A 55,103-nucleotide genomic window follows, 5' to 3' on the forward strand; every position below is an offset into this window, starting at 1 on the left:
GGCTTACTGTCAGCAATTGAAGCCGGTGCGACAGCGGTCATCCAGCCGGGCGGCTCAATGCGTGATCAGGACGTGATTGATGCGGCAGATGCTGCCGGGATCGCCATGGTGTTTACCGGGATGCGGCACTTCCGGCACTGATCGGCCAACGCTTTATGCTTTGACCGGCTCAGTCGCGGGTTGATCGGCCGGATATGGTGTCGTCCAGAGAATCACAAACCCGGCCGCGAAAAAGATGACGATGGTCGCCATTCCCAGCCGCGGCGAACCCGACAGGGCGGTGACCGTGGCGACCAGGAACGGGGCTGTGAAGCTGGTGGCGCGGCCCGACAGGGCATAGATGCCGAAATAGCGGCCAGACTCCTCCTCGGTCACGCTGCGCGCCATATAGGCGCGCGACGAGGCCTGCACCGGTCCAAAGGCAATGCCGATCAGAAGTCCAAAGGTGATGTAGGCCTTTTCGGCAGAGGTTCCGAACATGCCGCCGGAATCCCCGCCTCCCAGTTGCAATGCGCCAAACAGGGTGAAGCCCGGACCGGTCGACACGATGCCGACTGTGGCGATCAACAGCAACAGGATCGAGATCAGCACAACCTGCTTGGAACCGAGCCTGGTGTCGAGGCGGCTGGCATACAGACAGGAAAAGATCGCGACCACATTGAGCATAATGCCATAGATCCCGATTTCCGTGATGCTCCAGCTGAACATGGCGGCAGCAAATCCGCCACCCAGTGCCAGCAGTGCGTTGACGCCATCCTGATAGATCATGCGAGCGATCAGAAACCGGAAGATACCAGCGCGTTGTCGTACTTCACCGATGGTCGAGCGCAATTCGGCAAGACCATCGCGCATCGCTCCACCAAGGGCTCTGCGGCCGCCTGAATCCGGGGTAAACAGGAACATAGGCAGGATGAAAACAGCGTACCAGAGCGCCGAAATAGGCCCCGAGGCGCGAGCGTCTTCACCTTGAGCCGGATCAAGACCGAACAGGGGATCAAGGCCTAGCAGCGTTTTCCCGGTTTCAGGTGAGGCGGCCAAAAAGGCAATGATGAAAATCAGCACGATCATGCCGCCGAGATAGCCAAGGCCCCAGGCGAGATTTGACACGCGCCCGATGTCTGCCTTGGGAACCAGGCGCAGCAACATCGAATCGTTGAAGACAATTGAGAATTCCGCCGCCACCGAAGCCAGGGTGAAGATGGCGACAACAGCAACAATATTGGAGCCCGGCGCTGCGAACCACAATCCGCACAGCGCCAGGATCTTGATGATCGCAAAGACGGCGATCCATGGCTTGCGCGGTCCGGTTTGATCGGCAATTGAGCCAAGCAGAGGTGAAAAAATGGCAATCAGCAAACCGCCGGCGGCGATGCCATAGCCCCAGGCCGCCTGTCCGGTGGCCGGGTCGCTGGCCATGCGACTGATAAAATAAGGACCGAAAATGAAGGTGGTGACGACCGTAAAGAACGGTTGCGCCGCCCAGTCGAACATCATCCAGCCAAAGACACCGCGGCGTTGAACCACAGCCTTCGGCGGCAAACCGGTTACCTCAGACATCATTGCCCCCCCAAAAGGACCAAATTCCGGCTATGCCCGCAAGGACCGGGCGAGATCGCTCAACATGCCGGCGGCGACAGTCAGTTTGGCAACCGACAACTCGCCGCTGTCGGTGAGTGACAGGATCTGGCTGCGAACATGGGCGATGCGATCGCTGTTGGCGCCCAGCCATTCGCCCGACGGGTCCTTGGCCTTGGGATAGCTGTCGAGCGCCGTTGCGGCAATGATTCGCCGGGCTTCGGAGATTTCATCCAGGCTTCGCGCCAGTGCCAGACCTTCGAAATGGTCGGAAACCGGTATCCGGTCCACCGCCGCAACGATCTTGCCAACGCGGAAGGCATCGGTGACGGCGAAATATGTTTCGGTCGCCCGCTTCAGATCGGTGTTGGACGAAGCGGCAACATGACAGATGTCAGGGGCAAGCGTCAGGCTGGCCAATCCGGCAATCTGGCTGGCAAGGTCTTCAGGCACCCCTTGCAAAACCAGCTCTGCCCTTGTGGATTCGGCTTGGCTGCGCATGAAATCAGGCAGCGCAGCGGCGAGTTCACCTTCCAGCTTGCCGACACTGTCACGCATCGTCTTGATGGCAGCGCCGAGCGCGCCGTGCGCCGCGCCGGTCTTCAGCGCCCAGCCGGTCACCGTTTTGAGTGTGTCGCCGATATCGGCGTAGAGACGGTTCTGGACCGCACCGGGAACCTTGGTGTCGAGGCCATCCACCTGCGCATAGAGATGATTGAGCGACAGGCCGTCGCGGGCAAGCACGAAGGCTTTGACGATATCTGAGGCGGTGGCGCCGGACTTGTCCCCCAGGGCGATGACAAAGCCCGGGCCGCCGCGATTGATCGCGTCATTTCCAAGCAGTGTCGAGATGATCTCGCGCCGCAGCCGATGGCTGGCGATGTCGCTGGAATGGGCTTTCTGCATGCCTTTGGGAAAGTAGGATTTCAGCGTGTCGTCGAAGTAAGGGTCGTCTGGCAGGGAACTGGCGACGATTTCGTCAAACAGCACCAGTTTTGAATAGGACAGCAAAACACCGATTTCGGGCCGGGTCAGCGCACGGCCACTGGCGACTCGTTCGGCGATGGCCGTTTCATCGGGCAGATCCTCTACCTTGCGATTGAGCAATCCGCGGCTTTCGAGATTGCTCATCACCCTGCTGAGTTCGCCAACGCCGGAGATTCCGTTGGCCTGGGAAATCGAGATCGCCAGTGTCTGCAGATAGTTGTTGCGCAAGACCAGCCCGGCAACCTCATCAGTCATGGATGCCAGCAGGGTATTGCGCTTGGGCCGGGTGAGACGATTTTCGCGCATCGCATTGGCGAGAGCGATCTTGATGTTGACCTCGACGTCGGAGGAGTTGACCCCGGCAGAATTGTCGATGGCGTCGGAATTGCAGCGCCCGCCTCTCATTGCGTAGGCGATGCGGCCCTTCTGGGTGACGCCGAGATTGGCGCCTTCACCGATCACCTTGGCGCGCACCTGACGGGCGGGTATGCGGATGGCGTCATTGGCGCGGTCGCCGACATCAGCGTCATTTTCGCCTGCATCCTTGATATAGGTGCCGATGCCGCCGAACCACAGAAGATCGGTCTCCATCGACAGGATGGCGGTCATGATGTCTTGCGGGGTCGCCTTGAGGCTCGCTAATCCGATTGCCGCAGCTGCCTGGGGGGTCAGGTCGACGGATTTCAGTGACCGCGGAATGATCATGCCGCTCTTTGACAGCTTGGATGTGTCGTAGTCCTGCCAACTCGAGCGGCCCAGATCAAACAGCCGGCTTCGCTCGGCAAATCCTGTGGCGCAATCGGGATCGGGATCAATGAAGATGTCACGGTGATCGAACGCCGCCAGCAGCCGGATCTTTTCAGACAGCAGCATGCCGTTGCCGAAAACGTCGCCCGACATGTCACCAACACCGGCGGCGGTGAACGGCGTGGTCTGGATATCGATGTCCATTTCGCGGAAATGCCGTTTGACCGCCTCCCAGGCGCCGCGTGCGGTGATGCCCATCTTCTTGTGGTCATAACCGGCAGAGCCGCCAGACGCGAAGGCGTCGTCAAGCCAGAAGTCCCGTTCCTGGCTTAGCGCATTGGCGGTGTCCGAAAACGTCGCTGTGCCCTTGTCAGCGGCGACGACAAAATAGGGATCGTCGGTGTCATGGCGGATCGTATTGGCCGGCGGCACAATCGCATCGCCGACAATGTTGTCGGTGACCGACAACAGCGTGCGGATGAACAGCTTGTAGGCATCGCGCCCGGCCTCAAAAATGGCATCGCGACCGCCTTCGGTCGGCAAGCGCTTGGGATAGAAGCCGCCTTTTGCGCCCACCGGAACGATCACCGCGTTCTTGACCTGCTGCGCCTTGACCAGACCCAACACCTCGGTGCGATAGTCCTGCGCCCGGTCGGACCAACGCAAACCGCCGCGGGCCACCGGACCAAAGCGCATATGCAGTCCCTCGACCTCGGCGCCATAGACGAATATCTCCCGGAACGGCCGTGGCTCCGGCAAGCCTTCGAGCGCCTTGGGATCAAGTTTGAAGGCCAGCGCCGGGCGGGGTGCGCCGTCGGGTCCGGTCTGGAAATAATTGGTTCTGAGCGAGGCCTCGATGGCATTGACGTAACGTCGGAGGATCCGGTCGTCGTCAATACTGGGGACTTGCATCAGCGCTGCTTCAATTTCCGCCATCAGTTTGGCGTTCAATTCATTGCGCTTGTCGCCGTTCAAACCCAGATCAAACCGGATCCGGAACAATTCGAACAGCTTGGCGGAAATGGCCCAGTGCCGGTTGAGACTGCGGGCAATGTATTCCTGCGAATAGGGAATGCCTGCCTGGCGCAAATAGCGGGCATAGGCACGCAACACCATGGCTTCGCGAACCGACAGGCCGGCATTGGTGACCAGTCGGTTGTAGCTGTCATTGTCGGTGTCGCCGCGCCAGACCGACAGGAATGTGTCCTCAAGCCGTTGCCCATCTGCGGCCAGATCGATGATACGGCCGTCTTCATGGATGATTTCCATATCGTGAACCACGACGGTGCTGGAAGCGCCGTTTTCATCAAGGAAAATCTCGTGGGTCTGTTCGCTGATCACCTTGAAGCCGAGATTTTCCAAGAGCGGAACGCGCCGGGACAAGGCCACCGGCTCGCCGGCGTGAAAAATCTTCAGTGCCAGATGGTCATCGGCGGTTTCCTCGCCGCGATAAAACGCAATCCGGATGGCGCCCGATTCGGTGCAGGCCAGAATGTCGTCGAGATCGGCCAGGGCTTCTTCGGGCCCGAAGCGTTCCTTGTAGGACTGGCTGACGCTCACCCGCGCCGTAACGCTGCCACCGAGCATGCGGAACTGGTCTTCCCACCTTGTGACGATGGAGCGGACGTCGCGCTCGAGCTGTTCCTGCGGAATTTGCGGCGTCTTGCCCTCGGAACGACCGATGATGAAATGGACGCGCGCCACGCCGCCTTCGGGAAATGCCGGATAGTAAGCCGACACACGACCATTGTAGACGGTCTTGAAATAGGCGCCGATGCGCTCGCGGGCGATTGAATCATACTGATCGCGCGGCACATAGACGATCAGCGATACAAACCTGTCGAACCGGTCAATTCGCGGCAGAACGCGCACACGCGGCCGGTCAGCCAATTCGTTGATCTGATTGCAGAACCGCGCCAGCAAGGGGGCGTCGATCTGAAACAGGTCGTCGCGCGGATAGGCTTCCAGCGTGTTGAGCAACAATTTGCCGGAGTGGCTTTCGGGATCGTAGCCGAAATCCGTGACAACTGCCTGGACCTTGGACCGCAACAGCGGAATTTTGGTAACCGACCGCGTGTAGGCGGTCGAGGTGAACAGCCCCACCACGCGCAGTTCGCCAATAACCTTGCCCTTGGAATTGAATCGCTTGATGCCGATGTAGTCCATATAGGTGCGCCGGTGGACGACCGAGCGGACATTGGCCTTGGTGACGATCAGGAAGTCCGGGCCCTGCAGGAAATCGAGGATTTCGGGCGTCGTGGTAACCTGATCCTTGCCGAGTCTGAGGACAAGGACATCAGGGTTTGACAAAATTCCGAGGCCTTCGGACGAGGCACGGCTCAGTTGCGCCGCATCGCCGTCGCCCGAATAGACATATTCGCGCATGCCCAGCAGGGTGAAATTGTTGTCGCGCAACCAGGCAATGAAGGCCAAGGCCTCTTGCCGGGCCGGTTCGACCGTCTTGTCGACGTCGAGCGCCACCAGGTCGGCAGCACTGTGATCAAGCATCGCCAGCATTGATTTCCAGTCGGAAACAGCGGCCTTGACCTGATCGAGCACATGCTGGATGCGGGCAATGAGATCGGTGGCGGCGGCATCGTCTAGCCGTGGCATGTGGATCTGGATGTGGCTGACCCGCTGCGAAGGCTCGCTTGCGTCGCCATGAGAGTACAGTACTGCCGGCATCTTTCCCGAAACGACCAGGATGGGGTGCAGCGCCATGAAAATGTCGCGCACGTCGGAGGTGAGTTCACCCATCACCGAATCATAGAGGAACGGCTTGTTCAGCGTGGTGATCGTCAGCACCGAAACATCGTGACCGGAGGTTGTGGCCCGGTCTTCATTGACCAGGCTCAATCTTGACGTCTTGCCATTCCAGGCGCGAATTTCCGATTCGGCCAGCACTGCGAATGCGGCAAGGCTCTCAGCCGGAAAAAGCTGCAAATCATCCATGCTGACGCGGGAGAACAGGACTTCCGGCTTGACGAAGGGCTTCTTGCCCTTGGAAGCGATTGATGCGGCTTCGGCAAGCAGTGAATCCGACTTGCGTTTGGTCTTGGCAGCCATTTCTGTCCTCCAGCACTTGATATCCACACCGAACCTAGCAGAAGTAGCAGGCAATGCGAGACGAAAGGCGAAACGGATGGGAGACAAATCATGAAGTTAGCTGATGAAAACGCTTCGGAAGCCGCAACCGCGCTGGAATTGGAGCAGGAAACGCCGTTGAGCCCGGCAATGGACGCCTATTTTGCCAAATGCGACGAAAAACTCGGCATGGTGCCAAATGTGCTGAAAGCCTATGGGTTCAACAATGAGAAGCTGGAGGCTTTCGTTGCATTCTACAACGATCTGATGCTTGGCGCTTCCAATCTCAGCAAGCTCGACCGGGAGCTCATTGCTGTCGCAGTGTCGTCGATCAACAGCTGCTATTATTGCCTGACCGCGCATGGGGCCGCCGTGCGTCAATTGTCAGGCGATCCTGTGCTCGGCGAGCAGATGGTGATGAATTACCGGGTTGCAAAACTTGAGCCGCGGCAGCGCGCGATGATCGATTTTGCCGTGCTCGTCACCGAGGACCCGGCGCGCATTGTCGAGGCCGACAGGCAGCGGCTCCGGGACGCGGGGTTTTCCGATCGCGACATCTGGGATATTTCCGCAGTGGCGGCGTTTTTCAATATGACCAACCGGATGGCATCGGCGACTGACATGCGGCCAAATCCGGAGTATCACGGGTTTGCACGTTGATCCCGAGATGCGAACAATGAATGCGGGATGCTGCGATACAATGCCAGGGAGCCGGGAGCTCAGGTCATGAAAGACGATGAAACTGTCCGTCAGGCAAAACGCGCCCTCGACCGGCTTGGTCAGGAAGGCGGGCTGTCGGCCACGCCGGTGATGAAATCCGCCGCCAGTGGCGTGCGTGACCATTTTGCCGCCGAAGATGCGGACAAGACCGACAGGCTTGAAGTCTGGGGAACCCGGATTGCTCGCGGACTGGCGCTTCTGGCTCTCGGCGGGCTGGTGTGGTGGTTGGTCGGGCAGGTATTGTGATGACTCCGGACAATCAACGCAATTCCGATATCCGAACTTCGGTGATCGTGATTTCGAGCCATGTCGTGCGTGGCTCCGTAGGTAACCGGGCATCGGTGTTCGCTCTGGAGACGCTCGGTTTCCCGGTCTGGGCGGTTCCCACAGTGATTCTGCCCTGGCATCCGGGTCATTCGCGCGCTACCCGGATCGTTCCGGCGCGTGACGATTTCGCCTCGCTGATCAACGATCTCTGCGGCGCGCCATGGCTCGGCGAGGTTGGTGCGGTGCTCAGCGGCTATCTCGGCGACGCCGGGCAAGCCGATGACGTGGCGCGGCTTGTCGCTGCGGTGAGGACTGTCAATCCGGAGGCGCTTTACCTATGTGATCCGGTCATTGGTGACACCGGCGGGCTTTACGTGCCTGAGGCGGTTGCCACGGCCATAGCTTCGAAGCTGATTCCGATCGCTGACATTGCCACACCCAATGTTCACGAACTTGGCTGGTTGTCGGGCGCACCCATCGGCGATGCCAAATCGCTTATTGCGGCTGCGCAAACGCTGGGGCCTGCGCGCGTGCTGGTGACGTCAGCGATTGCGATGATGGCCGGAAGCACCGGCAATATGCTGTTCAGCGGCAGCCAGACGCTGATGGCTGAACACCGGCTCATTCCCAATGCGCCAAATGGTCTGGGTGATCTGATGTCGGCAACCTTTCTTGCCCGTCTGCTGGAAGGCGTTCCTGATGGCAAAGCATTGCAGATGGCAACCGGTGCGGTGTTCGAAATCCTGGCTCGCACAGCGCGGCGCGGCGCTGATGAATTGACCCTGGAAACCGATGCGCAAAGCCTGCGCACGCCGATGGCGATGGTCAACATGCGGCAGGTCCGATCACCTGCGGACCGCACCAGGTCGTAAAATCAGCCAACCGGCCAGTTACAGTGGCTGTTGAGGGTTCCACGCCGATTGATGCTCCGATGGCCGGACAAGCCGAGACAGGAGGCTTTTGCGTCCGCCGGTTCCGGATCAATCCCTGATCTTTCGCGGTCTTCAGAGACAAAAGCTGATTGATATTCGTCGCACAGCCGTTTATGTGCGAATGCATGTCGACATTCCCGACCCGCCTTATTGAAGGCTACCAGACATTCATGAGCGGCCGGTATCCGGCCGAGAAGAACCGTTACCGGCAGTTGGCCGAGACCGGTCAGGAACCACATACGATGGTGATTGCCTGCTGCGATTCGCGCAGCGCGCCGGAAACCGTGTTCGATTGCGGTCCCGGTGAAATGTTTGTTGTGCGCAACGTGGCCAATCTGGTGCCGCCCTATCAGCCGGACGACAATCTCCACGCCACATCGGCAGCACTTGAATTTGCCGTTCAGTCGCTGAAGATCCGTCAGATCGTCGTTATGGGTCATGGCCGTTGCGGCGGCATCAAGGCGGCGCTCGATCCCGACGCAACGCCTTTATCACCCGGCGATTTCATCGGTCATTGGGTGCGGTTGCTCAAACCGGCTGCCCAGCAGATTCAGGACAGTCAGTTGCTGACCAGCGGTGAACGCCAGATTGCGCTCGAGCGGATCTCGATCCGCAACTCAATCGTCAATTTGCGGTCCTTTCCTTGCGTGAAGATACTCGAGGAACGTGGAAAACTGCAGATCCACGGCGCGTGGTTTGATATTTCCACGGGTGAATTGTGGGTCATGGATCCGCAAACCGGTGATTTTTACCGGCCGGAACTGCCGCTCGCTTGACACAACGCCTTGTTCTCCGGTTCCATGTGCCCCACCGCAGCCACACCCTGTTGATGTCAATCGAGTGACAGCCAGCATGCGTTGTGAGCGCGTGACGTCTTGGGGAGCTATGGTGATGTTGGTTAGGTCTGTTGTTTCAGCACTGGTTTTGGGACTGATGTTGCCTGTTTCCGCGGCGTTAGCGCAAAGCTCCCTGCTGGATCGATGGTACACGGCGCTGTTTGACATCAATCGTGTGGCAATCGCCGATCTGTTGGCAGATGATGCCACAATCACTCTTCAGGATCTCGGCGTAACCCAGACCAAGGCCGAATTCATCGGGGCGCTGGATGAATGGGAAGATGCAGTAAAAGACGCCAATCACGCCTGGCAGATTGAAGAGAACACCGTGATCGACGAAACACAGGCCACGGTTCTGGCCTGCTACCAGTTTCCCGACAATGAACTGCTGATCCGTGAGGTTTTTGTTTTTCGCCAAGCCAAGATCGTCAGCAGTGTGCAGACAAATGTCGCCGACAATTGTGAGGAATTCTGAAGCGGAACCGGTTTTCGGAAGAAACACGCGCCAAAACAAAAACCTGAAGCACATTGCATGAATACGATTGAATGCAACGTGCTTTAGAACGATGCTCTAGGGCTGCCCGGCCCTTGACGATCAGCCGTCGATATCAGCACCGATCTTGGCGATGGCCTTTTGATAGACGCCGGCCGCGTTCCATCCCTGAATGGCGCGGAAATTCGTCTCGCCTTGCTGATAACCGCCACCCCGGCTCCAGCCATGGCCACGCAGGAAATTTGCGGTTGACGCAAGCGCATCGGCTTTTGATCCTAGATTGACGCTTCCGTTGCGGTCGCCATCGGCCGCGAAGCGGGCCACATTGGCGGGCAGGAACTGGGTCTGGCCGATTTCACCATGGGCTGCACCCTTGAAATCCGGGCTGAGCCAGCCTTTCTGGATCAACTGCATCAGGGCGTAGAGCTGTTCAGTGAAAAAAGCGGAGCGTCTGCAATCATAGGCGAGCGTGGCAACTGCTGACACCGTGTGCTGATTGCCGGTGAAAGATCCGAAACCGGACTCCATCCCCCAGATTGCGATCAGCGGACCGGCCGGCACGCCGTATTTTTTCTCAAGTGCTGAAAACAGGCTGGCATTCTGCTTTTTCAGGCGCTTGCCCTTGGAGACGATGGTGGCGGCGCCGCGTTTGCGCATAAACTGGTCAAACGACAGTTTGAAGCTCTTCTGGTTGCGGTCGGCCGAAATTGTCTTGGTGGCGTAACGCGCGTTCTTGAAGGCCCGGTCGAGGGTGTTCTGCGATATTCCCGCCGATTTCGCCTCGTTCTTGAACTGCTCTACCCAGTTGGAGAAACCCTTGGAGGTGTTGCCGCATTGGGCAGCGTGCGCAGGGCCGCTGATTCCCACGGTGATGAGTGCAGCAAATCCCCAGGCTGCCAATCTTCGAGCACTGCACTTCATATCAAACAACCTTTGTATGTGAATCCCAATCCGGCGGGACTTTGCCAGCGATTCGGCAAAATGTCACGAGTCCGCTGATGATCGTTTGCAGACAGCGTCAATGAAATCCAACCGGGGGAATGGTCTCGAACGGCACCGCAGCGACAGGTTGGCGGGTTTGTCGCCAGGTTGCCAAAACAAACGAGGAGCCCCGCCATCGGTTGGATGGCGGGGCTCAAAGCAGGTGCAGTATTCGGGATCAGGCAGCCAGCCGTGGCGTGATCAGGCGGCGGTTGACCAGAAGTTCGGCGATCTGGATGGTGTTGAGCGCAGCACCCTTGCGCAGATTGTCCGAGACCACCCAGATGTTGAGGCCGTTTTCGACGGTCGCATCTTCACGAATGCGGGAGATGAAGGTCGCGTCTTCGCCGGCGCATTCATAAGGCGTGATGTAGCCGCCGTCTTCATGCTTGTCGATCACCTGGCAACCCGGCGCGTCGCGCAGGATTTCGCGGGCCTCTTCGGCACTGATCTCGTTTTCAAACTCGATATTGACCGATTCCGAATGACCGATGAACACTGGTACGCGCACAGCGGTGCAGGTGACCTTGATCTTCGGATCAAGCATCTTCTTGGTTTCGGCCAGCACCTTCCATTCTTCCTTGGTGTAGCCGTCTTCCATGAAGTCATCGATATGCGGGATGACATTGAAGGCGATGCGCTTGGTGAACTTGTGGGTCGCAATCGAGTCGGCGACAAACACGGCCCGGGTCTGGTTGAACAGCTCGTCCATGCCGTCCTTGCCGGCGCCGGAAACCGACTGGTAGGTCGATATCACCAGGCGCTTGATCTTGGCATGGTCGTGCAGCGGCTTGAGCGCGACGACCAGCTGGGCGGTCGAGCAATTCGGATTGGCGATGATGTTGCGGCGGGTGTACATCGAAATCGCGTCCGGGTTGACCTCCGGCACGATCAACGGCACGTCGGCGTCGTAGCGCCAGGCCGAGGAATTGTCGATGACGATGCAGCCCTGCGCGGCGATCTTGGGCGACCATTTCTTGCTGATCGCGCCGCCGGCCGACATCAGGCAGAGATCGGTGCCGGTGAAATCATAGTTTTCGAGATTCTTGACCTTCAGGGTCTTGTCGCCGAAAGACACTTCGGTGTTGACCGAGCGGCTCGAGGCGAGAGCTACGACTTCGCTGACAGGAAAGGCGCGCTCTGACAAAATGTTGAGCATTTCGCGGCCGACATTGCCTGTCGCACCGACAATTGCGATTTTGAAACCCATGGTTCCCGTGCTCCTCTCTCCCCTTGTTAGCGGTCAAGCGCCACTCTTCCCGCCCCGGGGAGAGTGAGGGGGCGGAACGGGTCAGATCGTGGTTTTGGTTTTGATCGTGGTGCGCATGGTGGCGGTGTTTTGATGGAAGTGTGCAGAAATGTCAATTCGCGTTTGTTTCGAAGTCTGGTCCGATGGCAATGATGTGGCAGAGCTCATCAGCGCTGCAGTGCTTTCAAGGCCTGCATGATGTGTTTTGCGGATATGCATCACCTCCTGAAAATACAGGATCGTGTCCCATGTCGCTTGTCTCGATCGGGACCAAAACAATGCCGCATCAGGGGCATTCACCCGCATGCTGCCGTTCTCCACTCCGATTTTCCATGATACGGCTGCAGCACTGTTGAACACCGGGGATGACCAATGACCGATTTCTTGTTGCTCGCATTTGTGTTTCTGGTCGCAGGCGTATTCTCGGTGCCGATTGCCACACGGCTTGGCCTTGGCTCGGTGCTTGGTTATCTCGTGGCCGGCATTCTGATTTCGCCGGTACTGGGCCTGCTGCAGGTCGATGTCTTGTCGATCCAGCATTTCGCCGAGTTTGGCGTTGTCATGATGCTGTTTCTTGTCGGGCTGGAGCTGGAACCAAAGCTGTTGTGGCAAATGCGGGCCAAACTGCTTGGCCTTGGCGGGGCGCAGGTGGCCGGCAGCACGCTGATTGTCATGCTTGTGGCGTTTGCGCTTGGTCAGCCCTGGACAGTGAGCTTGGCGATCGGACTGGTGTTGTCGCTCTCATCGACCGCAATTGTGCTGCAGACGCTCAATGAGAAAGGCCTGATGAAAAGCGACGGCGGCCAGTCAAGTTTCTCGGTGCTTCTGTTTCAAGACATTGCCGTCATCCCGATGCTGGCCCTGATTCCGTTGCTGGCGCTGCCAGAGCTTGTCGAGGTCCAGCATGCGGTGACCGAAAGTCACGGCACGGAGGATGCCGGGCATGGCATGACACTGAGTCTGGTTGCCGGGCTCAATGGCTGGCAGACAACGCTCGTTACCCTTGCCGCGGTGGCGCTGGTCATTGCTGCTGGAAATTATCTGACGCGGCCCTTGTTCCGGTTCATCGCCGGATCGCAATTGCGCGAACTGTTCACCGCGACCGCACTGCTGATGGTGATCGGCATTGCGCTGCTGATGTCGCTTGTCGGTTTGTCACCGGCGCTTGGAACGTTTCTGGCTGGTATGGTGCTGGCCAACAGCGAATACCGGCATGAACTTGAATCCGACATCGATCCTTTCAAGGGATTGCTGCTCGGACTGTTTTTCATGAGCGTCGGTGCGGGTATCAATTTTGCGCTTCTGGCGGACAATCTGGCGGTCATAGTTGCCCTGACGCTGGGCTTGATAGCTGCCAAGGCCGCGGTGCTGTATGTACTGGCGATTGTGTTCAAGCTGCGCGGCGCTGATCGCTGGCTGTTTGCTCTGGGACTGGCACAAGCGGGCGAGTTCGGGTTCGTTCTGTTGTCGTTTACGGTGGCCAATTCGGTCATTCCGGCGGCAGTGGCCGATCAATTGCTGCTGGTGGTGGCTCTGTCGATGTTGCTGACCCCGGCCCTGTTCATCTTTTATGATCGGGTGGTCGCGCCAAAATTCGTCGAGACGGCAGGCCGGGAGGCCGATACGTTTGATGAAGAAAACCGCATCATCATCGCCGGCCACGGTCGCGTCGGCGGTTTGCTTCGGCGCATGTTGTCGTCGGCAGGTTACATGTCGACGGTGATCGATTTCAATTCCAAACGCATTGATATGATGGGGCGCTTCGGTCTGAAAACCTATTATGGCGATGCCACCCGGCCAGACCTCCTGCATGCAGCAGGGGTCGCCAATGCGAAGCTCTTCATCGTCGCGATCGATGACCGGGATCAGATCACGGAATTGACCAAGTATCTGATCAAGACCTATCCCGATCTGCATGTTCAGGCGCGGGCGCTGGATCGTGACCATGTCTATGATCTCTACCTTGCCGGGTGCCGTGATATTGTGCGTGAAACCTATGACAGCACCATCCGCATGGGGCGATCAGCTTTTGAGGCTCTGGGAATCAAAACACCCAATGCCCGGGCCATGGCTGATGCCTTTGACCGGATGGACCGGAAAGCAATGATCGAGGTGGCGAGCAGCTACAACCCGGATATTCCGCTCTCGGAGAACGACGCCTACATCAAGAAGGTCAATGAAGTCATGGGTTCCTGGCGCGATGAACTGGAGCGTGAAATGGAAGAGATCCGCCGAGCTGACTGATCCGGGTTCTTTTCCAGACCTCCTCACTTGCGAGTTTCCCCCGATGACTGATGGCAGACATCTGCACTCGGGAGCTCAAAGCCCGATCAGCCGAGTGGCGCCGGAGACGTGGATCGAGCTGCCGGGTTGATCCGTGAAAGCCGCCTCGATGACAGATTTCGCACCCATGTCCTCGCCCTGAGTGATCCGGATCCGGTTCTGATGTGGCCAGCCGAGATCACGTAAATATCCAGAGAAGGCCGCGGCCGCCGCTCCGGTTGCGGGATCTTCCAGCACACCGCCGGAAGCGAAGGCATTGCGGACGTCAAAATCGCTATGGCTTCGAGCATGAACCAGCATGATGGTGACAAGACCGTATTCGCGCATCAGGGCGCGGCCTGCGTCAAGATCATAGCTCATGGCGGCAAGATCGCCGCGATCCTTCAGTGCCAGCACCAGGTGATCGGCGCCGGCATGGATTTCTGCTGCTGGCAGCGCCGGGTTGAGCTGCTCCGAGCTGTAGCCGAACAGTGCAGGGGCCCAATCAACAAGTTCCGCACGCGCAGTAGCACTGCGTGTGGGCGGGGATTGGAGTGCAGCGATGTATCCCTCGTTGGAGGCGGCTGCCTCGACGGAGATCTCAGCGTCGTTGAGTTGCAGCGCAAACCGGCCGGGGCCTGAATGTCGGGCAAGGGCGGCGCCGAGCGCGATGGTCGCATGGCCGCAAAACGGGACTTCCGATTCAGGCGAGAAATAGCGAACCCGCCACCGGTCCGACCCAGCATCAGGCATTGCAAAAGCGGTTTCGGAATAGCCGACCTCGGCGGCGATCCGGCGCATTTCGGCCTCGTCGGGGAAATGCTCAGCGATCACAATGCCGGCGGGATTTCCTCCCTCACCGGCATCTGAAAAGGCAGCTATGCGTTGAACGTTCATGGGAATTTCCTTTCAATTCGAATGTGGTCTTCAGCATAGGGATTGTCTGGAACGTTAGCCTTGTATTATATTAGGTTTTAATGGCAAATTGCATGGAATTTGAACGTCAAATAGCACAACAGGCTCGAATATGAATATTGATGAGAAAGATCGCCTGATTATCAAACACTTGAGTGAGAACGCCCGGATGCCGGTAAGCGAACTGGCCAAACGGGTGGGTCTGTCAGGGCCGTCGACCAGCGAGCGGATCCGGAGACTGGAGAGCAACGGGATCATATCCTGTTTCACCGTCGAGCTCGATCTGGCGGCGCTGGGCTATCCGTTGCAGGCCATTGTCAGGATCAAGCCGCGTCCTGGCAATATGCACATTGTCGAGGAGATGATTCTCAACGAGCCGGGATTTCTCGATTGCGACAAGGTGACAGGCGATGATTGCTTCGTCACCAGACTGGCGCTGCGCTCGATTGCCGATCTCGATCCGATTCTTCTGCCGTTTCACGAGAAGGCAGAGACCAACACGGCGATCATCAAGTCATCGCCTTTGCGGGGGCGGATGCCGGTCTGACCGGCGCATCAAAAAACCCGGATCGGCATGATGCCGACCCGGGTTGGAGTGTATGGCATTTGCGTTCGACTGCTTCAGCCGGCGTAGGCAGCCAGAATTGCATCACCCATTGCCGTGGTGGGGATCTGCTGGCAGCCTTCCGACATGATGTCACCGGTGCGCAGGCCCTTGTCGAGCACAGTGGCGATCGCGGCTTCGAGGCGGTCGGCCTCGGCCACCATGTTGAAGGAATAGCGCAGGCACATGGCAAAAGACGCGATCATGGCAATCGGGTTGGCGATGCCCTGGCCGGCGATGTCGGGAGCCGAGCCGTGCACCGGTTCATAGAGCGCCTTGCGCTTGCCGGTCTTGGAATCAGGTGCACCGAGTGAGGCGGACGGCAACATGCCGAGCGAGCCGGTCAGCATGGCTGCGATATCGGACAAGATGTCGCCGAAAAGATTGTCGGTGACGATGACATCGAACTGCTTGGGCCAGCGCACCAGCTGCATGCCGCCGGCGTCGGCCAGCATGTGGCTCAGTTTGACGTCAGAGAAGCGCGCCTTGTGGGTGGCGGTGACCACTTCGTTCCACAACACGCCGGATTTCATGACGTTGCGCTTTTCCATCGAACAGACTTCGTTCTTGCGGGTGCGCGCCAGTTCGAATGCCACGGCCGAAATGCGCTCGATTTCGTAGGTGTCATAGACCTGCGTATCGATGCCGCGCTTCTGGCCGTTGCCGAGATCGATTATTTCCTTGGGTTCGCCGAAATAGACACCGCCGGTGAGTTCGCGCACGATCAGGATGTCGAGGCCTTCAACCACGTTCTGCTTCAGCGACGATGAATTCGCCAGCGCCGGATAGCAGATCGCCGGGCGAAGATTGGCAAACAGTTCCATGTCCTTGCGCAAGCGCAACAGGCCGGCTTCCGGACGGACCTCATAGGGCACGGCATCCCACTTTGGCCCGCCAACAGCGCCGAACAGCACCGCGTCGGCGGCCATCGCCTTTTCCATGTCGGCGTCTGAAATAGCCTGTCCGCAGGCGTCATAGGCGCAGCCGCCAACAAGCCCTTCATCGGTCGAGAAGTCAGCGGCTTCCTTTTCATTCATGAAGGCGATGATCTTGCGGACTTCAGCCATGGCCTCAGGGCCAATACCATCACCTGGAAGAAGAAAGAGAGTGCGTGTTGCCATTTTGAAATCCCCGGACCAAAATCGAATAGATGAAGCGTCATTAAACACCCTGAGGAGGGTTTTCAACTGTCTGGCTCGTTAACCTGCTTTTTGACTCCGCTGCGCCGGATGATTCAGCTTGCGATTTTGGTCGTCGCGACCACGTTCCCGGTCTTCGCGGAGCCCCTCTTCGGGCTTCCGCTTGTTTGTCCGAAGGGATCTATCTGCCCGGTCCAGCAGTTTGTCGATCTTGATAGCGGTCCTGGCGCGAGAGATCCCTGGTGCGGAACAAAGACCTATGATGGTCACAAGGGAACAGATTTCCGAATCCTGTCCATGCAGGATGTGGATCGCGGCGTTGAGGTCATTGCCATGGCTGACGGGATCGTCAAAGCCTCCCGCGACGGTATGACCGATCATCCGGTGTCGACTGAAGAGGAGCAGAAAGCTGTCAGTTCGCGCGAGTGTGGCAATGGCCTTATCCTTGATCATGGCGGCGGATTTGAAACCCAGTATTGCCATATGCGACGGGGTTCGCTGCGGCTGGCGAAAGGCACGAAGGTGGGCAAGGGCGACATGCTCGGGTTCGTCGGAGCCTCCGGTCTGGCGCAATTTCCGCATGTTCATGTGACCTTGCGCCGCGACGGTAAGGTGACTGACCCATATACCGGGCTGGAAGCCGGTCAGGCCTGCGCCGCGCATGGTTCTGCGAAAACCTCCAAGGGTTGGCTGGATGCAAAAGCGATGGCCGCTCTCGCCAGGCCTGATCTGCCAACGATGCTGTCAGCCGGATTTACGGATGGGCCGCTCAATGACAAGCAGCTGGTGAGCGCCGGCATCCCAGCGCCGCCGGGCAAGCGCTCACAGGCTCTGGTTGGCTATATCTGGGCGATAAACCTTGCCAAGGGAGACAGGTTTTCTCTCCGGATCGAAAAGGACGGGCAGGTGTTCAGCGAGCAAACCACCGAGCCGCTGGATCGTTCAAAGGCGGTCTATGTCGCCTATTCCGGCAAAAAGGGAACCCCGACGTCGGGACATTACCGGCTGGAAGTTGCGATCCTCAGGGGCGGCGAGATGATTGTTTCCGAAACCAGGCAGCTGGATCTCGACTAGAGACCAAGCCTAAATTTTCCGCACCGCGATCACAGCATTGGTGCCGCCGAATGCGAATGCATTGGAGATGGCAATGTCGACCTTCTTTTCGCGCGCCACGTTGGGCGTGACGTCGAGATCGCAAAGCGGGTCAGGGGTCGTGTAATTGATGGTCGGCGGGATCACGCCCTCGCGCACGGCATTGACGCAGGCAATCAGCTCGATAGCGCTCGATGCGCCAAGGCAATGGCCGTGCATGGATTTGGTCGAGGAGACTGAAACCGTATCTGCGGCTGAACCGAACACTTCGCGGATCACCCGTGTTTCGGTCTGGTCATTGGTCTGAGTAGCCGTGCCGTGAGCATTGATATAATCGACTTGGTCGGCTGAGATGCCGGCATCAGCGAGGCAATTTCGAACAGCAGCTGTAGGCCCTTCGACCGTCGGATTGACGATGTCGGAGGCATCTCCGGACATGCCGACCCCGATGATTTCGGCCAGTATATTGGCGCCGCGGGCCTTGGCGTGCTCATAGGATTCGAGAACCGCGATTGCTGCGCCATCGCCGAGCACCAACCCGTCGCGATCAGCCGAGAATGGCCGGCAGACCGTGCGGGCGAGAACGCGAAGCGATTCCCAGGCCTTGAGCGGACCGTAGACCAGGGCCAGTTCGGCTCCGCCGGCGAGCATCACATCGGCACGGCCAAGCCGGATCTGGTCGATGGCCGAGATGAATGCGTGGTTTCCTGATGCGCAGGCCGAGGTCACACCAAAGACCGGGCCTTGCAGTCCCATGGCGATGGAGACATGGCCGGATGGCCCGCTCGGCATCACCCGTGGAACGGTGAAGATATGGGCTCGTTTCTTCTTTTCCAGAAATATGTCGACATAGCTCTGATCAACCGCATCTGTCCCGAAGATGCCGACGCCAACAACTGCGCCGGATCGCTGCGGGTTGAACTCGCCCGGTTCGAGGCCGGCCTGTTGCATGGCCTGGCGCGCGGCAATAACCGAGATCCGGCTGATGCCGCTCATGGTCAGGCCTTGGCGTTTGTCGATCTCGTCATCTTCCGGGTAGCCGATGATGCCGCAGCCAATCTTGACCTTCAGATCACGCGTGTCCATCTCCAGAGGCCGGCATCCGTCGCGGCCTTCTTTCATGCTGGTCCAGATAGTGTCGGCATCGCCACCCAGTGAACAAATGCCGCCCATTCCAGTGATGACGACACGCCGCTGGTCCATGATCAGGTCTTTGCCGCGACGAGTTTTTTGACCAGGTCGACGATATCACCGACTGTTTTGAGCGATTCCCAAGCTTCGGCGGTGTTCAGGTCAACCTCGATATCGTGCTCATCTTCAATGTCCATCACAACCTCGGTCAGGACAAGTGAATCGATTTCGAGTTCTGCCAATTCGGTGTCGCGGGTGATTTGGTCGGCTTTAATTTCGCCGGCAGACGCGATCAGGGCGATGGTCGAGGTTTCAATATCGTCAGACATGAGAGCTTCCTTCAACATGCGGCAACACGCTGGTACGCCACATGGTCCTGCTCTAAGGACAATGGCGCATCCATCTTAAAGCCAGGGGCGACTGTCAGCGGCCTTGGCTTCATAGCTATCGATGGCGCTGGCTTTCTCAAGAGTCAATGCTATGTCGTCCAGACCATTGAGCATGCAGTGCTTTTTGAACGCATCGATCTCAAAATTGATCACGCCGCCGTCAGGACCGCGGATTTCCTGTTCCACGAGGTCGATTGACACGGTGGCATTGGCGCCGCGGCCGGCGTCATCCATCAGTTTGTCGAGATTTTCCTGGCTGACAACGATCGGCAAGACGCCGTTCTTGAAGCAGTTGTTGTAGAAAATATCAGCAAAGCTCGTGGAAATGACGCAGCGAATGCCGAAATCAAGCAATGCCCAGGGCGCGTGTTCGCGTGAGGAACCGCAGCCGAAATTGTCACCGGCGACCAAGATGGAGGCGTTGCGCCATGCCGGCTTGTTGAGCACGAACTCCGGATTCTCCGAACCGTCCTCATTGTAACGCGCCTCGGCGAACAAGCCCTTGCCAAGACCGGTGCGCTTGATGGTCTTGAGATAATCCTTCGGGATGATCATGTCGGTGTCGACATTGACGACCGGAAGGGGGGCGGCAACGCCGGTGAGGCGGGAGAATTTTTCCATGGCTTCAAGGTCCTGTCTGTCTGTGCCGCAGCATTTAACAAACATGGAACCGAAAATGAAGGGGCATATGGCCACTTCGCCATAAGAAGGTCATTCAACCGGCCCGGGATGTAATATTACATATCGATGATAGTGCCGCGGCCGTCATTCGAAACCTTGAAGTCATGCGGTTTCTGGTTGTCCCTGCGATGGCCTTTATCAGCGGTCCGCACCATTGCAGGCTGCCAGCGACCAGTCAGACGGGCCGTCACTACCAGAATTGCCGAGAGAATACCCACCACGATCGCCAGTGCAAGACCTGCGAATGCAGCGGCAATCAGGCCGAGGCCCAGAAAGAATGCGACGATTTTTCTCATGATGTTTGTTCCCTGACTGTTCATTGATTATTTGGGGATCAAGCGGGCGCAATTCAATGGGGCACCCTGCTGGCTGAAGGCCGTTGGCGCACTTTAGCGTGACCGGATCAGGCGGGGCACAGGTGTTTTGACGGGAGCCCCTTGCATGGCTGCGCCGCTGGAGGCAATAAATGCGGTATGAACCAGTCATCATCATTACGGCCAGTCCGGCCGCGCCGCTCCGTGCTGTATCTGCCGGCATCCAATTCCCGCGCCCTCGACAAATTGCCAGGCCTATCCTGCGACAGCGTTGTTTTCGATCTGGAGGACTCCATCGTGCCCGGCGCCAAGGAGGAGGCACGGGAAAGCCTGCGTTGTTTTTTCAGCGATGGCCGCGCTGCCGCGTTGCCTGCCGGGATGGAGACAGTCATCCGCATCAATGCGCTGTCGTCGCCCTGGGGTTCAGAGGATCTGCTTGCGGCGCGCGGCTGCAAGCCGGATGCGATCCTGATACCGAAAGTGGATGCGCCCGAGGACATCGTCACGGTGGAAGACGCGCTCGAGCAAACCGATGCGCCACGAAGCTTGCGGCTTTGGGCGATGATCGAGACGCCACGCGGCGTGATGAATGCAGGCCAGATCGCGCGAATGGCGCGGACAGATGGCGCGCGGCTGGATTGTTTCATCACCGGAACCAATGACCTGCTCAAGGAAACCGGCGTTGCTGCGCTTCCGGGCCGGCCGTGGCTGTCGCCCTGGCTGATGCAGATCGTGTTGGCGGCCCGCGCCTACGGACTGGACGTGCTTGATGGGGTCTACAATGATTTCAAGGATGAGGCCGGGCTGCTCGATGAATGCCGCGATGGTCAGGCCATGGGTTTTGACGGCAAAACTCTGATCCATCCGGCCCAGATTGCGCCGGCTAACAAGGCGTTCGGCATTGCGCCGGATCGGCTTGCACAAGCCAAGGCGATTGCCGCAGCATTTGCGCTGCCTGAGAACAAGGATCGCGGTGTCATCAGCCTTGACGGACGGATGGTCGAGCGGCTGCATCTGGAAATGGCCGATCGGTTGATTGAAAAGGCCGCGCGCATTGCGGCGCGGTATGGCGGAGATAAAGAGACGTGAAACTATATCGTTTTCTCACCGGGCCCGACGAAGGCGCCGATTTTTGCCACAAGGTCAGTCTGGCTCTGTCCAAAGGCTGGCAGCTGCACGGTTCGCCTTCATTGGCTTTCGACGCGACAACCGGCAAGGTTTTGTGCGGTCAGGCAGTCACCAAGGATGTTGACGGCGTCGACTATGATCCCGAGATGAAGCTTGGAGCACAGTGATCTTGACTGATTTCCTGAGCCGGGCCGCTTCGGCGGAATTGGTCAGCCTGCGGCACGATCTTCACCGCAAGCCGGAGCTTTCGGGCGAAGAGCGGGATACTGCCGCCCGGATCGCAGCTGAACTTGAACGCTGCCGTCCTGACGAGATCCTCACGGGACTTGGCACGCATGGGGTGGCAGCTGTGTATGACAGTGGCGTCGATGGACCCACCGTGCTTTTCCGGTGCGAACTCGATGGACTGCCAATCACCGAAATATCCACCTTCGGGTGGCGCTCCGAGATCGACGGCAAGGGCCATCTGTGCGGGCATGACGGGCATATGGCGATCATGTGCGGGCTTGCGGCACAGCTGGCCGAGAGCAGGCCCGCCCGCGGCCGGGTGGTGCTGTTGTTCCAACCCGCCGAGGAAACCGGGGCGGGGGCTGCGGATGTGATCGCCGACCAGCGGTTCGAGCGGATTCGCCCGGATTTCGCCTTTGCGCTTCACAATCTGCCGGGCCTGCCGCTGGGTTCGGTGGGTGTCCGGCCCGGTCCGTTCACCTTTGCATCGGAGGGATTGGCGATCAGGCTTTCGGGTCGCACGTCGCATGCGGCTCAGCCCGAGGCGGGGCTGAGCCCGGCATCTGTTCTGGGCAGGCTCATGGAGGCGCTTCCTGGGCTTCCAGAAACCCTGGGCCACACGCCGGGCCACTCGCTGGTCACGCTTTCACATGCGCGGCTCGGTGAGGCGGCTTTCGGGATATCCCCGGGCGAGGCCGACATCTGGGTGACCGTCCGCGCCATTGATGACAGATTGCAGGCCGAACTGATGGGCGAAGCTGAGAAGCTTGCGCGACGGCTGGCCGAGGCCGGCGGTTTGGGTGTGGATTTTGACCATCACGAGAATTTCGCGGCCGGGCACAATGACGAGGCGGCCGTGGCAAGAATCGAAGCCGCAGCCACAGCACTTGGAGCGGACCGCGTCGTGGTCGGTGATCCTTTCCGCTGGTCCGAGGATTTTGGCCGTTTCGGTAGCGTGGCAAAGACCGGGCTGTTCGTGCTCGGATCGGGTGAGGATCATCCGCGGCTGCACAATCCCGATTTTGACTTTCCCGACGAACTGATCGGGCCGGGAATTGCGATGTTCGAGTACATCATGCGGGATATCTGCGGAGCGCAGGCCCCGGACTGACATTGTCCGGTTTCAGGGAGCAAAAAGGTGACGCGCGGGCTGGCGGACTATTCCGCCCCGGCCTCGATGCGTTCCATGTCGTCGTCGGACAGGCCAAAATGATGACCGATCTCGTGGATCAGGACATGGCTTATGATGTCTCCCAGTGTCTCGTCATTCTCGGCCCAGTAATCCAGGATTGGCCTTCTGTACAGCCAGATCCGATTGGCGAGTTTACCGGTTTCTATGGTGAAGCGCTCGCTCAGGCCCTGTCCCTCGAACAGGCCCAGCAGGTCAAACGGGGTTTCCAGACCCATGTCCTCGAAAATCTCGTCATCGGGAAAATCGGCGATGACAATCGCCAGATCGCCGGAGAGCTGGTGGAAATGCATGGGCAGTTGGGCGTAGGCGTCTATGGCGAGCGATTCAAACTCGCCCAGAGAAGGCGCGTGCCGGTCCCGCCAATCCCCCGTCTGATCAATTCGCGCCATGAAGTATCCTTTTGCCTGTGATGACCCGGCAAGGTCACGACTGGTCATATAAGGCAGTTTGCCCGCGCTTTCGAGGGTTAGAATTTGGGGAACGCGTCAACGGCGCGGAATGTAGCGATCCGAGAGGCCGCGGATGATCTCGATGAGTACCGCGGTGAACACGCCAAAGGCCAAAAGCCCGTTGACGGCGACAAAACCCGAAAGAATGCGCCAGCCGTGCTCCACCACGACGTCGCCATAGCCGACGGTGCTGAATGAGACCATGGAGAAATAGACGGCTTCCTCGAGCGACGGGAAAACCTCGAGATAGTGAAACAGCAAGGCCCACATCCAGACGCAGACGGTGTTGGCGAGCAGTATCATCACAACGGCGCTGGAGAGCAGTATGAAAAACTGCAAGATGCCGGGACGGTGGTCGGAATAGTTGGCTTCCGCCCTGCGCACGAGCCGGATGGTCAACAAAACAAAGGCAATCATCACCGCCGTGGAGGCCAGAATGGTCAAGGTGCCGATGATGAGTTCCGAGAGCATGGTTGGTTGTTCCGGTGCTGGTTCATGGCGAGTGTCGGCAAGTTTCTTGCCGAGCGCGTTGACCGGGATCAAATCGTCCTGACGGGTTGAGTTGTCACGTGGGGTGCGTGTGGCTCGCCTGAAGCAAACCAAAACAGCCACGGTGCTCTCGCACTGGCCGTCAAAAAAACCAGTTTCATAACTTGTAGAGTGTCGAGAAACTGGAGCGGGCGAGGCGATTCGAACGCCCGACCCCAACCTTGGCAAGGTTGTGCTCTACCCCTGAGCTACGCCCGCTCATCATCAGACCCGTGGGTGGGTGGGTCTGCGATCCGTTCCCAATAGGCCCGGACCGGCGCTATATGGCGCAACCTGCTTTCAATTGCAACAGGGAATTTCAGGTCACCTGCATCGAATTGCCAGCCGGGTCCGGCGGCAGGCGATGTCAGCCGGGTTCAATTGCCAAAGTCGATGTGGTCCGGTTTGGAATTGACGGCATTGCACAGACCGGCCGGGTTGCCTATCAAGGACGTCAAACCGGCTGGAACGGTACGATTTTATGCCGCTTTTGCCATCAAGTTTCCTGTTTAAGAAAAAGATCGCCTCCATGCCCAAAACCCGCGAAGAGCTGTTTGACTGCCTTGATGCACTGGGAATCTCCCATTCGACAATCGAGCATGCGCCGGTGTTCACCGTCGCCGAATCAATGGGTTTGCGGGATGAGATCCCTGGGGGGCACACCAAGAACCTTTTTCTCAAGGACAAGAAGGGTGCCTATTTTCTTGTCACGCTCGAGGAAAATGCCGAGGTCAATCTCAAATCGATTCATACGCTGATCGGCGCCAGCGGCCGGGTTTCGTTTGGAAAACCCGAGGCGCTGATGGAAAAGCTCGGGGTGGCGCCGGGATCGGTGACGATATTCTGCGCGATCAACGACCCGCAGCACGAGGTGACAATCGTCATTGACGCACCGCTGCTGGATTACGACGTTGTGAACGCCCATCCATTGCGCAATGATGCAACCACATCCATCGGACGCGAAGATCTGAAGCGGTTCTTGAGCCATACCGGTCATGAACCGCTGATCTTGAAAGTCTCGACCTAAAACACGACGTTAAACACAGACATCTTTTTAGCAGTTACGGAATCAGACCCATGAGCGACTTTGACAATCCCTACGCCCCGTCTCAAGGCGGCCAGATGAGCGGTACGGTGACTTTCGGCGACAAGCCCAAACCCGCTGCCGGTGCAGGCGCGGGTCAAGGCGAGCTGATTTCGGACACCACCACGGCGGGCTTTGCCGAGGATGTGATCAAGGCTTCTCAGGCGGTGACGATCCTGGTGGATTTCTGGGCACCCTGGTGCGAGCCGTGCAAGACACTGACGCCGATCATTGAAAAAGTGGTCCGCGAATCAAATGGCCGGGTCAAGCTGGTCAAGCTCAACATTGAAGATCACCCGGCCATTCCCGGACAGATGGGCATCCAGTCGATTCCCTCTGTGGTCGCCTTTGCCGGTGGCAAGCCGGTCGACGGCTTCATGGGCGCCCTGCCAGAAAGCCAGATTCGCGACTTCATCGAGAAAGTCGCCGGTCCTGCAGCCGACACGTCGGCGGAAGAGCAGATTGCTCTGGTGCTGACCCAGTCACGCGAAGCGCTTGCCGCGGGTGATGTGGAGAAGGCTGCGCAAGGGTTTGGCGCCATTTTGCAGATGGATCAGGGCCATGCCGGTGCTGCCGCCGGAATGGCCGGTTGCATGCTGGCTGCGGGCGAGCTTGACCGTGCGGAACAATTGCTCTCGGTGATCACTGAAGAGGACCGCAAGGATCTGGAAGTTGCTTCCGTCGTCAAGCGGCTGGAAATGGCGCGGGAAGTCGCCAGTCTCGGTGATCCCGTCGAGCTTGAAGCCCGGCTTGCCGCCGATCCGGCCGATCATGCGGCGCGGCTGCAATTTGCCAAGATTCTCAATGCGCGCGGCGAGCGGGAAGCTGCTGCCGACGAGTTGTTCACCATCATGCGCAAGGACCGTGCCTGGGAAGACGAAGGCGCGCGCAAGGCGTTGCTGGAGTTTTTCGAGGCCTGGGGTCCGATGGATCCGGCGACCTTGTCAGCGCGACGGAAATTGTCGTCGCTGCTGTTTTCCTGAGTGCTTGATTTACAGCCGGCCACTTGAGAATTCTCCGCTCCGCCCCACATTTTGCAGTACAGTAATCATCAGGGCGTACAAGCATGCAGGTCGGTAACAAATCCTATCGGAGCGAGGCGGACATACCGGGGAAAATTCCGGTATTCCCGTTGTCTGGCGCGTTGCTCCTGCCGGGGGCGCAGCTGCCTCTTAATATTTTTGAACCTCGCTATCTGGCCATGTTTGACGATGCGCTGAGTTCAAACCGGTTGGTTGGCGTCATTCAGCCCGCGCTGTCTGAAGGCGCTGCCGGCCAGTCTCCAGTGGAAGATCTGTGCCGTATCGGATGTCTGGGGCGAATTACCTCCTTTGCGGAAACCGGTGACGGCAGATATGTCATATCGCTGAGCGGGATCTGCCGGTTCAGGGTGATCGAAGAGATGGATAAGGGCCGCAAGCCTTACCGGATTTGTGGCATTTCACCGTTTCTGGGCGATCTTGTCACAGGCGACAGCGGTGCCGGGGTAGACCGAGGCGCCTTGCTTGAAAGCTTCAAGGCCTATCTCGAAGCCAACAGTCTGGAAGCCGACTGGAGTTCGGTGGAACGCGCGAGTACCGAAACACTGGTCAATTCCCTGTCGATGATGTCGCCCTATGGGCCGGCAGAGAAACAGGCCTTGCTGGAAGCCGATGACCTGAAAACACGCGCTGAAACCCTGATTGCCATCACCGAGATTGCCTTGGCGCGCGATTCGGATGAGAATGGGCATGTCCTGCAGTAGGCGTCTCCCCAGATCATGAAAAACAATAATGAAATTGCCAAGAGCACCCGTTCAGCCGGTTCCGTTGATGTCAAAATGCTCGAGTTGCTGGTGTGCCCGCTGACCTATGGGTCGTTGACGTTTGACCCCGACACGGAAGAACTGATTTCGAAGCGGGCCAAACTCGCCTATCCGGTGCGTGACGGCATTCCGATCATGCTGGTCTCGGAAGCGCGGCAACTGCCTGAAGATGGATAGACCCGAACGGCCCTGGCTGTGATGGCCAGATCAAAAAAGGTGAGGCCCCGTGTCCAAGAAGGGCGATCAAAGGCGTGAAGCCATCGTCGCGGCCGCTGCACGGTTGTTCTGGGAGCGAGGATTTTCCGCAACCAGCATAGCCGATATAGCCGGTGGCGCGGATGTGCCGCAGGGCAACATGTTTTACTATTTCCGCACCAAGGCAGAACTGGCCCAGGCGGTTGCCGATGTGTTTGTCGAGGGGACCCAATCATTGGTCACCGAGGCAGAGGCCGCGTCTCCCGACCCGCGTGAGCGCATCCGGTTCCTGCTGCGGCGTTTGGGCCAGTCCAACCGCAGCCGGGTCGATAATGGCTGTCCAATCAGTGCTGCGGTGCGGGACTTTCGACGGACCGTGCCGGAAGCATCAGCTCGCGCCGGCCAGAGTTTCGAGTTGCTGGTCAGTTTCATTGCCCGCGAATTGCAGAAAACCGGTCCGCGGCCGTCGATTGCCATGGCGCGGGCCCGCGCGGTGGTGATCGAGTGGCAAGGCGGAATAGCGCTGGCGCATGCTTTCAACGACATGACCGTGCTGGCCGAAAGCTTGCGCCGGGCCGAGCGAAGCCTGCAAATCGGATCATGAACCGTTCCAGGTTTCAGATTGTCTCGCCGCGCAACAGCCGCGGGCCGGAGGCGTCGGGAATGCCTGCCGCCTGCTTGATGAAATAGCTCTTCATCGCCGGCATTCTGTCAACAAGACCGAGACCAAAATCCCGAATCAGCCGCAAAGGCGTTATGTCATTGGAAAACATCCGGGTCAGGATGTCGCTGGTCAGGCCCATTCTGACCGTGTCAAAGCGGCGCCAAGTCTGGTAGCGCTCGAGAACCGTCATGGCGCCGATATCGAGACCAAGCCGGTGCGCGTCGACAATGGTTTCGGCCAGCGCTGCGACATCGCGGAACCCCAGATTGAGCCCCTGGCCGGCCACCGGGTGGATGCCGTGGGCGGCATCACCGGCGAGCGCCAGTCTGGGCCGGACGAATTCCCGGGCCAGCGTCAGTCCGAGCGGAAATGCCTTGCGGCCTCCCTCGACACGAAGCGCGCCAAGATGATGCCCGAAACGGCGCTCAAGCTCGGCTTCAAAGACGAAATCGTCCTCTGCCAGAAGCCTTTTGGCCGCGCCCGTCCGCTCGGTCCAGACCAGCGATGAGCGGTTGCCCGTCAAGGGCAGGATGGCGAAGGGGCCCGATGGCATGAAATGCTCTTCGGCGCGGCCATTGTGCGGGCGCTCGTGGGCGACGGTGGCGACAATTCCGGACTGGCCGTATTCCCAGCGCTGCACCTTGATGCCGGCCATGTCGCGCAACATCGAATTGACGCCGTCGGCGGCGACCACCAGCCTAGCTTCAAACACTCGCCCGCCGGCGGTTTCAACGCGGCCCAGTTGATCGGTAAAGGTCAGCGCGGTTGCGGCGGCAGACTGGTAAATCGGCAGGCCTGCTTCGGCGGCCTTGGCGCGCAGGGCTGCGACCATGGTGACATTGGGCACCATATGGGCGAAGGGTTCGCCATCTTCAATTTCGCCGCCAAAGGTCAGGAATACCGGCCGGACCGGATCGGAGGTGCGCGAATCAGTCACGACCATCTCGTTGATGGCTTGGGCTTCGGGCTCGATCGATGACCAGACATCAAGCGTTGTCAGCAGCTTTTTGGCGCCGGCTGCAATCGCCGAAGCGCGTTGATCCTTGCGCCAGACCTCTGCGGGTGCGGCGTCGATGACGGCGATGTTGAGTGACGGCGTCGCAAGTTTTATCGCAAGGGCCGCCGAGATGCCGACATAGCCGGCGCCGCAAACCAAAATATCCAAAGTCTCAGTCGTCAAGATCCCGATCCTTCCAATCGCGCCGATTCTGCAATGCTCAGGCATTAGGGTGAAGCGCGGACTTTGCAGCGGCGTCCAGACACCGTATACCGCATGTTCGTCGTCCAGCCCACCTCCGCGAAAGAACCAAAATGTCGCGTACCGCTCCCACCGCCATGGAACAACTTGTTTCCATTCTCGACCTCGAGCCGCTTGAACAGGATTTGTTCCGCGGAACAAGCCCACAGGTCGGCTGGCAGCGCGTATTTGGCGGTCAGGTGATCGGCCAGGCGCTGGTCGCGGCGCAACGCACTGTCGCGGCAGACCGCCTGGTGCATTCGCTGCATGGCTATTTCATGCGGCCCGGCGATCCCGAAGCGCCGATCATCTATGAAGTTGACCGGATCCGCGACGGCCTGAGTTTTGCGACCCGTTCGGTGGTGGCAATCCAGCACGGCAAGGCCATTTTCTCGCTGTCGGCATCGTTCCAGAAGGAAGAGGATGGGCTTGAACATCAGGCGCCAATGCCTGATGTCACGGCGCCGGAGGACTTGCCGGGCAAGGAAGAAATGCGGGAAGCATTTCTGACCGGGGCGCCGGACCATATTCGCAACTACTGGGAACGGGACCGTCCGATTGAAGTGCGGCCCCTGTCGCTGGAGCATTATATCTCCGACCGCAAGCTCGAGGCCGAGCAGAAGGTCTGGATACGCACCACCGGCCCGGTGCCGGATGACCGGATTATCCAGGCGGCGATCCTGGCCTATCTGTCCGATATGACGCTGCTCGACACGGCGCTGTTCGCGCATGGCAAATCGGTGTTCGATCGCAGCCTTCAGGTGGCCAGCCTTGACCACGCGATGTGGTTTCACCGGCCCTGCAAGCTGGATGACTGGCTGCTCTACAGCATGGATTCACCCAATTCCAATGGCGCGCGCGGCTTTACGCGTGGCAGCCTCTATCAGCGTGACGGAAAGCTGATTGCGTCGGTAGCGCAAGAAGGTTTGATCCGGAGCCGAACCAAAGCCTAATATTTAGGCGAACTGTATTAATTGCCTAATAAATAGACTGTTGCGTTGCAGCATGCTGCACGACTGAATTCCTGTGTTCTAATTTCCCATAATTTATCAATGGCCTGGCCGATCTATTTCAAACTGGCACGACTCTTGAATTCGTTTTGTTCAGGCAGGCGTCCGACACGTGTCGGGGCGCCAGTCATTAGGGGCGGCATGACCGCGGACAAAAAGGATGGGAAACCAGATGAAAATTGTGATGGCCATCATCAAGCCGTTCAAGCTGGACGAGGTGCGCGAAGCACTCACGGCTATCGGCATTCAGGGGCTGACCGTCAGCGAAGTCAAAGGCTACGGCAGGCAGAAGGGGCATACGGAAATCTATCGCGGCACCGAATACGCCGTGAGTTTCTTACCAAAATTGAAGATCGAGATCGGGGTCGCCTCGGATGCGGTCGACAAGACGGTCGAAGCGATCGCGACGTCGGCCAAGACCGGCCAGATCGGCGACGGCAAGATCTTTGTTTACTCGATTGACCAGGCCATGCGCATTCGCACCGGCGAAACCGACGCCGACGCGTTGTAAGGCAACAGGAGACACACTCATGACACTTCAGATGTCACATAAATCCCCGCTTCGGCTGGGTCTGATGGCAGCGGGCGCACTGGCGGCTTTCGCCGTTCCGGCCTTCGCCCAGGAAGCAACAGAAGCCGCTGCAGCAGCACCCGAATTCGCAACCGCCGCGGAAACGGCGTTCATCTTCAACACGCTGCTGTTCCTCATTGGCGGCTTCCTCGTCATGTGGATGGCGGCAGGCTTTGCCATGCTCGAAGCCGGCCTGGTTCGCTCCAAGAACGTCTCGATGCAGTGCCTCAAGAACATTGCGCTCTACTCGATTGCGGGCCTGATGTTCTGGGTCATCGGCTATTCACTGATGTACACCAACGTCAATGGCGGCTTTTTCGGCACGCCAATGCCTTACAGCTGGCCTGATGCCGGCGCCGCCAACGAGGGCGACTATTCCGTTGCCTCGGACTGGTTCTTCCAGATGGTGTTCTGCGCCACAACAGCGTCGATCGTTTCGGGCACACTGGCCGAACGCATCAAGCTTTGGCCTTTCCTGATTTTCACTGCGATCCTGACCGGTGTGCTCTATCCGATCACCGGTTCCTGGCAGTGGGGCGCAGGCTGGCTCAGTGAAGCAGGCTTCTCCGACTTCGCCGGTTCGACGCTGGTTCACTCGGTCGGTGGCTGGGCAGCTCTCGCAGGCGCCATCATCCTCGGTGCACGTCGGGGCAAATATGGTGCGGACGGCAAGGTCAACGCGATGCCTGGTTCATCGATGGCTCTGGCGACGCTCGGTACCTTCATCCTGTGGCTCGGCTGGTTTGGCTTCAACGGCGCTTCGCAGTTGGCGCTGGGTTCGAATGGCGATGCATCCGACATCAGCCGGATCTTTGCCAACACCAATCTCGCAGCCTGCGGCGGCGTGGTTGCGGCGATGATCCTCACCCAGATCATGTACAAGAAGGTCGACGTTACCATGGCGCTCAACGGCGCACTGGCCGGCCTGGTCTCGATCACTGCTGAACCGCTGATGCCTTCGCCACTGACGGCGATCGTCATTGGCGCCATCGGCGGTGTGATCGTGGTGTTTGCCGTGCCAATGCTCGACAAGTTCAAGATCGACGATGTGGTTGGTGCCATTCCGGTTCACCTTCTGGCCGGTATCTGGGGCACGCTGATCGTGCCGTTCTCCAACCCTGACATGTCCTACGGGACGCAGATCCTGGGTATTGTTTCGATCGGCGCCTTCACATTCGTGCTGTCGGGCGTGGTCTGGTTCATCCTCAAGTCGACCATCGGCATCCGTGCCACGGAAGAACAGGAAATGATGGGTATGGACATGGCGGAAGTCGGTGTCGAAGCCTATCCGGAATTCACCAAGGCTTAAGTGCCTTGTAAAAATCCCGTCGGGATGGATATCCATCCTTGCCTTGGGGCCCGGTTTTCCGGGCCCCTTTTTCTTGTGCGAGCCGCGCTTCTGAACGCGGACTGCCATTGGCGTGAAAATCAGCAGTGATCAAAAAGACGCCAGTTGCTGCGGTGAAACTGCACAAAATACCGCCACTTTGCTTCTGATGCGGGCTTGCTGCCCGCTGTTTTGGCTGAATTTGTGCGGCAAGACCGAACTGGCACGGCTTTTGATAGAGGATTGTCAGGTGGGTGGTCCGGCATGTCGGATTGCCGGTTGGTACAGGCGGCATGACCGCGGACAAAAAGGATGGGAAACCAGATGAAAATTGTGATGGCCATCATCAAGCCGTTCAAGCTGGACGAGGTGCGCGAAGCACTCACGGCTATAGGCATTCAGGGGCTGACCGTCAGCGAAGTCAAAGGCTACGGCAGGCAGAAGGGACATACGGAAATCTATCGCGGTACCGAATACGCCGTGAGTTTCTTACCAAAATTGAAGATCGAGATCGGGGTCGCCTCGGATGCGGTCGACAAGACGGTCGAAGCGATCGCGACGTCGGCCAAGACCGGCCAGATCGGCGACGGCAAGATCTTTGTTTACTCGATTGACCAGGCCATGCGCATTCGCACCGGCGAAACCGACGCCGACGCGTTGTAAGGCAACAGGAGACACACTCATGACACTTCAGATGTCACATACCTCCCCGCTCCGGCTGGGTCTGATGGCAGCGGGCGCACTGGCCGCCTTCGCCGTTCCCGCGGTCGCGCAGGAAGCAACAGAAGTTGCCACAAGCACAATGGACAAGGGCGACACCACGTTCATGCTGGTCTCGACCATCCTGGTGCTGCTGATGATCCTGCCCGGCCTGGCGCTGTTTTATGGCGGTCTGGTCCGTACCAAGAACATGCTGTCGGTGTTGATCCAATGCACACTGATCACCGCGATGGTGATGGTGATCTGGGTTCTCTACGGCTATTCCTTCGCCTTTGGCGGTTCGGAAAGCGCCTACTGGGGCGGCACAGCCAAGATGTTCCTGGCCGGTGTTACGCCAGCCAGCGAAGCGGCCACCTTCTCTGAAGGCGTCAATATTCCGGAATACATCTTCATTGCCTTCCAGATGACTTTCGCCTGCATTACTCCGGCCCTGATTGTCGGCGCTTTTGCCGAGCGCATCCGGTTTTCGGCGGTCATGTTGTTCGTGGCGCTCTGGGTCACCTTCGTCTACTTCCCGATTGCTCACATGGTGTGGGACGCCAACGGGTTGTTGTTCAAAATGGGCGCGCTTGATTTCGCCGGTGGAACCGTTGTGCATATCAATGCCGGCATTGCCGGTCTGGTTGGCGCAATCATGGTTGGCAAGCGGACCGGGTTCGGACGTGACATGATGGCACCGCATTCGATGACGCTGACAATGGTCGGTGCAGCGCTGTTGTGGTTTGGCTGGTTCGGTTTCAACGCCGGCTCCAATCTCGAAGCCAATGGCGGCGCGGCTCTGGCGATGATCAACACCTTTACCGCAACCGCAGGCGCAATCCTGGCCTGGACGGTGATCGAAACCCTGCATCGCGGCAAGGCATCGCTGCTCGGCGCGGTCTCGGGCATGATTGCCGGTCTTGTCGCTGTCACACCTGCTGCGGGCTTCTCAGGCCCGGTTGGCGCCATCGCGCTGGGCGCGGTCGCATCGGCGGTCTGCTACTACTTCGTTGCCGTGGTGAAGAACAAGTTCGGCTATGACGACACGGCCGATGTGTTCGGCATCCACGGCATTGGCGGCATTGTCGGTGCGCTTGGAACGGCTGTTGTCAATATGCCGGGCCTTGGCGGCGCCGGTGGCGAAGACTATGCGGTCGGATCGCAGTTCATGATCCAGGCCTCGGCAGTCGGCATCACCATCGTGTGGTGTGGCATTGCCTCATTCATTCTCTACAAGATCGTCGACATGACGCTTGGCCTTCGTGTCAGCGTTGAAGACGAACGCCAGGGTCTCGACCTGGCCTCGCATGGGGAAGCCGCTTACCACGGCTAAATCAGCTGCCAGAACTCGAAAAAAGGCGCGGCCCGCAGATTTCGGGCCGCGCTTTGCGTTTGGAGGCGTCCAAACACTCCATGGTTAATGCCGTATTAACCCGGCACCGGTTAGGTTTGCCCGAGATGGGGTCACCAAGGGCCCAAAACCCGATTCGGACACGTTGAACCATGCAGTCAGGCTCTTCCACTCTTTCATCAGGCGCATCATCACGCAGTTCCATGCTCGGCGATTTGCTGCGACGGCAGATCAGATTTGTTGCCGGAGTGGTGATGTTCGCCGGTCTGGCGGTTGCCATCGCCGCGCTTGCTACATGGAACGTCGCCGATCCGAGCTTTTCCAACGCCAATGGCGCTGTGCCTCACAATGCCCTCGGGTTTGCCGGTGCGGCGTTTTCTGATCTGGTCATGCAGTTTTTCGGGCTGGCCGGCATTATCGGCCTGCTGCCTTTTCTTTTCTGGGCGCTCGGTCTGGTGCGCAACCGTCCCGTCGACCGGATTTCGCGGAGAGGTGCCGCCTGGTTTGGCGGCGCATGGCTGACTGCCGCCCTGTTCGGTCTGATGCCAAGTTCGCAGAGCTGGCCGTTGCCCAACGGACTCGGCGGCGTGCTTGGCGACATGGCGCTCAAGATCCCGTCGCTGTTCACCGGCGGCTTCCCCTCCGGAATTGTCGCCGTCATTCTGGGCCTACTGCTGGCACCGCCGGCTGGCTGGCTGCTCGTCTACGGCGCAGGTCTCATCGGCCGCCCTGCCAATGATGACGTGCATGACGCAAAGACTGTCGAGGACGAGGATGAAGACGATGTGTCGAGTGGTTCGCTGGCACTCGGCGCCATCGTCCATGGCTGGTACACATTGCGTGGCCGCATGAAGCGCTTGATCAATCTGGTCACATTGCGCAAGCTGCGTGCACTGCCCGATGGTCCGCTGGATCTTAACAATGATTACGAACGGTCCGCTGGCGCTCCCTACGGGGATCTGCCGCCAACTGGATCGGAACGGGTCGAACCCGGCTTTGGCGAGGCTTCCCAGAGGCGGTCCATGCCGGTCGATGATGCGCCGCCATTTGATATTGATGATGACGGGTTGCCTGAAGGCGTGCTTTCGGACGACCTCGATGATGAAGATGAGGATCCGGCTGCCGATTGGCGCCAGCAGGACGCCCCGGAGCGACCTTCACCGCCAGCGCGACCGGCTGTGGCTTCACCGCGGATTTCCGCGCCGGCCGAGCGGCCCAAGCCCGGAGCCCGGGTGCAGCGTGATGCGCAAGGCTCGATGCTCAAGGACCATGGCTTCCAGCTGCCATCGGTGCACCTGTTGAATGAACCGCCGCATGTGGTCAAGGATAGCTCGCTGTCGCCGCAGGAGCTTGAACAGAATGCCCGCATGCTGGAAGGCGTGCTGGAAGATTTCGGCGTCAAGGGCGAGATCATTCATGTCCGTCCCGGTCCTGTGGTGACATTGTATGAACTTGAACCCGCACCGGGCATCAAATCCTCGCGCGTGATCGGCCTTGCCGATGACATAGCGCGCTCGATGAGCGCCATCGCGGCGCGTGTCGCCGTTGTTCCGGGCCGCAACGCCATCGGCATCGAATTGCCGAACCAGAAGCGCGAAACCGTCTATTTGCGTGAGTTGATTGCCAGCCGGGATTTTGAAACTTCCAAGGCAAAGCTCGGACTGGCGCTCGGCAAGACCATCGGCGGCGAACCGGTGATCGTGGATCTTGCCAAGATGCCGCATGTGCTGGTTGCCGGTACCACTGGCTCGGGCAAGTCGGTGGCCATCAACACGATGATCCTGTCGATCCTTTACAGGATGGACCCGTCAAAGTGCCGGCTGATCATGATCGATCCGAAGATGCTCGAGCTTTCGGTCTATGACGGCATTCCGCATTTGCTCACCCCGGTGGTGACAGACCCGAAGAAAGCTGTTGTGGCGCTCAAATGGACCGTCCGCGAGATGGAGCAGCGCTACAAGAACATGTCGAAAATCGGCGTGCGCAATATCGACGGATTCAACTCGCGGGTCGAGCAGGCAAAGGCCTCGGGCGAACCGATCACCCGCACGGTGCAGACCGGTTTTGACCGCAACACCGGCGAGGCGGTTTACGAGACCGAGGAATTCGATCTGACGCCGCTGCCCTATATCGTCGTGCTGATCGACGAGATGGCCGATCTGATGATGGTGGCCGGCAAGGACATCGAAGGCGCGGTGCAGCGGCTGGCGCAGATGGCGCGTGCTGCCGGTATCCACGTCATCATGGCGACCCAGCGGCCTTCGGTCGATGTCATCACCGGCACGATCAAGGCCAACTTCCCGACCCGTATTTCCTTCCAGGTGACCTCGAAGATCGATTCGCGCACCATTCTGGGCGAGCAGGGCGGCGAACAGCTGCTGGGCATGGGCGACATGCTCTATATGGCTGGTGGCGGCCGCATCCAGCGCGTTCACGGCCCATTTGTCTCGGACAAGGAAGTCGAGGACGTCGTTTCCTTCCTCAAGACCCAGGGCGTGCCGGAATATCTTGATTCGATCACCGAGGATGATGACGAGAGTGACGGCGGCGGCGGCGGGGGGCCGGCCGGAACTTCCAATCTGGCTGATTCGGAAGACCCCTATGATCAGGCGGTGGCGATTGTGCTGCGCGACGGCAAGGCGTCCACCTCCTATATCCAGCGCCGGCTCGGTATCGGTTACAACCGTGCTGCATCCCTGATCGAACGCATGGAAAATGAAGGCGTCATCAGTGCCGCCAATCATGCCGGAAAACGTGAAATCCTTGTTCCTACCGAAGACGATATAGATCCGCTCTAGGCGCGTCACACTGGCGCCGTACTCTTGCGCGACATGACGGTTGAAACGAAACGGAGACAGAAATGTCGAAATTGACCACTTCCACCAAGACAGAACGGCACGATCCGGCGCGACGGGCGCTTATGGGCGCAGGGTTAGGTCTGGGACTGTCGCTGATGGCGGCGGCCACCGGACTTCTGTCTTTCCCCGGCAGTGCGCGCGCATCTGACGCGGCGCAGAAACTGGCCGATCATTTTTCCTCGGTCAAAACCATGACCGGCGAGTTCATTCAGTTCGGACCCAATGGCGAACAGACCGGCGGCAAGTTCTTCATCGATCGTCCCGGCAAATTGCGTTTCAACTATGAGGCTCCTTCCGCGATCCGGGTGATTGCCGACGGCAAGGCCGTGGTGATCGGCAATCGCAAGCTCCGGACCTGGGATCTCTATCCTCTCGACAAGACGCCACTGAAGCTGCTTCTGTCGGAACGGATCGACCTTTCGGCCGATACCGTGCAGTCGGTGACCGAAGATCCTGATCTGACCACGATCATTCTTGGCAACAAATCGATCTTTGGCGATTCGACCATCAGCATGATGTTTGATCCGAAGACGTTTGAACTGAGGCAGTGGACCATTCGCGATGCTCAGGGCAAAGACACCTCGGTGATGATTTTCAATGTCCGGACCGGGGTCAAATTCGCCAAGAATGTCTTCAAGGTGCCTTACGAGGAAGTCCACAAGACCCAGCGCGGCGGCGGCTGAACCGGGTTGATGCCTGCTATAATTTGTGGATGAACGCCGAAATGCTCTGAACCGGCAGGATCGGGTTGCCCTGCTTCGGCTTATCGGCCAAACAAAGGCAAGCATCCATCCACAAAGGCGATTTCGATTTGGCGTTTTCCGTTACGACCTGGAATATCAACTCTGTCCGGCTGCGGCTTCCGCAGGTTCTGCAATTTCTCGAAAGCGCCAGCCCGGACGTTCTGTGCCTGCAGGAAACCAAGTGTCCCAATGATGCGTTCCCGAGCGCAGCCTTTCGCAAGGCCGGCTATGAGCACATCGCCATCCATGGCCAGAAGGGCTATCACGGGGTTGCCATCGTCTCGCGGCTGCCGTTGTCGGATGATCGCCGGCAAACCTATTGCGACATTGATCACACCCGCAACATTTCGGCCATTGTGGCAGCACCCGGCTCAAGGCGAATCCGGATTCACAATTTCTATGTGCCGGCAGGTGGCGATGAGCCTGATCGCGAGATCAACCCGAAATTCGCCCACAAACTCGATTTCATCGAGGAAATGCGCTGTCTGAATGCAGATGCCGAACAGGCTGATGGTGTGTCCTCGATACTGGTCGGTGATCTCAATATTGCACCGCTGGAAACCGATGTCTGGTCGCACAAGCAATTGTTGAAAGTGGTCAGCCACACCCCGATCGAGACCGAGAACCTGACATCCATGCAGCAGGATGGCGCCTGGGTTGACCTGATTCGCGCCCACATTCCGCCGGAAGAGAAGATTTTCACCTGGTGGAGCTACAGGGCCAAGGACTGGGAGGCCGCCGATCGCGGACGTCGTCTCGACCATGTCTGGTCGTCAGCCGACCTGTTGCCATTGCTGTCGCGCGTTGACGTGTTGCGCGAAGCCCGGGGCTGGGAGCGGCCGTCGGACCACGTGCCGGTGACAGCGCATTTCAATTTCTGAACAGGGTCGTCTCAACCCTCGAAGCGACCGGCGATCTTGCCGAGATCGGCATTGAGCGTCGCCAGATTGTCACTGATGCGCTGCCGGACAATCCCGGCGATATCAGGATATTCCTCGAGCATGCGCCGGAACAATGGTCGGTTGATTCGGATGACCTCTGCATTGTCGGGCGCAATCGCCGTCATAGAGCGGTTGATCGCGGTGACCATCGCCAGTTCACCCAGCAGAGCGCCGCGTTCGGCGAAGCCCAGTGCAGTCGCATGGCCATCGCGGCCGGTCCGGGTCAGCTCAAAACGGCCATCGGCGACGACAAAGGCGCAATCGGCTGGCGCGCCTTCGCGAAACAGCAACTGACCGGCCTGAAACTTGCGCCGTTCGGCGCCGAAGGCAATCAAGCGCAACTTGTCCTCACCGAGATCGCCGAACAGCGATACGGTCGATAGCAGGGCAATGTCGTCATTCAGGGCCACGCGTGACCTCCTTGAGATCCAGTGTCAGGCAATGTTGCCCGTTCCTGCGGCGCCGCGTTCAGATGAACCCGCAAAGACGCCACAACACTTTGAATCAATGCATCTATCCTATCACCTGCAGATGTCCATGCCAGTGTCCCCTGCCTCAGGGGATGATCTTGTAGCCACCGCTTTCGGTAACCAGGATTTCCGCATTTGAAGGATCGGCCTCGATCTTCTGACGCAGGCGGTAAACATGGGTTTCCAGCGTGTGGGTGGTAACGCCCGAATTGTAGCCCCAGACCTCTTCCAGCAGTACATCACGGGTGACGACTTTCTGATCAGCCCGGTACAGATAGCGGATGATTGCGGCTTCCTTCTCGGTCAGCCGGATCTTGCCGCCCTTGTCATCGAGCAACAATTTCTGGCTTGGCTTGAAGGTGTAAGGGCCAACGGTGAAGGTGGCGTCCTCGCTCTGCTCATGCTGGCGCAGTTGCGCGCGAATGCGAGCCAGCAGCACCGCAAAACGGAACGGCTTGGTGACATAATCATTGGCACCGGCTTCCAGACCCAGAATCGTATCGGAATCGGTGTCATGGCCGGTGAGCATGATGATCGGCGATTTGAAACCGCCCTTGCGCAACAGCTTGACCGCCTCGCGCCCATCCATATCCGGCAGCCCGACATCCATGATCAGCAGGTCGACATGGTTGGCTCTTGCGGTCTGGACGCCCTTGGTGGCCGAGGCCTCCTGCGAGATTGCAAATTCCTCATACAGTGAAAGCTGTTCGACAAGGGTTTCTCTGAGATCGTTGTCGTCATCCACCAGCAGGATCGAACGTGCGGTCATGGCGGCATTCCTTCTTAAGGGTGTCTCCGGCGCGGATACAGCGCGCCGCTATCAATTTACATCAAATCATATTGTGTCCCTGTTTAGGCACTTTCGGGGCGGTGGCAAAGTGTTAAATATTGCTGACAGGTCACAGGTGGAGCACTTGATCGTGAGACAGACGTTACGGACAGGGCCACGCAAACGGTCCAGACCAGGCACAATCACAGTGCGGGCTTTGCCGGGAGACCGGTTAAAGGCGATGGTGCGGTTCGGGCCATTGAGCTTTCGGGCAGCCCTTGGCCGAGGCGGGATTACGATGGTCAAGCGTGAAGGCGATGGCGCGACGCCGCGTGCGGCGATGGCAGTGATCAGCGGGTTTCGCCGCGCTCGCATGCTGACGCCGGACCAATCGGGCATCCCGCTCAAAAGGGTGGGTGCGCGGGACGGCTGGTGCGACGCGCCGGCGCATGCGGCCTATAATCGCCACGTCCGGCTGCCCTTTGCCGCCAGTCACGAAACACTGACCCGCGATGATGTACTCTACGACTTCGGTTTTGTGCTCGATTGGAACATCGGTTCGCGGCGGCGCGGTGGCGGCAGCGCCATTTTCCTGCATGTGGCCAAACCCGGATTGCCGCCGACACAAGGATGCGTTGCGCTCAGCCGACGCGATCTGCAGCGATTGATGCCATTTATCAGGTGTGGAACCGTCATTCGCGTCGTTTGACAAAAATGCGGGTCGGTTTTGCCTCACGCGGTGAGCGCTTGGACTCGGCAGCATGAGCGATTGCGCCGTCTTGTCCGGCTCAAGGAGTCTTGGACCGATGCGCCTCGACATAGGAGCGCAACACCGCATTCATGCGCGTGAGGTGTCCCTTGCCTTGGGATTTGAAAAACTCGAGCACATCGGAATCAACACGCATGCTGACCGGTTCTTTTGTCCTGGTGTGATTGACCAGAACAGCATCATCCCAAAAATTCTTTGCCAGCTCCGGTGCAGGTTCTGCATTGACGGAAGACTGTGTTTCGCCCCGCTGCTTCATTTCCCGCAGGTCGCTAAGGCTTCCTCTTTTCATATTTTTCCCGGTCACGTCGACCTCCTTTCCACGCTGTTATCAGCCGATAAATGCCACCCCTCTTGGTGTAAACGACAATGTAAACTTCGCCGTCGACCATACCCAAAGCGATGATGCGGTTTTCGCCGTAATGCTCGCGTGTGTCTTCTTTTTCCAGAACATCGTTTTCAAAAATCAGAGCCGCTTCCAGCAGGTCAACACCGCGCTTTGCATAAATTTCCGCGCGTTTGGCTTCATCCCATTCAAATTCCATCGCTCAGCCCTCGACGAAAATCTCTCCCGCATTGCAAATTGCCCCGGTTACGGGTGGCTGCAAGCGCAATGTATATACTAATTGTATATACATTGCAAGCGAAGAACAGTCACCTCATCCGACAACCCGCCAGACCGAGGTGCGCTTGATCTCGCTGTCTTCGAGCGCCCGGGTGACCGGGACCATATAGGTTGCCAGCAATTCCTTCTCGTCGCGGGGGCAATAGGCCCTGCCCGGATCGCCAACCAGCACGACAGCACGACGCCGCGCCAGTTCTGTCAGCCATGGTTTGATCAGCTCGGCCATGGCCCGGTCATAAAACACGTCGCCGGCCAGCACGACGTCCCAGCCCTCGTCGGTGCCGACCAGATCCGATGGGCGAATGTTGATGGCGACGTTGTTCTGATCCGCATTGAGCCGTGTGGCTGTCGCCGACCAGGGGTCGATATCGGCGGCCACGACGGTGCTGGCGCCTGACAGCTTGGCGGCGATGGCGACAAGTCCCGATCCAGTGGCGAAATCCAGCACAGTCTTGCCTGCAACCAGAGCCGGGTTGTCGATGATATGCCGTGCCAGGCCCTGTCCGCCGGCCCAGGCGAAGGCCCAGAATGGCGGCGGCAGGCCGAGCGCGTCGAGTTCGTCCTCGGTCTTGAGCCACAAGTCATGCGCCTCATCGGCCAGATGCAGCCGGATCTCCGGAACATGTGGCGGAGCGGCCAGCGCCGTGTTGGCGCGAATGAAGCTCTCGGGATCGGTTTTCACAGTGCTGCCCCGGTACCGGGTTTCACTCCGGGCAGAGCGGCGGGTTGGCGAGATTGCCCATGCGGCAGACCTCGAGATATTCCGCCTCGGTGACCGGCTGCACCGACAGCCGCATCGAGGTCACTAGGCTCATCTCGGCAAGTGCCGGATTGGCCTTGACGTCTTTCAATGTCACCGGCTTGGGCATGTCGCAGACGGCGCGGATGTCGACACATTCCCAGCGGGGATCATCGATGGTGGTGTCAGGATGGATCAAGGCGCAGATCTCGGCGATGCCGACGACTTCCAGGCCCTCATTGGAATGGTAGAAGAAGGCTTTGTCACCCAACTTCATGGCGCGCATGTTGTTGCGCGCCTGATAGTTGCGGATGCCGTCCCATTGTTCGCCAATGTCGCCCTTGGCCTTCTGCATTTCCCAGGACCATTTGAACGGCTCGGACTTGAACAACCAATAGGCCATTTTTACGCCTCCGGGTTTCCGAAGGTCCATTTGAAGGCGCGGATCTCCGTCGAGGCAAACAGGCCGGCTATCGCATAGGGGTCGCCGGCTGCAACGGCTTCGGCTTTCTTCATGTCATCGGCTGCGATGACCAGCAGGCTGCCGATCGGATTTTCATCGTCACCCAGCAGGGGCCCCGCCATTTTCAGGACGCCGCTGGCCTCGAGGCTCTTGAGGTATTCGACATGAGGGGGACGTGTCGCCGTCCGCAGATCGAGCGAGCCGGGCTTGTCTTTGCACATCAGGGCGTAAAACATGAAATCTCCATCAATTAAGGCGTGTTGGGCCGGTTCGGACCGGCGGGAAAGATCCGGGGCATTCTATGCCCTGCCCGTGCGTTGGTTTCAATCCCGCCCGGATCTCCATCAGATCCCTTTCATGTCGAGCTCAGGCCTTGGCACCGCGTTTGCCGTGGCCGATCGCCGCCTTGGCAGCTCCGTCCAGCGGCCAGCGGGACCGCGGCGCAAGATCAAGCTGATCTGTTGGCAAGCCTGCCGCCATGCGTTCGGCGCCGGCCCAGGCGATCATGGCGGCGTTGTCGGTGCACAGGTTGAGCGGCGGCGCGATGAAGCGGAAACCTGCTTTTGCGGCGCGGGTTTCAAGCGTGGCGCGGATCGCTTTGTTGGCCGCCACACCGCCGGCCACCACCAGCGCCGGTTCCGATTCGGTGCCGAAACGCTGCGTAAAGCGCTCCAGCGCCATTGAGATACGGTCATCAATGCTGGAGGTGACCGAGGTTTGGAACGCCAAGCAGAGATCGGCGATGGTTTGCGGCGACAACGGCGCCTGATCCTCTGCCATTTGCCGCACCGCGGTCTTCAGGCCGGAGAAGGAGAAATCCAGCCGCGGATCACGCCGCATCGGCACCGGCAGGCGGAAGCGTTTGGCAACGCCGCTCAGTGCAGCCTGCTCCACTGCCGGTCCGCCGGGATAACCCAGTCCCAGCAGTTTGGCGGTCTTGTCGAAGGCTTCGCCCAGCGCATCGTCAATGGTGGTGCCCCAGCGCTCATAATCATTGATGCCCTTGATCAGCACGATCTGGGTATGCCCACCGGACACCAGCAGCAGCAGGTAGGGAAATTTTACGCCGTGGGACAGCCGCGCGGTCAGCGCGTGTCCCTCGAGGTGATTGATACCGATGAAGGGTTTGTTCGCCGCCATGGCAATGGCCTTGGCGGTCATCAGACCGACCATCAGCCCGCCGATGAGACCCGGCCCGGAGGTCACGGCGACGGCGTCAATACTTCCGAGCGAGACGTTGCTCTCCTCGAGCGCCTGTTTCACCAGCCGGTCGAGCGTCGTGACATGCGAGCGGGCGGCAAGTTCCGGCACCACGCCGCCAAAGGCTGCATGCAGGTCAAGCTGGCTCAGCACCACGTCGGAGAGGATCTCGCCGGTGCCGTCGGCATGGCGGCGGACGATGGAGGCCGCGGTCTCGTCGCAGCTTGTCTCGATGCCCAGAATGTCCAGATTGCCAATGCTCATGCGTGTCTCTGTCGTTGCGCTTGCGGGATGATCCCGGTACCTGTTTGTCGGTAACAACGGAACGGATGTCTTGCAAATGAAACCTTACCGCATCGGAACCCGTGGCAGCCCGCTGGCACTGGCGCAGGCGTCGGAAACGCGCGCCCGGCTGATGGTGGCGCATGAACTGCCGGAAGAGGCCTTCGAGATCGTGGTGTTGTCGACCAAGGGCGACCGCATCACCGACCGGCCGCTGTCGGAGATCGGCGGCAAGGGGTTGTTCACCGAGGAGCTTGAAGAGCAATTGAGCGACGGGCGGCTGGATCTGGCGGTGCACTCGACCAAGGACATGCCGACAGCGCTGCCCGAAGGCCTTGGGCTGGTGGCCTTTCTCGAACGCGAGGATGTGCGTGATGCCTTTATCGGCCGCACCGCGAAGCGGCTCACCGATCTGCCGCAAAACGCCGTGGTCGGATCGTCGTCGCTCAGGCGTCAGGCGCTGATCCGACGGCTGCGGCCGGATATTTCGGTGATCACCTTTCGCGGTCAGGTGGAAACACGACTGCGCAAGCTGGAAGAGGGCGAGGTTGACGCCACGCTTCTGGCCCATGCCGGGCTCAAACGGCTCGGCAACACCGAGGTGATCACCGAACTGCTCGATCCGGAGAGTTTTCCGCCGGCACCGGGGCAGGGCGCGATCTGCATCGAAGCCCGGATTGATGATGTGCGGGTGGGTGATCTGCTGGCCCCGATCAATCACGCCGAGACACAAATTACCTTGGCCTGCGAGCGGGCGTTTCTGGCAGCCCTTGACGGCTCCTGCCGGACGCCGATTGCCGGCCTGGCCAGACTGACAGGCGACCGTATCTCGTTTTCCGGGATGATACTGACCCCTGACGGTGCGGTCTGGCATCAGGTGAAAGCCGAGGGTCTAGCGTCCGACGCCGCCGCCCTGGGCCGTGCTGCTGGTGACGAAGCGCGCCAGAAGGCGGGTCCCGGCTTCTTTGAAAGCTGGGGCTGAACCCGAGATGCGCGTTCTGGTCACGCGGCCTGAGCAGGCCGGGCTGAGAACGGCAAGGAGACTGACCGATCTCGGCTATGATCCGGTGCGGATGCCGTTATTTGACTCCTTTATTGTCGCCACACCTGAAGATCTGCCGCCGGCCGAAAATATTGCCGGTTTCATTGCCACCAGCGCCCGGGCCTTGGCACTGTTCGAACCCGCAGGTGGGTTAGCCCCCGGACTCCGGGATCTGCCGGTGCATGTTGTCGGGCCTGCCACGGCGGATGCGGCTCGCAAGGCGGGCTTTGGCGACATTCGCGTAGGCAAGGGCACGGCACAAGCGCTGGCCGAGGCGATCACCAGCCACCAGCCCAACATTCAGGCAGGCAGTCAGCCGACTGAGTCTGACACCAATGTCCGGGTATTGGTTTATCTTGCCGGCATGCCGCGAACGACTGCCATCGAAGACGTCTTTGCCAGGGCAGGACGGCCGCTAATGGTGCTTGAGTGCTATCAAATGCGTGAAATAAGTTATACAACTGACTTTATAATATCGGGCATATTGTCACCCGCACCGGATCTGGTGCTGCTCTACTCAGCCAATGCGGCGCGGCGGTTTTGCAGACTGTTTGATGGCAATGAACTGGGTGAAAGGCTGGAATCGACACGATTTATCTGTCTTTCACAGACGATTGCCACGGAATTGCCCGATCTGTGGCAGAGACGGACCATCACAGCTGAACGCCCCAATGAGGACAGCCTGCTTGCATCGCTGGCCGCATTGGGCTGATTTGCAGACATGTTGGCAGGGATTGTTCCAGACTGTGAAAGCAGCGCGCGGAAATCCGATCCCGCCGTAACCAGATCAAGCAGGATATGCCATGAACAAAGGCCCTACCCCGCGACATTCCAAATCGCCCAAACCGGTCGTCATCGACCTCGACGCCACTGATGTGACGCCGAAGGATGCGGATCTGTCCTCAAAACCAGCTGCCAGCGCAGCATCTGCGCCGAAACCGGGACCTGCCAAGTCCACGCCGGTCGTTTCCAAGACAGATGATGGGAAAACATCAGCCAAGCCCGATGCGACTGTGACAGCGGACAAGCTGAAAACCGACAGCACGGCAAAACCGGGCGGCGAGACCAAAACCGCTGGCGCAGCCGCGGCTAGCGCAACGCCGGACCCAAAGCCAAAGCACCCCGAAAACAAAACGTCTGCAGCGGGCCAGAAGCCGGCTGCGGCAGGCAAACGTGGCGGCGGGCTCGGCATGGTCGTATCCGGCGTGATTGGCGCGGTGATCGCGCTGGGCGGCGGCTATGCCCTGCAATCGGGTGGTCTGCTGCCGGTGCCGGGAGGCAACAATGATCAGGTTCAGGCTCTGTCGTCGAAAGTCGAGGCCCTTTCCACAACTGTCGGAAGTCTCGCAACCCAGGTGACTGATTCGACCAACGCCGGTGAAACCGATATTTCGGCTCAGCTGTCAGCACGTCTCACCGGCCTGGAGACTTCCGTCAAGGAATTGGCGGAGGGCAGCACTGACGCTGCAGATCCTGCTGCAGTAGAAGCCCTGCAGACCCGGCTTTCAGCTATCGAAACCGAGATCGCGTCACTTGATCAGGCTGATGGAAACGCCGCCACCGCTGCTGCCGACCCCGCAGTTGCCGAAGCCGTCTCCGAATTGCAGGCCGCCCAAAGTGGGTTGCAGGCCTCGCTGGCCGATATTCAGACAGTCACGGAAACGTTGTCTGGCAAAATCGCGACCATCGAACAGGGTCAGGCAGAATTGTCGCAACAGCTTGGCGAGCCGGGTCGGCAGATCGATCTGGCCCGCGCCATCTCGGCGGCCGGGCTCAAATCGGCTATCGACCGCGGTGGATCGTTCATGTCCGAACTCGAGGCCTTTGCGTCCGTGGTTCCCGATGACCCGGCTGTGCCTGAACTCAGGGACCTTGCCGCCCGCGGCGTGCCGAGCCGTTCCAAGCTGATCGAAGGATTTCCCGATGCTGCCAGCAAGGCCATTGCTGCGGCGGAACCGGTGGATCCAAACAGCGGACTGGTCGACAGATTGATGTCGAGCGCCCTCTCGGTGGTCAAGGTGCGAAAGGTTGGTGACGTCGAGGGCGACAGCGCCGAAGCCATCGCAGCGCGGGCCGAGGCGCGGTTGCTGGATGGTGATCTTTATGCGGCTCTGGCCGAGTGGAACACTTTGCCTGAAAGTTCCCGCCTCGCTGCGTCCGACTATGGCAATGCACTGGCAGCCCGTGCCCGGGCCGAGATGCTGATTGCCGCGTCGATGGCGCCGGTTGGTTCGCCTTCTCCGTCCGAAACCCCGGCCAACTAGGAGACGCATGATGATTCGTTTATTGTTCTTTGTTGCGCTGGTTCTGGCCCTTGGCTTCGGCTTTGCTTGGCTCGCCGACCGTCCGGGTGACCTGTTTATTGTCTGGCAGGACCGCCGTATCGAAATGTCGTTGATGACGGCGGTGACCGTCGTCGCCTCATTGATCGCGGCGATCATGATCAGCTGGTGGTTGATTCGGGCCATCATTTTGTCGCCACGCACTGTCAGCCGGTACTTCCGCGCCAACAAGCGTGACCGCGGCTATCAGGCGCTGTCGACGGGCTTGCTGGCGGCAGGCGCAGGTGACGCCGCCATGGCGCGCAAGATGAACAAGCGCACCAAGGGTCTGTTGAAGGCCGATCAGGAGCCGCTGATTCATCTGCTCGACGTACAGGCCGCCCTGATCGAGGGCCGTCACGAGGAAGCCCGCAAGCTGTTTGAAGCCATGGCCGAAGATCCGGAAACCAAGTTGCTTGGGTTGCGCGGACTTTATCTCGAAGCCAAGCGCCAGGGCGCAGACGAGGCGGCGCAGCATTATGCTGAAACCGCCGCTGAGCAGGCGCCGCAATTGCCATGGGCTGGCTCGGCTGCCCTGGCCTACCGGACGCGCGAAGGAAAATGGGACGAAGCGCTTCGGCTTCTCGAACGCCAGCGTCACGCCGGCACCGTTGAGGCGTCGGACGCCGACCGGACCAAGGCTGTGCTGCTGACAGCCCGTGGCCGCGAAAATGTCGACAGCGATCCGGCTTCAGCGCGCGACGATGCGCTGACGGCGCTCAAACTGGCGCCGGCCTTCCCACCAGCGGCGGTTGTTGCAACCAAGGCGCTGCTGCGTCAGGACAATTTGCGCAAGGCTGCAAAGATCCTCGAAGCGGCGTGGAAAGCTGATCCGCACCCCGAGATTGCCGAGGCCTATGTTCGTGCACGCATGGGCGACACATCGGCTGACCGGCTCAAGCGGGCCGAACGGCTGGAGAAGTTGCGGCCGATGAATCCGCTGTCTTTCGAAGTTGTCGCCCGTGCTGCGCTGGAAGATCACCGGTTTGATCTGGCGCGCGACAAGGCCCAGGCGGCAGCGCGTTTGCAGCCGAGCGAGGGTGTCTATCTGCTGCTCGCTGATATTGAAGAGGCTGAAACCGGCGATCAGGGTCGCGTCCGGCACTGGCTGAGCCAGGCGGTGCGCGCGCCGCGTGATCCGGCCTGGACAGCTGACGGTTATGTGTCTGAAAGCTGGGAGCCGGTTTCGCCGGTCACCGGCAAGCTCGACGCCTTTGAGTGGAAGGTTCCGGTCGAGCAACTCGCAGGCCCGAGTCTTGAGAACGAACCGCAGGGGCAGACCTTTGAGCGGGCAATGGCAAGCCTGCCGCCGGTTCGCGGTCCGGGCGAGTTCGCCAGTGTACCAACCGCCGTTGCAATGTCGTCTGTCAAACCTGCTGCAGCCGAGCCCAAGGCGGAGGCACCGGTGGTGATGGCAAAAGCCGACGAAGCAGCAGCGATCAAGCCGTCGCCGGTCATCGAGCCCGATGCTGAGCCGGATTCACAACCACAGACAACGCCCTTGGTTGCCGCCAATGGATCTGATGGCAAGGAAGACGAGCCGGACCAGCGTGATGAGGACAATGCCGTCAAAACCGCTTTGCCGGCTGCTGATGCTTCACCTGCTCCAGCGCCGGCAGATGCTGCGGCAGAGACTGATGCCCCGGTTGCTCCGACGGATCCTGAAGAAGATGCGCGGGCCAAGGAAGCGGCCTTCCTGACCCATCGTCCTGATGATCCAGGAATTGACGTCAATGCCGAACCGGAAAAATCCGGCCGTTTCCGGTTGTTCTGAGATGGCGCGAAAGGAAGTTTGAATGCTTGAGCAACTGCGCACATTTTTGAACGGATTACGGGTCGACGGACCAGAAACGCCCGACGCAAGCAACCCCGATGTGGCAGCCGTCGCCCTGTTTTTCCATGTCATCGGTGCCGACGGCGTGGTTGACAAGGTTGAGTCCGAGAAACTCAAATCGCTGATCATCCAGGAATATGGCGTCAGCGGCGCCGAGATGCGCAAGCTGATTGAGGCGGGCGAACAGGCGGACCGGGAAGCAGTCGATCTGTTTGCGTTTACCAGCGTCCTCAACCGCGCGCTGGATGCGGAGTCGAAAGTCCACTTCATCGAGTTGCTCTGGCATCTCGCCTATGCCGATGGCCATCGGCATGAACTGGAAGACCATGTGGTGTGGCGGATTGCCGACCTTATGGGCGTATCAAGCCGGGAGCGGGTGCTGGCACGGCAACGGGCGCTCGCTGCTGCGGGTGTTGCAGACGGTGACGCCGCGGGTGACGCGGACTGATCTGACGGTGCGGTTCTCGGCCTTCTCAGGCCGGTCCGGAACCGGACTTGTCCTGCCGATCGAGTTCGGCTTTCAGCGAAGCCCGGCTTTCCTCCGCATCCTTGTCGAGCGACTGGATCTGGCGCAGTTGCGGGAAACCGAAACTCCAGGCCAGCGCCACGGCGAGTGTGCCGGCCCCACCGATGACCACAGCTGCGACCGGGCCGATAAGCGAAGCCATGATTCCGGCGCGAAATTCGCCGAGTTCGTTGGATGCGCCGATGAAGACCATGTTGACCGCGCTGACCCGGCCGCGCAGTTCATCGGGAGTCCACAATTGTACCAGACTCTGGCGAACATAGACTGAAACCATGTCGGACGCGCCCATGACGATCAGGGCCACCATGGTCAGCGGCAGTGATTTTGACAGGCCGAAGACAACGGTCGCGGCGCCGAAAACGCCGACCGAGATGAACATCGCCCGGCCGGCATGTTTGCGGACTGGCTTTGAGGCCAGATAGATGGCCATGCCGATGGCGCCAATGCCGGGGCTGGCGCGCAGAAAACCGAGCCCCCAGGGTCCGAGTTCAAGCACGTCGCGGGCAAATACCGGCATCAGCGCGATCGCCCCGCCTAGCAGCACGGCGAACATGTCCAGCGAGATGGCGCCGAGCACGATCTTCTGTTTGCGCACATAGCTGAACCCGGCCACCAGTGTCTGCCAGCTCTGGGCCTGGCCGCGCGATCGTTGCAGCGGCGGTGGTACCAGCGCGATGGCCGTGATGGCGAGCACGAGAAGAACGAAGGCTGTCATGTAGGGAACCACGGCCCCAAGCCCGTAGAGCAAACCACCCACGACAGGGCCGACAATGGTTGCGGTCTGCCAGGAGGTAGAATTCCAGGCAATCGCATTGGGAAGATCGTGCGCCGGCACCAGATTTGGCGCCAGCGATTGCGAGGCCGGAGCGAAAAACGCGCGCGAAATGCCGATGACCAGCAGCACGGCAAAGATCGGCATGGGTGAGGTTAGGCCGCGCCAGGCGAAATAGACGAAGGCGGCGGCGCAAAACCCGATGGTGATTTCGCTGATCAACATGATGGTGCGGCGGCCGTAGCGGTCGGCCGCAGCGCCGGTAAAAAGCAGTAACACCAGCGCCGGCAGGAACTGGATCAATCCCACAAGGCCGAGGTCAAAGGGGTCGCGGGTCAGATCATAGATCTGCCACCCGACCGACACGCTGATGATCTGGAGGCCGAAGGACGACAGAAAACGCGCGGCGAAATACAAAGCAAAAGCGCGATGCCGAAAAGCGGCGAAACGATCTTCCGTCTGAACAGGGGATTGCATGGTGGTTATCCGATTGATGCATGACAGCTATACACCAGCAAGTTGGCGGTGCCACTCACTTGTCCACGTCTGGGCCGCCTCTCCTCACTCGCCTGACTGATAGCTGCCTGTGCCCTTGCCGCACGGTGCATCAATGTCTACATGTCTGTCACGCGACAACCGCCGGAGAATTTTATGATTGCAGTCTTTCAAACCATCGACATGGTGCTGGGTCTTTACACCTGGATCATTATCGGCAGCGCCATCTTCTCCTGGCTCTACGCCTTCAACGTGGTCAATTCGAACAATCGTTTCGTCGGAATGATCGGCGAATTTCTCTACAAGGCGACTGAACCGGCGCTCAAGCCAATCCGCCGTATCATGCCGGATCTGGGCGGGCTCGACATTTCGCCGATCGTACTTTTGATCGCGATCTTCTTCGTGCGCACCTTCATGGCGACTTCGATCGCGCCGATGTTCTTCTGAGCTGCTGGTTCAAGACAGGGGACGGCGCTGTCGATCTTGCCGTCCGATTGACCCCGTCGGCCTCGGTCGACGGGATTGATGGACTGGTTGAGGATGCTGCCGGCGTGGTCCGGCTCAAGGCGCGGGTTCGCGCCGTGCCCGAAAACGGCAAGGCCAACCGGGCGATCGAGAAACTCATCGCCAAGCGGCTCAAAATTGCAAAATCCAAAGTCCGGGTCATCTCAGGTGATACCAGCCGCAACAAGACCCTCCGCATCGATGGCGATCCGGATGATCTTGTTGCAGCGCTTAAAAGCTTGGTCTGAACCCCGAATCAGCCCTTGGACTTGGCCCGCTCGATCGATTCAACGATGAGCTTGCGTGCGGTTTCGGCATCGCGCCAGCCGCCGATCTTGACCCATTTGCCCGGCTCAAGATCCTTGTAGTGCTCGAAAAAATGCTCGATCTGCTGAAGCGTGATTTCCGGCATGTCGCCGTAATCGATCACCTTGGAGTATCGCTGGGTCAGATGGGCTGACGGCACGGCGATGATCTTCTCGTCCTGACCGGCATTGTCTTCCATGATCAGCACGCCGATTGGCCGCACATTGATCAGGCAGCCGGGGATCAACGGTCGAGTGTTGCACACCAGCACATCGATCGGGTCGCCATCATCGGACAGCGTATGCGGCACAAAGCCGTAATTGCCCGGATAGGTCATCGGTGTGTAGAGGAACCGGTCAACCACCAGCATGCCGGCGTCCTTGTCCATCTCGTACTTGATCGGCTGGCCGCCGACCGGCACCTCGATGATCACATTGACGTCGTGTGGCGGGTTCTCGCCGATGCTGATGGCCTCTAGGCGCATGATCGCTCCAATCCGGATCTGTTGCATGCCGAGCACAAGCGGGAGCCTCGTGCCAAACGGTCATGCGTCAATTCAAAGCTCCACATGTGCTACGCGATCACGCTGACGCACAACACACCGGGCTGTCCCGGAATTAAAGCCAAAACTGCCGCAGTGCAACAGGACTTTCGGCGCGGCTGGTCTGATGCTTGGAACTAGGCCCAGACGAAGGCGAGTTTCTTGAGCGTCTTGCCGTCAAAGGTCTCGTGTCCTTCGGCAACATCGCGGCCACCCTGGAACCGGTAGAAATCGACGGACGAGTGATTTTCCTCAAGACACCAGACCACTGCGCCCTTGCAACCGAGCGATTCGAGCAGCTGCCGGGCCTCGGTGAACAGGCGCTTGCCCAGTCCGACGCCCTGGAATTCCGGCTTGAGATAAAGTTCGTAGATTTCGCCTTCTTGCGGCAGCGAGCGGGCTCTGTTGAGGCCCAGCGTTGCGTAACCGGCCACCGTACCGCCGACATCAAGCACCAGAATGGATGTCGAGCCACGGATGGCGCGCCGCCACCAGCCGACATTGCGGCGCTCGAGCATGTGCCGAAGCGCCTTGTAGGGCAAAATCCCGGTATAGGCATGGCTCCAAGCCGCGCGATGGGTGCCTGCAATGGCTTCAGCATCCTGCGGTTCAGCATGCCGTATGTCGATTGTTAACGTGCTCATGGCCTCACATTAGCGCTCCAGTGACATGCGAAGAAGGCGGAAGCCGCCATCCTTCGTGGTCTGCCCACAGCATTGTTCTGTGGACGGCGTTTTATGAGTTAACCGTCTGTTAACGAATTATGCAAGGGAAAGTGGAGCCTGACGCCCAGGTTCAGGCGGGGTCGGCAAATCGGTTGAGGTTGGTCCGGGCCGCTTCAAAGAACTGGCCGACCTGCAATCCGTCAACCAGTGCATGGTGCACCTGCACGGCGACCGCACAGCTCCAGCGGCCATCGGACGCTTCAACGAACTTGCCCCACGAGAAGCGCGGAATGCAATCAAGCGGTCCGGGCAAGGCGTTGTCGAGGGCCGTGAAATCCAGCCAGGGCAGGCAGGAGAGATAGGCCAGATCAAACCGTTCACCGGTGTTGGCGCCGAGATCAACGCCCTTGGCGGTCTCTTCGATGATCGCCTTGCAGCTCTCATCAAACCTTGTCCAGTCCGCGAAATAAGGCAGATAGGCATAGCCAAAGGTATCGCCGGGCCGGGGAACAGTGGCTGACAGCGAGATCGTGTCGTATTCCAGAACCCGATCGCCCTCAAATCGCATCTTTAGCGCCGGCACGGCGTGAACGCCGGAGCCAATGGCATGCATGAAGGCGCGATAGGGTGAGACGCCCCGGGGTTTGCCCAGGGTCATCAATGCGGTGACGTCGACACGCGCGGTGGTGGCGAAATGCGGCCGGTCATAGGTCCGGAACAGCTGAAACTGTCCGGCCCGTGACCAGGTCGCAAGGTCAATTTCGCGCGCGTCAGTCATGTCAGGCGGCGTTGGCGCCGGTTTTACCAAACCGCTTGCGGTCAGTTGCGTCGAGGTAACGCTTGCGCAGACGGATCGATTTCGGCGTGACTTCCATCAGCTCATCGTCCTGAATCCAGGACAGCGAACGGTCAAGCGTCATGCGGATCGGCGTTGTCAGCTTGATCGCCTCATCCTTGCCGGCGGCGCGGATGTTGTTGAGCTGCTTGGCCTTGAGCACGTTGACTTCAAGATCGTTGTCGCGGGTATGAATGCCGATGATCATGCCCATATAGACCTTGTCGCCCGGCTCGATGATCATCGGGCCACGGCTTTCCAGGTTGAACATCGCGTAGGCGACGGCTTCACCGGACATGTTGGACAGCAACACACCATTGGTACGGCCGGCAATATCACCCTTGTAAGCCTGATACTCATGGAACAGACGGTTCATCACCGCAGTGCCGCGCGTATCGGTCAGCAGTTCCGACTGGTAGCCGATCAGGCCGCGTGTCGGCGCGTGGAACACCAGGCGCTGACGATTGCCGCCCGAGGGGCGCAGTTCGGTCATCTCTGCCTTGCGCTCGGCCATCTTCTGCACGACGATTCCGGAATGCTCTTCGTCGACGTCGATGACGACCTCTTCGATCGGCTCCATCAACTGGCCGTTTTCATCATTGTGCATGACGACGCGCGGACGCGACACGGCCAGTTCGAAACCTTCGCGGCGCATGGTCTCGATCAGCACGGCCAGCTGCAATTCGCCACGGCCGGAGACGTAGAACGAATCCTTGGCGCTTGATTCTTCGATCTTCAGGGCGACATTGCCTTCGGCTTCGCGGAACAAGCGATCGCGAATGACGCGGCTTGTCACCTTGGTGCCTTCGGTGCCGGCCAGCGGCGAATCATTGACCATGAAGCTCATGGTCACTGTCGGCGGATCGATCGGCTGGGCGTGAAGCGGTTCGGTGACCGAAGGGTCGCAGAATGTATCGGCGACGGTGCCCTTGGACAGACCGGCGATGGCAACAATGTCGCCTGCATGAGCTTCTTCGAGCGCCACGCGCTCAAGGCCGCGGAAGGAAAGAATCTTGGAAACGCGTCCGGTTTCCACCAGGCTTCCGTCGCCATGCAGAACCTTGACCTGCTGGTTGGCCTTGACGGTTCCGGAATGAATGCGGCCGGTGATGATGCGTCCGAGGAACGGATTGGCTTCCAGAATGGTTCCGATCATCCGGAACGCGCCTTCTTCGACCTTGGGCTCAGGCACATGCTCGAGAACCAGGTCGAACAATGGTGCAAGCGTGCCGCCATCTTCCGGACGATCCGGTCCGGTCGACATCCAGCCATTGCGGCCCGAACCATACATGATCGGGAAGTCGAGCTGCTCGTCGGTGGCGTCAAGCGCTGCGAAGAGGTCGAAGACTTCGTTGATGACTTCATCGACGCGGGCGTCGGGGCGGTCGATCTTGTTGATGGCGACGATCGGACGAAGTCCGACCTTCAGCGCCTTGCCGACCACGAACTTGGTCTGTGGCATCGGGCCTTCAGCTGCATCAACCAGCACGATGGCGCTATCGACCATCGACAGAATGCGCTCCACCTCGCCGCCGAAGTCG

59 protein-coding genes, 1 tRNA gene and 1 pseudogene (2 of these 61 only partly in view) are annotated in these 55,103 nt (G+C 59.3%); 33 read left to right on the forward strand and 28 right to left on the reverse strand.

The features are described from left to right. On the forward strand, nt 1-141 hold the 3' end of the coding sequence (gene purH, locus IMCC20628_RS20975) for a bifunctional phosphoribosylaminoimidazolecarboxamide formyltransferase/IMP cyclohydrolase (RefSeq protein ID WP_047031818.1). 1,473 nt of this gene lie to the left of the window's left edge; the window shows 141 of its 1,614 coding nt (coding positions 1,474-1,614); its start codon lies off the left edge, out of view; its stop codon occupies nt 139-141. Nucleotides 142-153: 12 nt separating this feature from the next. Here the strand turns inward: purH and IMCC20628_RS20980 are convergent, their stop codons facing one another. After that, entirely contained in the window at nt 154-1,560 is a 1,407-nt protein-coding gene (locus IMCC20628_RS20980) for an MFS transporter (protein ID WP_197078357.1), read from the reverse strand. A 27-nt stretch (nt 1,561-1,587) separates the two neighbouring features. Next, nucleotides 1,588-6,375: an NAD-glutamate dehydrogenase gene (locus IMCC20628_RS20985; protein WP_047031819.1), complete on the reverse strand. Its 4,788-nt coding sequence runs from the start codon at nt 6,373-6,375 to the stop codon at nt 1,588-1,590. Between the two features lie 90 nt (nt 6,376-6,465). Between IMCC20628_RS20985 and IMCC20628_RS20990 the strand changes: the two genes are divergently transcribed. The 5 genes from IMCC20628_RS20990 (at nt 6,466) to IMCC20628_RS21010 (ending at nt 9,623) form a co-directional block, all read left to right on the forward strand. Next, nucleotides 6,466-7,053, forward strand: coding sequence for a peroxidase-related enzyme (locus IMCC20628_RS20990; RefSeq protein ID WP_047031820.1), 588 nt, complete (start codon nt 6,466-6,468; stop codon nt 7,051-7,053). 66 nt (nt 7,054-7,119) lie between these two features. Beyond that, the gene (locus tag IMCC20628_RS20995; protein WP_047031821.1) at nt 7,120-7,359 is read left to right on the forward strand and encodes a hypothetical protein; all 240 of its coding nucleotides are present in this window, start codon (nt 7,120-7,122) and stop codon (nt 7,357-7,359) included. Beyond that, entirely contained in the window at nt 7,359-8,252 is an 894-nt protein-coding gene (gene pdxY / locus IMCC20628_RS21000) for a pyridoxal kinase PdxY (protein WP_047031822.1), read from the forward strand. Before IMCC20628_RS20995 ends, pdxY begins: the two co-directional genes overlap by 1 nt. A gap of 185 nt (nt 8,253-8,437) precedes the next feature. Beyond that, complete coding sequence (locus IMCC20628_RS21005; RefSeq protein ID WP_047031823.1) at nt 8,438-9,088, forward strand: carbonic anhydrase; 651 nt, start codon at nt 8,438-8,440, stop codon at nt 9,086-9,088. A 115-nt stretch (nt 9,089-9,203) separates the two neighbouring features. Continuing rightward, nucleotides 9,204-9,623 carry a hypothetical protein gene (locus IMCC20628_RS21010; RefSeq protein WP_047031824.1) on the forward strand — a complete coding sequence of 140 codons (420 nt, stop codon included), beginning with the start codon at nt 9,204-9,206 and terminating at the stop codon, nt 9,621-9,623. Nucleotides 9,624-9,743: 120 nt separating this feature from the next. Here the strand turns inward: IMCC20628_RS21010 and IMCC20628_RS21015 are convergent, their stop codons facing one another. The 3 genes from IMCC20628_RS21015 to IMCC20628_RS21025 form a co-directional block, all read right to left on the reverse strand. Further along, entirely contained in the window at nt 9,744-10,562 is an 819-nt protein-coding gene (locus tag IMCC20628_RS21015; protein ID WP_047031825.1) for a lytic murein transglycosylase, read from the reverse strand. Nucleotides 10,563-10,800: 238 nt separating this feature from the next. Further along, nucleotides 10,801-11,832: an aspartate-semialdehyde dehydrogenase gene (locus IMCC20628_RS21020; protein WP_047031826.1), complete on the reverse strand. Its 1,032-nt coding sequence runs from the start codon at nt 11,830-11,832 to the stop codon at nt 10,801-10,803. 81 nt (nt 11,833-11,913) lie between these two features. After that, the gene (locus tag IMCC20628_RS21025) at nt 11,914-12,192 is read right to left on the reverse strand and encodes a hypothetical protein (protein ID WP_047031827.1); all 279 of its coding nucleotides are present in this window, start codon (nt 12,190-12,192) and stop codon (nt 11,914-11,916) included. A 51-nt stretch (nt 12,193-12,243) separates the two neighbouring features. Here IMCC20628_RS21025 and IMCC20628_RS21030 point away from each other — a divergent pair, with 51 nt between their 5' ends. Next, nucleotides 12,244-14,115, forward strand: coding sequence for a monovalent cation:proton antiporter-2 (CPA2) family protein (locus IMCC20628_RS21030; RefSeq protein ID WP_047031828.1), 1,872 nt, complete (start codon nt 12,244-12,246; stop codon nt 14,113-14,115). Nucleotides 14,116-14,190: 75 nt separating this feature from the next. Here IMCC20628_RS21030 and IMCC20628_RS21035 read toward each other — a convergent pair whose 3' ends face one another. After that, a complete protein-coding gene (locus IMCC20628_RS21035; protein ID WP_047031829.1) occupies nt 14,191-15,030 on the reverse strand; it encodes a PhzF family phenazine biosynthesis protein in 840 nt (279 codons plus the stop codon). A gap of 130 nt (nt 15,031-15,160) precedes the next feature. Between IMCC20628_RS21035 and IMCC20628_RS21040 the strand changes: the two genes are divergently transcribed. Further along, nucleotides 15,161-15,595, forward strand: coding sequence for an Lrp/AsnC family transcriptional regulator (locus IMCC20628_RS21040; protein ID WP_047031830.1), 435 nt, complete (start codon nt 15,161-15,163; stop codon nt 15,593-15,595). 74 nt (nt 15,596-15,669) lie between these two features. On the opposite strand, the gene leuB is transcribed toward IMCC20628_RS21040, so the two are convergent. After that, nucleotides 15,670-16,773, reverse strand: a complete 1,104-nt coding sequence (gene leuB / locus IMCC20628_RS21045) for a 3-isopropylmalate dehydrogenase (RefSeq protein ID WP_047031831.1) — start codon at nt 16,771-16,773, stop codon at nt 15,670-15,672. A gap of 108 nt (nt 16,774-16,881) precedes the next feature. On the opposite strand from leuB, the gene IMCC20628_RS21050 reads away from it, so the two are divergent. Beyond that, entirely contained in the window at nt 16,882-17,865 is a 984-nt protein-coding gene (locus tag IMCC20628_RS21050; protein ID WP_052766577.1) for a M23 family metallopeptidase, read from the forward strand. A 9-nt stretch (nt 17,866-17,874) separates the two neighbouring features. On the opposite strand, the gene IMCC20628_RS21055 is transcribed toward IMCC20628_RS21050, so the two are convergent. The 4 genes from IMCC20628_RS21055 to IMCC20628_RS21070 form a co-directional block, all read right to left on the reverse strand. Further along, on the reverse strand, nt 17,875-19,086 hold the full coding sequence (locus tag IMCC20628_RS21055; protein ID WP_047031832.1) for a beta-ketoacyl-[acyl-carrier-protein] synthase family protein: 1,212 nt from the start codon (nt 19,084-19,086) through the stop codon (nt 17,875-17,877). Between the two features lie 2 nt (nt 19,087-19,088). After that, a complete protein-coding gene (locus IMCC20628_RS21060; protein ID WP_047031833.1) occupies nt 19,089-19,343 on the reverse strand; it encodes a phosphopantetheine-binding protein in 255 nt (84 codons plus the stop codon). Between the two features lie 75 nt (nt 19,344-19,418). Continuing rightward, nucleotides 19,419-20,024 carry a 3-isopropylmalate dehydratase small subunit gene (gene leuD, locus IMCC20628_RS21065; RefSeq protein ID WP_047032845.1) on the reverse strand — a complete coding sequence of 202 codons (606 nt, stop codon included), beginning with the start codon at nt 20,022-20,024 and terminating at the stop codon, nt 19,419-19,421. A 116-nt stretch (nt 20,025-20,140) separates the two neighbouring features. After that, nucleotides 20,141-20,380 (reverse strand): hypothetical protein, encoded by a 240-nt coding sequence (locus tag IMCC20628_RS21070; RefSeq protein ID WP_047031834.1) that lies wholly within the window; start codon nt 20,378-20,380, stop codon nt 20,141-20,143. Between the two features lie 177 nt (nt 20,381-20,557). Here IMCC20628_RS21070 and IMCC20628_RS21075 point away from each other — a divergent pair, with 177 nt between their 5' ends. From IMCC20628_RS21075 to IMCC20628_RS21085, 3 genes are read left to right on the forward strand one after another with little or no spacing between them, the layout of a single operon-like run. Then, on the forward strand, nt 20,558-21,487 hold the full coding sequence (locus IMCC20628_RS21075; RefSeq protein WP_047031835.1) for a CoA ester lyase: 930 nt from the start codon (nt 20,558-20,560) through the stop codon (nt 21,485-21,487). Then, complete coding sequence (locus IMCC20628_RS21080) at nt 21,484-21,693, forward strand: DUF1737 domain-containing protein (RefSeq protein WP_047031836.1); 210 nt, start codon at nt 21,484-21,486, stop codon at nt 21,691-21,693. The genes IMCC20628_RS21075 and IMCC20628_RS21080 overlap by 4 nt, the downstream gene beginning before the upstream one ends. Continuing rightward, a complete protein-coding gene (locus IMCC20628_RS21085) occupies nt 21,690-22,865 on the forward strand; it encodes an amidohydrolase (RefSeq protein WP_082128265.1) in 1,176 nt (391 codons plus the stop codon). Before IMCC20628_RS21080 ends, IMCC20628_RS21085 begins: the two co-directional genes overlap by 4 nt. Nucleotides 22,866-22,912: 47 nt before the next feature. Here IMCC20628_RS21085 and IMCC20628_RS21090 read toward each other — a convergent pair whose 3' ends face one another. The 3 genes from IMCC20628_RS21090 to IMCC20628_RS21100 all read right to left on the reverse strand — a co-directional run bounded on the left by IMCC20628_RS21090 (nt 22,913) and on the right by IMCC20628_RS21100 (nt 24,142). Further along, nucleotides 22,913-23,335: a metallopeptidase family protein gene (locus tag IMCC20628_RS21090; protein WP_047031837.1), complete on the reverse strand. Its 423-nt coding sequence runs from the start codon at nt 23,333-23,335 to the stop codon at nt 22,913-22,915. A gap of 96 nt (nt 23,336-23,431) precedes the next feature. Then, nucleotides 23,432-24,007, reverse strand: a complete 576-nt coding sequence (locus tag IMCC20628_RS21095; RefSeq protein WP_156174604.1) for a potassium channel family protein — start codon at nt 24,005-24,007, stop codon at nt 23,432-23,434. 60 nt (nt 24,008-24,067) lie between these two features. Beyond that, a tRNA-Gly gene (locus IMCC20628_RS21100) sits at nt 24,068-24,142 on the reverse strand. A gap of 310 nt (nt 24,143-24,452) precedes the next feature. On the opposite strand from IMCC20628_RS21100, the gene IMCC20628_RS21105 reads away from it, so the two are divergent. The 5 genes from IMCC20628_RS21105 to IMCC20628_RS21125 all read left to right on the forward strand — a co-directional run bounded on the left by IMCC20628_RS21105 (nt 24,453) and on the right by IMCC20628_RS21125 (nt 27,610). Continuing rightward, complete coding sequence (locus IMCC20628_RS21105; RefSeq protein ID WP_047032848.1) at nt 24,453-24,950, forward strand: prolyl-tRNA synthetase associated domain-containing protein; 498 nt, start codon at nt 24,453-24,455, stop codon at nt 24,948-24,950. Nucleotides 24,951-25,000: 50 nt separating this feature from the next. Beyond that, nucleotides 25,001-25,990, forward strand: coding sequence for a co-chaperone YbbN (locus IMCC20628_RS21110; protein WP_047031838.1), 990 nt, complete (start codon nt 25,001-25,003; stop codon nt 25,988-25,990). Between the two features lie 83 nt (nt 25,991-26,073). Then, nucleotides 26,074-26,751, forward strand: a complete 678-nt coding sequence (locus tag IMCC20628_RS21115) for an LON peptidase substrate-binding domain-containing protein (protein WP_047031839.1) — start codon at nt 26,074-26,076, stop codon at nt 26,749-26,751. Between the two features lie 15 nt (nt 26,752-26,766). Further along, the gene (locus IMCC20628_RS21120; RefSeq protein ID WP_047031840.1) at nt 26,767-26,988 is read left to right on the forward strand and encodes a Trm112 family protein; all 222 of its coding nucleotides are present in this window, start codon (nt 26,767-26,769) and stop codon (nt 26,986-26,988) included. Nucleotides 26,989-27,037: 49 nt separating this feature from the next. Further along, nucleotides 27,038-27,610, forward strand: a complete 573-nt coding sequence (locus IMCC20628_RS21125) for a TetR/AcrR family transcriptional regulator (protein ID WP_047031841.1) — start codon at nt 27,038-27,040, stop codon at nt 27,608-27,610. A 13-nt stretch (nt 27,611-27,623) separates the two neighbouring features. Here IMCC20628_RS21125 and IMCC20628_RS21130 read toward each other — a convergent pair whose 3' ends face one another. After that, nucleotides 27,624-28,850, reverse strand: a complete 1,227-nt coding sequence (locus IMCC20628_RS21130; protein ID WP_245307832.1) for a ubiquinone biosynthesis hydroxylase — start codon at nt 28,848-28,850, stop codon at nt 27,624-27,626. A 131-nt stretch (nt 28,851-28,981) separates the two neighbouring features. Between IMCC20628_RS21130 and tesB the strand changes: the two genes are divergently transcribed. The 8 genes from tesB to IMCC20628_RS21170 all read left to right on the forward strand — a co-directional run bounded on the left by tesB (nt 28,982) and on the right by IMCC20628_RS21170 (nt 38,347). Further along, a complete protein-coding gene (gene tesB / locus IMCC20628_RS21135) occupies nt 28,982-29,860 on the forward strand; it encodes an acyl-CoA thioesterase II (protein WP_047031843.1) in 879 nt (292 codons plus the stop codon). A 217-nt stretch (nt 29,861-30,077) separates the two neighbouring features. Next, nucleotides 30,078-30,428 carry a P-II family nitrogen regulator gene (locus IMCC20628_RS21140; RefSeq protein ID WP_047031844.1) on the forward strand — a complete coding sequence of 117 codons (351 nt, stop codon included), beginning with the start codon at nt 30,078-30,080 and terminating at the stop codon, nt 30,426-30,428. Between the two features lie 19 nt (nt 30,429-30,447). Then, nucleotides 30,448-31,797 (forward strand): ammonium transporter, encoded by a 1,350-nt coding sequence (locus tag IMCC20628_RS21145; RefSeq protein WP_047031845.1) that lies wholly within the window; start codon nt 30,448-30,450, stop codon nt 31,795-31,797. Nucleotides 31,798-32,127: 330 nt separating this feature from the next. After that, on the forward strand, nt 32,128-32,478 hold the full coding sequence (locus IMCC20628_RS21150; protein WP_047031844.1) for a P-II family nitrogen regulator: 351 nt from the start codon (nt 32,128-32,130) through the stop codon (nt 32,476-32,478). 19 nt (nt 32,479-32,497) lie between these two features. Next, nucleotides 32,498-33,847: an ammonium transporter gene (locus IMCC20628_RS21155; protein ID WP_047031846.1), complete on the forward strand. Its 1,350-nt coding sequence runs from the start codon at nt 32,498-32,500 to the stop codon at nt 33,845-33,847. Between the two features lie 221 nt (nt 33,848-34,068). Next, entirely contained in the window at nt 34,069-36,663 is a 2,595-nt protein-coding gene (locus tag IMCC20628_RS21160; RefSeq protein WP_047031847.1) for a DNA translocase FtsK, read from the forward strand. Between the two features lie 122 nt (nt 36,664-36,785). Next, nucleotides 36,786-37,406 carry an outer membrane lipoprotein carrier protein LolA gene (locus IMCC20628_RS21165; protein ID WP_156174702.1) on the forward strand — a complete coding sequence of 207 codons (621 nt, stop codon included), beginning with the start codon at nt 36,786-36,788 and terminating at the stop codon, nt 37,404-37,406. 128 nt (nt 37,407-37,534) lie between these two features. Further along, nucleotides 37,535-38,347 carry an exodeoxyribonuclease III gene (locus tag IMCC20628_RS21170; protein WP_047032849.1) on the forward strand — a complete coding sequence of 271 codons (813 nt, stop codon included), beginning with the start codon at nt 37,535-37,537 and terminating at the stop codon, nt 38,345-38,347. A gap of 11 nt (nt 38,348-38,358) precedes the next feature. On the opposite strand, the gene IMCC20628_RS21175 is transcribed toward IMCC20628_RS21170, so the two are convergent. After that, nucleotides 38,359-38,817: a cyclic nucleotide-binding domain-containing protein gene (locus IMCC20628_RS21175; protein ID WP_047031849.1), complete on the reverse strand. Its 459-nt coding sequence runs from the start codon at nt 38,815-38,817 to the stop codon at nt 38,359-38,361. Nucleotides 38,818-38,962: 145 nt separating this feature from the next. After that, nucleotides 38,963-39,646: a response regulator transcription factor gene (locus tag IMCC20628_RS21180; protein ID WP_047031850.1), complete on the reverse strand. Its 684-nt coding sequence runs from the start codon at nt 39,644-39,646 to the stop codon at nt 38,963-38,965. Nucleotides 39,647-39,887: 241 nt separating this feature from the next. Between IMCC20628_RS21180 and IMCC20628_RS21185 the strand changes: the two genes are divergently transcribed. Further along, on the forward strand, nt 39,888-40,355 hold the full coding sequence (locus tag IMCC20628_RS21185) for a L,D-transpeptidase family protein (protein ID WP_047031851.1): 468 nt from the start codon (nt 39,888-39,890) through the stop codon (nt 40,353-40,355). Nucleotides 40,356-40,434: 79 nt separating this feature from the next. On the opposite strand, the gene IMCC20628_RS21190 is transcribed toward IMCC20628_RS21185, so the two are convergent. From IMCC20628_RS21190 to tsaD, 6 genes and pseudogenes are all read right to left on the reverse strand, one after another. Further along, nucleotides 40,435-40,719 carry a BrnA antitoxin family protein gene (locus tag IMCC20628_RS21190; RefSeq protein WP_245307833.1) on the reverse strand — a complete coding sequence of 95 codons (285 nt, stop codon included), beginning with the start codon at nt 40,717-40,719 and terminating at the stop codon, nt 40,435-40,437. After that, a complete protein-coding gene (locus tag IMCC20628_RS21195) occupies nt 40,685-40,957 on the reverse strand; it encodes a BrnT family toxin (RefSeq protein WP_047031853.1) in 273 nt (90 codons plus the stop codon). Before IMCC20628_RS21195 ends, IMCC20628_RS21190 begins: the two co-directional genes overlap by 35 nt. A gap of 114 nt (nt 40,958-41,071) precedes the next feature. Beyond that, a pseudogene (locus tag IMCC20628_RS21200) lies at nt 41,072-41,745 on the reverse strand (methyltransferase). Then, a complete protein-coding gene (locus tag IMCC20628_RS21205; RefSeq protein WP_047031855.1) occupies nt 41,742-42,179 on the reverse strand; it encodes an EVE domain-containing protein in 438 nt (145 codons plus the stop codon). Before IMCC20628_RS21205 ends, IMCC20628_RS21200 begins: the two are co-directional and overlap by 4 nt. A gap of 2 nt (nt 42,180-42,181) precedes the next feature. Beyond that, complete coding sequence (locus IMCC20628_RS21210; RefSeq protein WP_047031856.1) at nt 42,182-42,475, reverse strand: YciI family protein; 294 nt, start codon at nt 42,473-42,475, stop codon at nt 42,182-42,184. A 130-nt stretch (nt 42,476-42,605) separates the two neighbouring features. Further along, on the reverse strand, nt 42,606-43,703 hold the full coding sequence (gene tsaD / locus IMCC20628_RS21215) for a tRNA (adenosine(37)-N6)-threonylcarbamoyltransferase complex transferase subunit TsaD (protein WP_047031857.1): 1,098 nt from the start codon (nt 43,701-43,703) through the stop codon (nt 42,606-42,608). Nucleotides 43,704-43,773: 70 nt separating this feature from the next. On the opposite strand from tsaD, the gene hemC reads away from it, so the two are divergent. The 5 genes from hemC (at nt 43,774) to IMCC20628_RS21240 (ending at nt 49,366) form a co-directional block, all read left to right on the forward strand. Next, the gene (hemC, locus tag IMCC20628_RS21220; protein ID WP_047031858.1) at nt 43,774-44,703 is read left to right on the forward strand and encodes a hydroxymethylbilane synthase; all 930 of its coding nucleotides are present in this window, start codon (nt 43,774-43,776) and stop codon (nt 44,701-44,703) included. Between the two features lie 7 nt (nt 44,704-44,710). Beyond that, the gene (locus IMCC20628_RS24425) at nt 44,711-45,475 is read left to right on the forward strand and encodes a uroporphyrinogen-III synthase (protein ID WP_052766580.1); all 765 of its coding nucleotides are present in this window, start codon (nt 44,711-44,713) and stop codon (nt 45,473-45,475) included. 91 nt (nt 45,476-45,566) lie between these two features. Next, entirely contained in the window at nt 45,567-47,027 is a 1,461-nt protein-coding gene (locus IMCC20628_RS24430) for a mitofilin family membrane protein (RefSeq protein ID WP_052766581.1), read from the forward strand. A gap of 10 nt (nt 47,028-47,037) precedes the next feature. Then, entirely contained in the window at nt 47,038-48,858 is a 1,821-nt protein-coding gene (locus IMCC20628_RS21235; protein ID WP_047032852.1) for a heme biosynthesis protein HemY, read from the forward strand. 22 nt (nt 48,859-48,880) lie between these two features. Continuing rightward, nucleotides 48,881-49,366: a TerB family tellurite resistance protein gene (locus tag IMCC20628_RS21240; protein WP_047031859.1), complete on the forward strand. Its 486-nt coding sequence runs from the start codon at nt 48,881-48,883 to the stop codon at nt 49,364-49,366. A 25-nt stretch (nt 49,367-49,391) separates the two neighbouring features. On the opposite strand, the gene IMCC20628_RS21245 is transcribed toward IMCC20628_RS21240, so the two are convergent. Then, on the reverse strand, nt 49,392-50,693 hold the full coding sequence (locus IMCC20628_RS21245; protein WP_047031860.1) for an MFS transporter: 1,302 nt from the start codon (nt 50,691-50,693) through the stop codon (nt 49,392-49,394). A 174-nt stretch (nt 50,694-50,867) separates the two neighbouring features. Between IMCC20628_RS21245 and IMCC20628_RS21250 the strand changes: the two genes are divergently transcribed. Both IMCC20628_RS21250 and IMCC20628_RS21255 read left to right on the forward strand, forming a co-directional pair. Then, a complete protein-coding gene (locus IMCC20628_RS21250; protein ID WP_047031861.1) occupies nt 50,868-51,158 on the forward strand; it encodes a YggT family protein in 291 nt (96 codons plus the stop codon). Beyond that, nucleotides 51,155-51,463: a DUF167 family protein gene (locus IMCC20628_RS21255; RefSeq protein WP_047031862.1), complete on the forward strand. Its 309-nt coding sequence runs from the start codon at nt 51,155-51,157 to the stop codon at nt 51,461-51,463. Before IMCC20628_RS21250 ends, IMCC20628_RS21255 begins: the two co-directional genes overlap by 4 nt. 8 nt (nt 51,464-51,471) lie before the next feature. On the opposite strand, the gene ppa is transcribed toward IMCC20628_RS21255, so the two are convergent. The 4 genes from ppa to typA form a co-directional block, all read right to left on the reverse strand. Continuing rightward, a complete protein-coding gene (gene ppa / locus IMCC20628_RS21260; RefSeq protein WP_047032853.1) occupies nt 51,472-52,005 on the reverse strand; it encodes an inorganic diphosphatase in 534 nt (177 codons plus the stop codon). Nucleotides 52,006-52,199: 194 nt separating this feature from the next. Beyond that, nucleotides 52,200-52,706 (reverse strand): GNAT family N-acetyltransferase, encoded by a 507-nt coding sequence (locus tag IMCC20628_RS21265; protein WP_047031863.1) that lies wholly within the window; start codon nt 52,704-52,706, stop codon nt 52,200-52,202. A gap of 151 nt (nt 52,707-52,857) precedes the next feature. Next, nucleotides 52,858-53,505, reverse strand: a complete 648-nt coding sequence (locus tag IMCC20628_RS21270; RefSeq protein WP_047031864.1) for a CatA-like O-acetyltransferase — start codon at nt 53,503-53,505, stop codon at nt 52,858-52,860. 1 nt (nt 53,506) lies between these two features. Next, a protein-coding gene (gene typA / locus IMCC20628_RS21275; protein WP_047031865.1) for a translational GTPase TypA crosses the window boundary here: on the reverse strand, nt 53,507-55,103 show its 3' portion. Its footprint extends 230 nt past the window's final position; only the last 1,597 of its 1,827 coding nucleotides appear in the window; its start codon lies beyond the right edge, outside the window; the stop codon is at nt 53,507-53,509.

The sequence above is a fragment of the Hoeflea sp. IMCC20628 genome, assembly GCF_001011155.1.
Classification (GTDB): Bacteria; Pseudomonadota; Alphaproteobacteria; order Rhizobiales; family Rhizobiaceae; genus Hoeflea.

Coding starts and splice junctions, on each gene's coding strand:
- IMCC20628_RS21070 (WP_047031834.1), bottom strand. CDS start 20,380: ATGAGAAAAATCGTCGCATTCTTTCTGGGCCTCGGCCTGATTGCCGCT.
- IMCC20628_RS21140 (WP_047031844.1), top strand. CDS start 30,078: ATGGGAAACCAGATGAAAATTGTGATGGCCATCATCAAGCCGTTCAAG.
- IMCC20628_RS21020 (WP_047031826.1), bottom strand. CDS start 11,832: ATGGGTTTCAAAATCGCAATTGTCGGTGCGACAGGCAATGTCGGCCGC.
- IMCC20628_RS21055 (WP_047031832.1), bottom strand. CDS start 19,086: ATGGACCAGCGGCGTGTCGTCATCACTGGAATGGGCGGCATTTGTTCA.
- IMCC20628_RS21235 (WP_047032852.1), top strand. CDS start 47,038: ATGATTCGTTTATTGTTCTTTGTTGCGCTGGTTCTGGCCCTTGGCTTC.
- IMCC20628_RS21155 (WP_047031846.1), top strand. CDS start 32,498: ATGACACTTCAGATGTCACATACCTCCCCGCTCCGGCTGGGTCTGATG.
- IMCC20628_RS21265 (WP_047031863.1), bottom strand. CDS start 52,706: ATGAGCACGTTAACAATCGACATACGGCATGCTGAACCGCAGGATGCT.
- IMCC20628_RS21180 (WP_047031850.1), bottom strand. CDS start 39,646: ATGACCGCACGTTCGATCCTGCTGGTGGATGACGACAACGATCTCAGA.
- pdxY (WP_047031822.1), top strand. CDS start 7,359: ATGACTCCGGACAATCAACGCAATTCCGATATCCGAACTTCGGTGATC.
- leuD (WP_047032845.1), bottom strand. CDS start 20,024: ATGGAAAAATTCTCCCGCCTCACCGGCGTTGCCGCCCCCCTTCCGGTC.
- IMCC20628_RS21250 (WP_047031861.1), top strand. CDS start 50,868: ATGATTGCAGTCTTTCAAACCATCGACATGGTGCTGGGTCTTTACACC.
- IMCC20628_RS21145 (WP_047031845.1), top strand. CDS start 30,448: ATGACACTTCAGATGTCACATAAATCCCCGCTTCGGCTGGGTCTGATG.
- IMCC20628_RS21110 (WP_047031838.1), top strand. CDS start 25,001: ATGAGCGACTTTGACAATCCCTACGCCCCGTCTCAAGGCGGCCAGATG.
- IMCC20628_RS21035 (WP_047031829.1), bottom strand. CDS start 15,030: ATGAACGTTCAACGCATAGCTGCCTTTTCAGATGCCGGTGAGGGAGGA.
- IMCC20628_RS21150 (WP_047031844.1), top strand. CDS start 32,128: ATGGGAAACCAGATGAAAATTGTGATGGCCATCATCAAGCCGTTCAAG.
- IMCC20628_RS21005 (WP_047031823.1), top strand. CDS start 8,438: ATGTCGACATTCCCGACCCGCCTTATTGAAGGCTACCAGACATTCATG.
- IMCC20628_RS21205 (WP_047031855.1), bottom strand. CDS start 42,179: ATGGCCTATTGGTTGTTCAAGTCCGAGCCGTTCAAATGGTCCTGGGAA.
- IMCC20628_RS21010 (WP_047031824.1), top strand. CDS start 9,204: ATGTTGGTTAGGTCTGTTGTTTCAGCACTGGTTTTGGGACTGATGTTG.
- leuB (WP_047031831.1), bottom strand. CDS start 16,773: ATGGCAACACGCACTCTCTTTCTTCTTCCAGGTGATGGTATTGGCCCT.
- IMCC20628_RS20985 (WP_047031819.1), bottom strand. CDS start 6,375: ATGGCTGCCAAGACCAAACGCAAGTCGGATTCACTGCTTGCCGAAGCC.
- ppa (WP_047032853.1), bottom strand. CDS start 52,005: ATGCGCCTAGAGGCCATCAGCATCGGCGAGAACCCGCCACACGACGTC.
- IMCC20628_RS21160 (WP_047031847.1), top strand. CDS start 34,069: ATGCTCGGCGATTTGCTGCGACGGCAGATCAGATTTGTTGCCGGAGTG.
- IMCC20628_RS20990 (WP_047031820.1), top strand. CDS start 6,466: ATGAAGTTAGCTGATGAAAACGCTTCGGAAGCCGCAACCGCGCTGGAA.
- IMCC20628_RS21165 (WP_156174702.1), top strand. CDS start 36,786: ATGGGCGCAGGGTTAGGTCTGGGACTGTCGCTGATGGCGGCGGCCACC.
- tesB (WP_047031843.1), top strand. CDS start 28,982: ATGTCGCGTACCGCTCCCACCGCCATGGAACAACTTGTTTCCATTCTC.
- IMCC20628_RS21195 (WP_047031853.1), bottom strand. CDS start 40,957: ATGGAATTTGAATGGGATGAAGCCAAACGCGCGGAAATTTATGCAAAG.
- tsaD (WP_047031857.1), bottom strand. CDS start 43,703: ATGAGCATTGGCAATCTGGACATTCTGGGCATCGAGACAAGCTGCGAC.
- IMCC20628_RS21120 (WP_047031840.1), top strand. CDS start 26,767: ATGAAAAACAATAATGAAATTGCCAAGAGCACCCGTTCAGCCGGTTCC.
- IMCC20628_RS21105 (WP_047032848.1), top strand. CDS start 24,453: ATGCCCAAAACCCGCGAAGAGCTGTTTGACTGCCTTGATGCACTGGGA.
- IMCC20628_RS21030 (WP_047031828.1), top strand. CDS start 12,244: ATGACCGATTTCTTGTTGCTCGCATTTGTGTTTCTGGTCGCAGGCGTA.
- IMCC20628_RS21210 (WP_047031856.1), bottom strand. CDS start 42,475: ATGTTTTACGCCCTGATGTGCAAAGACAAGCCCGGCTCGCTCGATCTG.
- IMCC20628_RS21245 (WP_047031860.1), bottom strand. CDS start 50,693: ATGCAATCCCCTGTTCAGACGGAAGATCGTTTCGCCGCTTTTCGGCAT.
- IMCC20628_RS21240 (WP_047031859.1), top strand. CDS start 48,881: ATGCTTGAGCAACTGCGCACATTTTTGAACGGATTACGGGTCGACGGA.
- IMCC20628_RS20995 (WP_047031821.1), top strand. CDS start 7,120: ATGAAAGACGATGAAACTGTCCGTCAGGCAAAACGCGCCCTCGACCGG.
- IMCC20628_RS21015 (WP_047031825.1), bottom strand. CDS start 10,562: ATGAAGTGCAGTGCTCGAAGATTGGCAGCCTGGGGATTTGCTGCACTC.
- IMCC20628_RS21090 (WP_047031837.1), bottom strand. CDS start 23,335: ATGGCGCGAATTGATCAGACGGGGGATTGGCGGGACCGGCACGCGCCT.
- IMCC20628_RS24430 (WP_052766581.1), top strand. CDS start 45,567: ATGAACAAAGGCCCTACCCCGCGACATTCCAAATCGCCCAAACCGGTC.
- IMCC20628_RS21040 (WP_047031830.1), top strand. CDS start 15,161: ATGAATATTGATGAGAAAGATCGCCTGATTATCAAACACTTGAGTGAG.
- IMCC20628_RS21185 (WP_047031851.1), top strand. CDS start 39,888: ATGGTGCGGTTCGGGCCATTGAGCTTTCGGGCAGCCCTTGGCCGAGGC.
- IMCC20628_RS21270 (WP_047031864.1), bottom strand. CDS start 53,505: ATGACTGACGCGCGCGAAATTGACCTTGCGACCTGGTCACGGGCCGGA.
- IMCC20628_RS24425 (WP_052766580.1), top strand. CDS start 44,711: ATGCGCGTTCTGGTCACGCGGCCTGAGCAGGCCGGGCTGAGAACGGCA.
- IMCC20628_RS21050 (WP_052766577.1), top strand. CDS start 16,882: ATGATTCAGCTTGCGATTTTGGTCGTCGCGACCACGTTCCCGGTCTTC.
- IMCC20628_RS21060 (WP_047031833.1), bottom strand. CDS start 19,343: ATGTCTGACGATATTGAAACCTCGACCATCGCCCTGATCGCGTCTGCC.
- IMCC20628_RS20980 (WP_197078357.1), bottom strand. CDS start 1,560: ATGATGTCTGAGGTAACCGGTTTGCCGCCGAAGGCTGTGGTTCAACGC.
- IMCC20628_RS21075 (WP_047031835.1), top strand. CDS start 20,558: ATGAACCAGTCATCATCATTACGGCCAGTCCGGCCGCGCCGCTCCGTG.
- IMCC20628_RS21115 (WP_047031839.1), top strand. CDS start 26,074: ATGCAGGTCGGTAACAAATCCTATCGGAGCGAGGCGGACATACCGGGG.